52 protein-coding genes (2 of these 52 running past the window's edge) are annotated in these 56,908 nt (G+C 60.5%); 37 read left to right on the top strand and 15 right to left on the bottom strand.

What is annotated here, in order from left to right:
- Positions 1-1,577 carry the 3' portion of a TonB-dependent receptor gene (locus BS627_RS15650; RefSeq protein ID WP_077984097.1) on the top strand. Its footprint begins 523 nt before the window's first position, so the window shows 1,577 of its 2,100 coding nt (coding positions 524-2,100); its start codon lies off the left edge, out of view; the stop codon is at positions 1,575-1,577.
- An 81-nt stretch (positions 1,578-1,658) separates the two neighbouring features.
- Here the strand turns inward: BS627_RS15650 and BS627_RS15645 are convergent, their stop codons facing one another.
- Positions 1,659-2,774, bottom strand: a complete 1,116-nt coding sequence (locus BS627_RS15645) for an acyl-CoA dehydrogenase (RefSeq protein WP_236760909.1) — start codon at positions 2,772-2,774, stop codon at positions 1,659-1,661.
- A 168-nt stretch (positions 2,775-2,942) separates the two neighbouring features.
- Here BS627_RS15645 and BS627_RS15640 point away from each other — a divergent pair, with 168 nt between their 5' ends.
- The 8 genes from BS627_RS15640 to BS627_RS15605 all read left to right on the top strand — a co-directional run bounded on the left by BS627_RS15640 (position 2,943) and on the right by BS627_RS15605 (position 11,576).
- Complete coding sequence (locus BS627_RS15640) at positions 2,943-3,869, top strand: LysR family transcriptional regulator (RefSeq protein ID WP_077984095.1); 927 nt, start codon at positions 2,943-2,945, stop codon at positions 3,867-3,869.
- Positions 3,870-3,996: 127 nt separating this feature from the next.
- Positions 3,997-5,058 (top strand): LacI family DNA-binding transcriptional regulator, encoded by a 1,062-nt coding sequence (locus tag BS627_RS15635; protein WP_077984094.1) that lies wholly within the window; start codon positions 3,997-3,999, stop codon positions 5,056-5,058.
- On the top strand, positions 5,055-6,077 hold the full coding sequence (locus BS627_RS15630) for an ABC transporter substrate-binding protein (protein ID WP_077984093.1): 1,023 nt from the start codon (positions 5,055-5,057) through the stop codon (positions 6,075-6,077). Before BS627_RS15635 ends, BS627_RS15630 begins: the two co-directional genes overlap by 4 nt.
- A 161-nt stretch (positions 6,078-6,238) precedes the next feature.
- A complete protein-coding gene (locus BS627_RS15625) occupies positions 6,239-7,066 on the top strand; it encodes an ABC transporter permease (RefSeq protein ID WP_077984092.1) in 828 nt (275 codons plus the stop codon).
- A complete protein-coding gene (locus BS627_RS15620) occupies positions 7,063-7,842 on the top strand; it encodes an ABC transporter permease (RefSeq protein WP_065655279.1) in 780 nt (259 codons plus the stop codon). Before BS627_RS15625 ends, BS627_RS15620 begins: the two co-directional genes overlap by 4 nt.
- Positions 7,835-8,860 carry an ABC transporter ATP-binding protein gene (locus BS627_RS15615; RefSeq protein WP_077984091.1) on the top strand — a complete coding sequence of 342 codons (1,026 nt, stop codon included), beginning with the start codon at positions 7,835-7,837 and terminating at the stop codon, positions 8,858-8,860. Before BS627_RS15620 ends, BS627_RS15615 begins: the two co-directional genes overlap by 8 nt.
- A 2-nt stretch (positions 8,861-8,862) precedes the next feature.
- Positions 8,863-9,783: a nucleoside hydrolase gene (locus BS627_RS15610; RefSeq protein WP_077984090.1), complete on the top strand. Its 921-nt coding sequence runs from the start codon at positions 8,863-8,865 to the stop codon at positions 9,781-9,783.
- Positions 9,780-11,576, top strand: a complete 1,797-nt coding sequence (locus BS627_RS15605; RefSeq protein ID WP_077984089.1) for an adenine deaminase — start codon at positions 9,780-9,782, stop codon at positions 11,574-11,576. The genes BS627_RS15610 and BS627_RS15605 overlap by 4 nt, the downstream gene beginning before the upstream one ends.
- A gap of 48 nt (positions 11,577-11,624) precedes the next feature.
- Here BS627_RS15605 and BS627_RS15600 read toward each other — a convergent pair whose 3' ends face one another.
- Complete coding sequence (locus BS627_RS15600) at positions 11,625-12,326, bottom strand: DNA helicase (protein ID WP_077984088.1); 702 nt, start codon at positions 12,324-12,326, stop codon at positions 11,625-11,627.
- Between the two features lie 205 nt (positions 12,327-12,531).
- On the bottom strand, positions 12,532-13,704 hold the full coding sequence (locus tag BS627_RS15595) for a M20 aminoacylase family protein (RefSeq protein WP_165691268.1): 1,173 nt from the start codon (positions 13,702-13,704) through the stop codon (positions 12,532-12,534).
- A 210-nt stretch (positions 13,705-13,914) separates the two neighbouring features.
- Here BS627_RS15595 and BS627_RS15590 point away from each other — a divergent pair, with 210 nt between their 5' ends.
- From BS627_RS15590 to BS627_RS15525, 14 genes are all read left to right on the top strand, one after another.
- Positions 13,915-14,622 (top strand): phosphoribosyltransferase, encoded by a 708-nt coding sequence (locus BS627_RS15590; protein ID WP_077984086.1) that lies wholly within the window; start codon positions 13,915-13,917, stop codon positions 14,620-14,622.
- A 205-nt stretch (positions 14,623-14,827) separates the two neighbouring features.
- Positions 14,828-15,883: a dipeptidase gene (locus BS627_RS15585; RefSeq protein ID WP_077984085.1), complete on the top strand. Its 1,056-nt coding sequence runs from the start codon at positions 14,828-14,830 to the stop codon at positions 15,881-15,883.
- 50 nt (positions 15,884-15,933) lie between these two features.
- A complete protein-coding gene (locus BS627_RS15580) occupies positions 15,934-17,574 on the top strand; it encodes an ABC transporter substrate-binding protein (RefSeq protein WP_077984084.1) in 1,641 nt (546 codons plus the stop codon).
- An 18-nt stretch (positions 17,575-17,592) separates the two neighbouring features.
- Positions 17,593-18,660, top strand: a complete 1,068-nt coding sequence (locus BS627_RS15575) for an ABC transporter permease (protein WP_077984083.1) — start codon at positions 17,593-17,595, stop codon at positions 18,658-18,660.
- Positions 18,657-19,589 carry an ABC transporter permease gene (locus tag BS627_RS15570; RefSeq protein ID WP_077984082.1) on the top strand — a complete coding sequence of 311 codons (933 nt, stop codon included), beginning with the start codon at positions 18,657-18,659 and terminating at the stop codon, positions 19,587-19,589. Before BS627_RS15575 ends, BS627_RS15570 begins: the two co-directional genes overlap by 4 nt.
- Positions 19,586-20,422, top strand: a complete 837-nt coding sequence (locus BS627_RS15565) for an ABC transporter ATP-binding protein (protein ID WP_077984081.1) — start codon at positions 19,586-19,588, stop codon at positions 20,420-20,422. Before BS627_RS15570 ends, BS627_RS15565 begins: the two co-directional genes overlap by 4 nt.
- Entirely contained in the window at positions 20,419-21,168 is a 750-nt protein-coding gene (locus BS627_RS15560) for an ABC transporter ATP-binding protein (protein ID WP_077984147.1), read from the top strand. Before BS627_RS15565 ends, BS627_RS15560 begins: the two co-directional genes overlap by 4 nt.
- 267 nt (positions 21,169-21,435) lie before the next feature.
- Complete coding sequence (locus BS627_RS15555; RefSeq protein WP_077984146.1) at positions 21,436-22,338, top strand: LysR family transcriptional regulator; 903 nt, start codon at positions 21,436-21,438, stop codon at positions 22,336-22,338.
- 208 nt (positions 22,339-22,546) lie between these two features.
- On the top strand, positions 22,547-24,082 hold the full coding sequence (locus BS627_RS15550; RefSeq protein WP_077984145.1) for an ABC transporter substrate-binding protein: 1,536 nt from the start codon (positions 22,547-22,549) through the stop codon (positions 24,080-24,082).
- A 143-nt stretch (positions 24,083-24,225) separates the two neighbouring features.
- Positions 24,226-25,176 (top strand): ABC transporter permease, encoded by a 951-nt coding sequence (locus BS627_RS15545; RefSeq protein WP_077984080.1) that lies wholly within the window; start codon positions 24,226-24,228, stop codon positions 25,174-25,176.
- Entirely contained in the window at positions 25,173-25,994 is an 822-nt protein-coding gene (locus BS627_RS15540) for an ABC transporter permease (RefSeq protein ID WP_165691267.1), read from the top strand. The genes BS627_RS15545 and BS627_RS15540 overlap by 4 nt, the downstream gene beginning before the upstream one ends.
- 52 nt (positions 25,995-26,046) lie before the next feature.
- A complete protein-coding gene (locus tag BS627_RS15535; protein ID WP_077984079.1) occupies positions 26,047-27,444 on the top strand; it encodes an amidase in 1,398 nt (465 codons plus the stop codon).
- Between the two features lie 97 nt (positions 27,445-27,541).
- The gene (locus tag BS627_RS15530; RefSeq protein ID WP_003523156.1) at positions 27,542-28,108 is read left to right on the top strand and encodes a DJ-1/PfpI family protein; all 567 of its coding nucleotides are present in this window, start codon (positions 27,542-27,544) and stop codon (positions 28,106-28,108) included.
- Positions 28,109-28,178: 70 nt separating this feature from the next.
- Complete coding sequence (locus BS627_RS15525; protein WP_077984142.1) at positions 28,179-28,529, top strand: ribbon-helix-helix domain-containing protein; 351 nt, start codon at positions 28,179-28,181, stop codon at positions 28,527-28,529.
- A gap of 129 nt (positions 28,530-28,658) precedes the next feature.
- Here the strand turns inward: BS627_RS15525 and BS627_RS15520 are convergent, their stop codons facing one another.
- The 3 genes from BS627_RS15520 to BS627_RS15510 form a co-directional block, all read right to left on the bottom strand.
- Positions 28,659-29,579: an ABC transporter permease gene (locus tag BS627_RS15520; protein ID WP_077984078.1), complete on the bottom strand. Its 921-nt coding sequence runs from the start codon at positions 29,577-29,579 to the stop codon at positions 28,659-28,661.
- Positions 29,572-30,582: an ABC transporter permease gene (locus BS627_RS15515; protein ID WP_077984077.1), complete on the bottom strand. Its 1,011-nt coding sequence runs from the start codon at positions 30,580-30,582 to the stop codon at positions 29,572-29,574. Before BS627_RS15515 ends, BS627_RS15520 begins: the two co-directional genes overlap by 8 nt.
- 144 nt (positions 30,583-30,726) lie before the next feature.
- Entirely contained in the window at positions 30,727-32,436 is a 1,710-nt protein-coding gene (locus BS627_RS15510) for a peptide ABC transporter substrate-binding protein (protein ID WP_077984076.1), read from the bottom strand.
- 305 nt (positions 32,437-32,741) lie between these two features.
- Here BS627_RS15510 and BS627_RS15505 point away from each other — a divergent pair, with 305 nt between their 5' ends.
- From BS627_RS15505 to BS627_RS15460, 8 genes are all read left to right on the top strand, one after another.
- Positions 32,742-33,905: a M20 aminoacylase family protein gene (locus tag BS627_RS15505; protein WP_077984141.1), complete on the top strand. Its 1,164-nt coding sequence runs from the start codon at positions 32,742-32,744 to the stop codon at positions 33,903-33,905.
- Positions 33,906-33,953: 48 nt separating this feature from the next.
- Positions 33,954-35,804, top strand: a complete 1,851-nt coding sequence (locus BS627_RS15500) for an ABC transporter ATP-binding protein (protein WP_077984075.1) — start codon at positions 33,954-33,956, stop codon at positions 35,802-35,804.
- A 655-nt stretch (positions 35,805-36,459) separates the two neighbouring features.
- Entirely contained in the window at positions 36,460-37,842 is a 1,383-nt protein-coding gene (locus BS627_RS15490; RefSeq protein WP_077984074.1) for a GH1 family beta-glucosidase, read from the top strand.
- A 364-nt stretch (positions 37,843-38,206) separates the two neighbouring features.
- On the top strand, positions 38,207-38,836 hold the full coding sequence (locus BS627_RS15480; protein ID WP_077984072.1) for an NAD(P)H-dependent oxidoreductase: 630 nt from the start codon (positions 38,207-38,209) through the stop codon (positions 38,834-38,836).
- Between the two features lie 368 nt (positions 38,837-39,204).
- Positions 39,205-40,245 carry a methionine ABC transporter ATP-binding protein gene (locus tag BS627_RS15475; RefSeq protein WP_077984071.1) on the top strand — a complete coding sequence of 347 codons (1,041 nt, stop codon included), beginning with the start codon at positions 39,205-39,207 and terminating at the stop codon, positions 40,243-40,245.
- Positions 40,235-40,903, top strand: a complete 669-nt coding sequence (locus tag BS627_RS15470; RefSeq protein WP_077984070.1) for a methionine ABC transporter permease — start codon at positions 40,235-40,237, stop codon at positions 40,901-40,903. The genes BS627_RS15475 and BS627_RS15470 overlap by 11 nt, the downstream gene beginning before the upstream one ends.
- A 33-nt stretch (positions 40,904-40,936) precedes the next feature.
- Positions 40,937-41,716 (top strand): MetQ/NlpA family ABC transporter substrate-binding protein, encoded by a 780-nt coding sequence (locus tag BS627_RS15465; RefSeq protein WP_077984069.1) that lies wholly within the window; start codon positions 40,937-40,939, stop codon positions 41,714-41,716.
- Between the two features lie 195 nt (positions 41,717-41,911).
- Entirely contained in the window at positions 41,912-44,155 is a 2,244-nt protein-coding gene (locus BS627_RS15460; RefSeq protein WP_165691266.1) for a bifunctional diguanylate cyclase/phosphodiesterase, read from the top strand.
- 226 nt (positions 44,156-44,381) lie between these two features.
- On the opposite strand, the gene trhO is transcribed toward BS627_RS15460, so the two are convergent.
- From trhO to BS627_RS15445, 3 genes are all read right to left on the bottom strand, one after another.
- The gene (gene trhO, locus BS627_RS15455; protein WP_077984068.1) at positions 44,382-45,326 is read right to left on the bottom strand and encodes an oxygen-dependent tRNA uridine(34) hydroxylase TrhO; all 945 of its coding nucleotides are present in this window, start codon (positions 45,324-45,326) and stop codon (positions 44,382-44,384) included.
- A 275-nt stretch (positions 45,327-45,601) separates the two neighbouring features.
- The gene (locus BS627_RS15450) at positions 45,602-46,510 is read right to left on the bottom strand and encodes a CHAD domain-containing protein (RefSeq protein WP_077984067.1); all 909 of its coding nucleotides are present in this window, start codon (positions 46,508-46,510) and stop codon (positions 45,602-45,604) included.
- Positions 46,494-46,982 (bottom strand): CYTH domain-containing protein, encoded by a 489-nt coding sequence (locus BS627_RS15445; RefSeq protein WP_077984066.1) that lies wholly within the window; start codon positions 46,980-46,982, stop codon positions 46,494-46,496. Before BS627_RS15445 ends, BS627_RS15450 begins: the two co-directional genes overlap by 17 nt.
- Positions 46,983-47,153: 171 nt before the next feature.
- On the opposite strand from BS627_RS15445, the gene BS627_RS15440 reads away from it, so the two are divergent.
- The 4 genes from BS627_RS15440 to BS627_RS15425 all read left to right on the top strand — a co-directional run bounded on the left by BS627_RS15440 (position 47,154) and on the right by BS627_RS15425 (position 49,799).
- Positions 47,154-47,792, top strand: a complete 639-nt coding sequence (locus tag BS627_RS15440; RefSeq protein ID WP_077984065.1) for a 2-dehydro-3-deoxy-phosphogluconate aldolase — start codon at positions 47,154-47,156, stop codon at positions 47,790-47,792.
- A 108-nt stretch (positions 47,793-47,900) separates the two neighbouring features.
- The gene (locus BS627_RS15435) at positions 47,901-48,596 is read left to right on the top strand and encodes a tellurite resistance TerB family protein (RefSeq protein ID WP_077984064.1); all 696 of its coding nucleotides are present in this window, start codon (positions 47,901-47,903) and stop codon (positions 48,594-48,596) included.
- A 278-nt stretch (positions 48,597-48,874) separates the two neighbouring features.
- Positions 48,875-49,567 (top strand): GNAT family N-acetyltransferase, encoded by a 693-nt coding sequence (locus tag BS627_RS15430; RefSeq protein ID WP_077984063.1) that lies wholly within the window; start codon positions 48,875-48,877, stop codon positions 49,565-49,567.
- Complete coding sequence (locus BS627_RS15425; protein WP_077984062.1) at positions 49,554-49,799, top strand: hypothetical protein; 246 nt, start codon at positions 49,554-49,556, stop codon at positions 49,797-49,799. The genes BS627_RS15430 and BS627_RS15425 overlap by 14 nt, the downstream gene beginning before the upstream one ends.
- On the opposite strand, the gene BS627_RS15420 is transcribed toward BS627_RS15425, so the two are convergent.
- The 3 genes from BS627_RS15420 to BS627_RS15410 all read right to left on the bottom strand — a co-directional run bounded on the left by BS627_RS15420 (position 49,796) and on the right by BS627_RS15410 (position 52,766).
- Complete coding sequence (locus tag BS627_RS15420) at positions 49,796-50,845, bottom strand: nickel/cobalt transporter (protein WP_077984061.1); 1,050 nt, start codon at positions 50,843-50,845, stop codon at positions 49,796-49,798. The genes BS627_RS15425 and BS627_RS15420 overlap by 4 nt on opposite strands.
- Complete coding sequence (locus BS627_RS15415; RefSeq protein ID WP_165691265.1) at positions 50,839-51,480, bottom strand: DUF1007 family protein; 642 nt, start codon at positions 51,478-51,480, stop codon at positions 50,839-50,841. The genes BS627_RS15420 and BS627_RS15415 overlap by 7 nt, the downstream gene beginning before the upstream one ends.
- A 107-nt stretch (positions 51,481-51,587) precedes the next feature.
- Positions 51,588-52,766, bottom strand: coding sequence for a hypothetical protein (locus BS627_RS15410; protein WP_077984059.1), 1,179 nt, complete (start codon positions 52,764-52,766; stop codon positions 51,588-51,590).
- 270 nt (positions 52,767-53,036) lie between these two features.
- On the opposite strand from BS627_RS15410, the gene BS627_RS15405 reads away from it, so the two are divergent.
- On the top strand, positions 53,037-53,324 hold the full coding sequence (locus tag BS627_RS15405; protein ID WP_077984058.1) for a hypothetical protein: 288 nt from the start codon (positions 53,037-53,039) through the stop codon (positions 53,322-53,324).
- On the opposite strand, the gene BS627_RS24355 is transcribed toward BS627_RS15405, so the two are convergent.
- Positions 53,281-53,685, bottom strand: a complete 405-nt coding sequence (locus tag BS627_RS24355) for a hypothetical protein (protein ID WP_131829425.1) — start codon at positions 53,683-53,685, stop codon at positions 53,281-53,283. The genes BS627_RS15405 and BS627_RS24355 overlap by 44 nt on opposite strands.
- A gap of 33 nt (positions 53,686-53,718) precedes the next feature.
- Here BS627_RS24355 and BS627_RS15400 point away from each other — a divergent pair, with 33 nt between their 5' ends.
- Positions 53,719-54,900 (top strand): MFS transporter, encoded by a 1,182-nt coding sequence (locus BS627_RS15400; protein ID WP_077984057.1) that lies wholly within the window; start codon positions 53,719-53,721, stop codon positions 54,898-54,900.
- 42 nt (positions 54,901-54,942) lie between these two features.
- Here the strand turns inward: BS627_RS15400 and BS627_RS15395 are convergent, their stop codons facing one another.
- Both BS627_RS15395 and BS627_RS15390 read right to left on the bottom strand, forming a co-directional pair.
- Entirely contained in the window at positions 54,943-55,935 is a 993-nt protein-coding gene (locus BS627_RS15395) for a WD40 repeat domain-containing protein (RefSeq protein WP_077984056.1), read from the bottom strand.
- Positions 55,936-56,158: 223 nt separating this feature from the next.
- Positions 56,159-56,908 carry the 3' portion of a CobW family GTP-binding protein gene (locus BS627_RS15390; RefSeq protein ID WP_077984055.1) on the bottom strand. Its footprint extends 378 nt past the window's final position, so only the last 750 of its 1,128 coding nucleotides appear in the window; its start codon lies off the right edge, out of view; the stop codon is at positions 56,159-56,161.

Genomic DNA, 56,908 nt, shown 5'->3' with positions numbered 1-56,908 from the left:
CGAAGGATCCGACATTCACGCCGGAAGCCTCCTATCAGGCGGAAATCGGGAATTACCACCAGAAGCGGGCCTCATTTGCGCTTTCGGGTCCGCTCGTCGAGGATCAGCTGGCGGCGCGTCTGGCGGTTGATTATTCCGGCCGCGACACTTTCATCGACTATATCAATTCGGGATTCGCGCATGCGGGCACGGATCAGGACTTCAAGGAGTTCAACGCGCGTTTCAAGCTTCTGTGGGAACCGCCGGAGATTCCCGGGCTGACGACCAAGCTTACCTATTCCTATAATGCCGCCAACCGACCGAGCCAGGAAGCGGCGTCGCGTCCTTTCGAGGATCTCAATCACGTCACCACCACCATGCCAAGCTGGAGCCAGAACACCCACACCGGTATTCTCGACATCAATTATGATTTCGAGAACGGCGTGAAACTCTTCAACCAGACGCAGTTCTCCGCTTCGGACGCCAGACGCCGGGTTGGTGTCGTGAACAACGGCGATGCGGATATCGACCAGACGAACGCTTCTCACGAAACACGCGTGACCTTCGGTGACCAGGAAGACGTGCTGAGCGGTGTCGCGGGTATTTATTACGCGCATAGTCAGGCTGACGAGCTTCTTCGACTTACAGGGCGATTTAACAATAGTCTTTCGACGTTCGACGACACCAAGGACAATCTCGGCATCTTCAGCGAGCTGAGCTATCGTCTTACGGACCAGTGGACACTGACCGGCGGCCTGCGTTACCAGACCGACCGCATCCAGCGTTCGGGTCGCTCGGTTTATTCAGCCCGTGCGGTGGATTTTGACGAGACCTTTTCCGAACTGCTGCCCAAGGCATCTCTCGCTTATGCGATCAATGACGACTGGACCGTCGGCGGCATGATCAGCCGTGGTTATAATCCCGGCGGTATTTCGCTGAACATCTCGTCGGGACAATGGTTGCCGTTCGAGAAGGAAACCATATGGAATTACGAGCTTTATACACGTGCGAAAATGCTGGATGACCGGCTGACGCTCAACGGCAACCTGTTCTACATGGACTACAAGAACGCCCAGTACAATATTCCGGTCGTCATCTCATCCGGCATCACCCAGTCCTACACCATCAATGCGCAGAAGGCGCATGCTTATGGTCTGGAACTCGGCGCCGACTATCAGGTTCTCGACAATCTGACGCTGAAGGCGAGCGCGGGCGTGCTGAAGACCGAGATTGATGAGATTTCCAGCAATAACAGCTATGCCGGAAATGAATTCGCGAAATCGCCCGGCTTCATGTTCAGCGTCGGCGCGAGTTGGGATGTGACAGACAAGTTCACCGTCTCGGGACAGGTGCGCCATATTGACGGCTATTATTCCGACACGGCCAATACGGCTGCCTATGCCATCGATCCCTATACGATCGCCGATGTGCGCGCGAGCTACAGGTTCCAGGAAGAGATGGAGGTTTATGCCTATGTCAAGAACATCTTCGACGAGCGTGCGCCCACCTATATGCAGCAGAACCGCGGCATTGGCGGCATCGAGGCCAGCATGACCGAACCGCGCATGTTCGGCGTCGGTATTCGCGGCACGTTCTGAGCGATTGCCGGATTTGAAAGCAAAAGGCCTTCGAAGTGATCTTCGAAGGCCTTTTTTTGATGAAACGACGCGGAGAAAGCCTTAGAAAAACGCCTGAATGCCCGTCTGCGCCCTGCCGAGGATCAGCGCGTGGACGTCATGGGTCCCCTCATAGGTGTTGACCGTCTCTAGGTTCTGGGCGTGGCGCATGACGTGATATTCGATCTGGATGCCGTTGCCGCCATGCATGTCGCGCGCCTGGCGGGCGATATCCAGCGCCTTGCCGCAATTGTTGCGCTTGACGATGGAGATCATTTCCGGCGCCATCTTGTGTTCGTCCATCAGTTGGCCGACGCGCAGCGACGCCTGAAGGCCGAGCGCGATTTCGGTCTGCATGTCGGCGAGCTTCTTCTGGTAAAGCTGCATGCCGGCGAGCGGCTTGCCGAACTGCTTGCGGTCGAGACCATATTGCCGGGCGCGGAACCAGCAATCTTCCGCCGCACCCATGACACCCCAGGAAATGCCGTAACGCGCACGGTTGAGGCAGCCGAACGGGCCTTTCAGGCCAGAAACATTGGGCAGCAGCGCGTCTTCGCCCACTTCCACACCGTCCAGAACGATCTCGCCGGTGATGGAGGCGCGCAGCGACAGCTTGCCGCCGATCTTGGGCGCCGAGAGGCCCTTCATGCCCTTTTCGAGCACGAAGCCCCTGATCTGATTGTCATGGGCTTCCGATTTCGCCCAGACGACGAAGACATCGGCGATTGGCGCGTTGGAAATCCACATTTTCGAACCGCGCAGGCGATAGCCACCGGCAATCTTTTCAGCCCGGGTCTTCATGCCACCGGGATCGGAGCCGGCATCCGGCTCGGTGAGGCCGAAACAGCCGATCAGCTCGCCGGAGACGAGGCCGGGCAGATATTTCTTCTTCTGCTCGTCCGAGCCATAGGCGAAGATCGGATGGATGACGAGCGAGGACTGCACGCTCATCATAGAGCGGTATCCGCTGTCGATCCGCTCAACTTCACGGGCGACGAGACCATAGGCCACGTAACTTGCATTGGCCGCGCCGTATTCTTCCGGCAGGGTGACGCCGAGAAGGCCGGTGCGGCCCATCAGGCGGAACAGTTCCGGTTCGGTGGTCTCGGAAAGATAGGCTTCGGAGACACGCGGCAAGAGTTCTGATTTGCCGAAGGCGGCCGCGGCGTCGCGGATCATCCGCTCGTCGTCGTTCAGTTGGTCTTCGAGCAGAAAAGGGTCCTGCCAATTGAATGCTGCGTGTTCGCTCACGTGATGCCTCCGGATTTGCTGGCCGGATTATTGGTATTCGAGCCAGTCGGCACAAGCCATGTTTACTCATTTTTGCATTACATATAGTAATGGCTCATGACGTCTCTCAGCCGTAAACTCCTGCCCTCCACCAGCGCGCTCGCCGCCTTCGATTCCGTGGCCCGGCTCGGCAGCTTTTCCGCCGCCGCCGATGAGCTTGCCCTGACGCAAGGGGCGATCAGCCGGCAGGTTATGTCACTGGAAGAACAGCTTGGCGTGCGCCTGTTCGAACGCGGCGCACGCGGGGTTGCACTGACGACCGAGGGCCGCGCCTACGCAAAATCGATTGCCGCAGCCCTTGGCGAGATACGCTCCGCATCGTTGCACATCATGACCAAAACGCATGGCAATACGCTGAATCTTGCCATGCTGCCCACCTTCGGCACCCGCTGGCTTTTGCCGCGTATCCCGGATTTCGTGACGAGCCACCCCGAAATCACCATCAATTTCGCCACACGCATCGGCCAGTTCGACTTCGAGCGCGAGCAGCTGGATATGGCGATCCATATCGGTCAGGCCGACTGGCCGGGGGCGGAAAGCACCTTTCTGATGCATGAAATGGTCGCGCCGGTGTGCAGCCCGCAATTCCTCAGCGCCCATCCCGTGGAAAAGGGAGAGGATATCGCCGCCCTGCCGCTTTTGCACATGGCCTCGCGGCCGGGCGCATGGGGCCACTGGTTCGAAAGCCTCGGCCTGTCACTCGCCTTGCCGCAGGGCATGCGGTTCGAACAGTTTTCCAGCGTGGCGCAGGCCTGTATCGCCGGACTGGGCGTGGCGCTGATGCCGCTTTTCCTGATCGATAACGAGCTGAAATCGAAACAACTGGTGAAAGCCTTCGATCATCAGGCCAGAAGCCCCAGCTCCTATTATGCGGTGGCGCCGCTTTCGCGCGCCAATCACGTTCCGGTCGTGCTGTTTCGTGACTGGCTGGTGCGGCAGGTGGAAGCTTACCGCATGGCGAATAGCGACGACCCACAAAAATAATCGCACTTTTTTCGGGCAGTTAGACTTTATGCCCGGGTTTTCGCCGATTTCGTCCTCCACCGGACTCGACAGGGCGGCCTTGCTCAATTATCTTGATTAAACGTTTAATCAGCCTTTCCGGAACATTATGGCGTCGTCACGGCCTGCCACCAATCTGAGCGCGATAGCAGCGGCACTCGGCGTGTCGGCGGCAACCGTGTCCAATGCGCTGTCGGGCAAGGGCCGCGTTTCGCCGGAGTTGGTGGAGCGCATTCGCAAGAAGGCAAGCGAGCTGGGCTACGTGCCGAGTTCAGCGGGCAGGGCGCTTCGCACCGGCAAAAGCGGTGTTCTGGGGCTGGTGCTGCCGGATATTGCCAATCCTCTCTTTCCGCAGATCGCGCAGGCCATCGAAAAGGCGGCCGTCACTGCCGGTTACGGTGTGCTGATCGCCGACTCGCGCGGTGAAATCGCCATGCAGACGGATGCGATCAACCGGCTGGTCGAACGCGGTGTGGATGGCATGGTTATCGTTCCCCGCCGCGGCACCCGCATTGCCGATGTCGATTGCCCCGTCGCGGTGATCGACAGCCCCTCGACGCCCGGCAACACGGTCGCCGCCGACCATTGGGATGGCGGCCGGCAGGTCGGCGACTATCTGGCCGGGCTTGGCCATCGCAAGGTGGTGCTGGTGGGCAAGAACCGCGATTCCAACGTGCAGAACGACCGTCTCGGCGGCATTCGCGATGGTCTTGGCAAGGCTTGCGTGACGCAGACGCTCTGGGTGGACGCTATTGAAAAGGCTGACGGTGCGGGTTGCCGGCTTGGTCTTGCAAAGAAGGTTGCCGAAGGGTTCACCGCCTTTGCCGCCGTCTCCGATCTGCATGCGCTGCGCGTGCTCACCGAATTGCAGCGCGAGGGCATCGAGGTGCCGGAAGAGGCCAGTGTCACCGGCTTCGACGATCTCATTTTTTCCGCCGTTGTCACCCCGCCGCTCACGACCATGCGCATGGATATGGGCCGCATCGCCGATCTCGCTGTCGGCGCGCTGCTGCGCGCGATCGACGGCGCGGGCGAAAACGGCGTCGCCGTCGATGTGGCGGCGGACATCTCGAAAGTACCGATGGCGCTGATCATGCGCGGCTCCACCGGCAAGGCAAAGCATGATGCGATTGAAGCCAAAAAAACGACAGCAGGAGAACTCACACCATGAAAAAGATCATTTTTGCATCGGGCGCCGCCCTGATGTTTACGATGGGCGCCGCGCAGGCGCAGGACAAGACGCTGACGATTTCCGTCTACGCCTTCGCGCAGGACGAATTCAAGGAACTGGTCTATACGCCGTTCGAAAAGCAATGCGGCTGCAAGCTGGTCGTCGAGACCGGCAACAGCGTTGAGCGTCTGGCCAAGATGGAGGCCAACAAGGCCAATCCGGTGGTCGATCTCGCCATCGTTTCCATGGCGGATGCGCTGTCGGCCGCCCGCAAGGACCTGATCCAGAAGATCGACGCGTCCAAGGTTCCGAATATCGAAAAGCTCTATGACATCGCCAAGGATCCGAATGGCGACGGCATGAGCGTCGGCGTCAATTTCTACGCCACGTCAATCGTTTACCGCACCGACAAGATGAAGATCGACAGCTGGGCCGATCTTTTGAAGGACGGTATCGTCGACCACGTCGCTTTCCCGAATGTCACCACCAACCAGGGCCCACCGGCGCTCTATATGCTCGGCAAGGCCATCGGCAAGGATACGGCCGATCTCTCCGGCGCCATCGAGGCCGTGGGTGAAAAGAAGGACGATATCGTCACCTTCTACGTCAAGTCGTCGCAGCTCGTGCAGCTGATGCAGCAGGAAGAAATCTGGGCAGCCCCCATCGGCCGCTTCTCCTGGGCGCCTTTTACCAAGCTTGACCTGCCGCTTGCCTGGGCAACACCCAAGGAAGGCCAGACCGGCGGCATGAACGTGCTCGTGGTGCCGAAGGGTACGAAGAACGAAGATTTAGCGTTGCAGTTCATTGATTTCTGGCTCTCGACCGATATTCAGAAGGCGCTGGCCGAAAAGCTGGTGGACAGCCCGACCAACAGGGAAGTCAAGGTTTCCGAAGAGGTGGCGAACAACATCACCTATGGCGACGAAACCGCAAAAAGCCTGCAGCTCATTCCTTCCGACGTAACGCTCGATAACCGCGACAAGTGGCTGTCGGAGTGGAACGCGAAGGTCGGTCAGTAAGGCCTTCACCGTTTGGAATGGGGCATCGTCCGGAAGGGCGGCTCCATTCCCGGAAAAGCGGTTCGGTCGTCCCCTGACCGCTTTTCCACCTTCCAATTTCTCAGGCCGGTGCGTCCGGCTGCCGTAACAACCGGCTTTGAGGCCGTTCAGGGAATAAACCAATGTTTCAGAACCGGGCCGAAGCGCTGGCGCTTGCCTTGCCCGCCGCAATTTTCGCGGCGGCGGTCTTTCTCGTGCCGGTCTTCATCCTGCTGTCTGAGGGGTTTCGCACCACTGACGGCTGGACATTGTCGGCCTATGCCGCCTTCTTTTCCGATCCGCTGAACCAGACGGTTTTCCTGCGCACGCTGAAGCTCGGCGCGCTTGTCACCGTCGTGTCGGCGGTGGTGGGTTATGCGGCGGCTTTTGCCATCGTCAACCTGTCGTCGGGCAAGAAGGGCCATGTGGTCAATCTCGTCGTGCTGCCGCTGATGATCTCGCCGGTCGCCCGCACCTATGCCTGGATCGTCATTCTCGGCAGAACCGGCATCGTCAATCAGGCGCTGCAGGCGGTGGGGCTGAGCGATGCGCCGATCCGCATCCTGTTTTCCGAAACGGCTGTCTTCATCGGCCTTCTGCAACTCTTCCTGCCGTTGATGATCATCTCGCTCATCAGCGCGCTGGAAAATATGCCGAAGGATACGATCTCGGCCGCCCGCGTTCTCGGCGCGAACTGGTTTCAGGTGTTCTGGAAGGTTATCCTGCCCCTCACCAAGGAAGGGCTGGTCGTTGGCGGTACGCTGGTCTTTACCGGTTCGCTGACGGCCTATATCACGCCCGCCATTCTCGGCGGCTCCAAGGTGCTGATGCTGGAGACCCTGCTTTACCAGCAGGTGACGGTTTCAAACAATTTCGTTGCCGCCAGCGTCATCGCCTTCATCCTGATCGTCATGAGCTTTGCCGCCAATATCCTCTTGAAGCGCATCGCCACCGCGAGGAACAAGAAATGACCCGGCAGCTCTTCATTCCGCTCACGCTCCTTCTTGTCGTCGGTTTCCTGATCGGGCCGTTTCTCATCATCGTTGCGGCCTCGTTTTCGGCCGGCGATACGCTCGCCTTTCCGCCGCAGGGCTTTTCGCTGAAATGGATCGCTAAGGTCTTCACCGTCGAAAGCTTCCGCGAAAGTTTCGCCATGTCGATGTTCCTTGCCATCGGCGGCACCTTTGCGGCGCTCATCCTCGGCATTCCGGCGTCCTACGCCATGTCGCGCTACAAGCTGCCTTTTGCCGAGACAGTGCGCACCATCGTTTCCGCGCCGATCATCGTGCCCGGCATCATCGTGGGTCTGGCCCTGCTGCGTTATTTCGTCGTGCCCTTCGGCATCGGCATCACGCTTGCCCTGTTTCTCGCCCACACAGCGCTCATCCTGCCTTATGCGGTGCGGGTGGTATCGGCCAGTCTCAACAATCTGCGCTCCGATATCGAGGAGGCGGCGGTGCTGCTCGGCTCGTCGCGGGTGGGGGCGTTTTTCCGCGTCGTGCTGCCGAATATTCGCGGCGGCATTCTCTCAGCCTTCATTCTCGGTTTCGTAACGAGTTTCAATCAGGTGCCGGTGTCGCTGTTCCTGTCGGGTCCCGGTGTGCGCACGCTGCCCATCGACATGCTGGGTTACATGGAAATCGTCTTCGATCCTTCCGTGGCCGCACTCTCCTCGCTGCTCGCCTTCCTTTCCATCGGCATCGTCTTCATGGCCGAACGTTTTCTGGGGTTCTCCCGTTATGTCTGACGCAAATTATCTTTCGCTCCAAAAAGTCTCGCTCGCCTATGGCGGCAATGTCGCCGTCAAGGACCTCGATCTCGATATCCGCAAGGGCGAGCTGCTCGCGCTTCTGGGACCTTCCGGCTGCGGCAAGACCACGACGATGCGCGCCATTGCCGGGCTGATGCCGGTGGCAAGCGGACGCATCGATCTCGATGGCGCCGATATCACTCGCGTTGCCGCAAACAAGCGCGCCGTCGGGCTGGTGTTTCAGTCCTATGCGCTCTTCCCGCATCTGACGGTTTACGAAAACGTCGCCTTCGGCCTGAAACTCAAGGGCATGAGCGGCAAGGCGCTGGAAGACAAGGTCGCCTCCGGCCTGAAATCGGTGGGCTTGTCCAGCTTCGCGTCGCGCAAGCCGGCGGAGCTTTCCGGTGGCCAGCAGCAGCGCGTTGCGCTGGCGCGCTCCATGGTCATGGAACCAAAGGTGCTTCTGCTCGATGAGCCGCTCTCCAACCTCGATGCCCGCCTGCGCCTTGAAATGCGCACCGAATTGCAGCGCGTGCAGAAGGAAACCGGCGTGACGATGATCTTCGTCACCCATGACCAGATCGAGGCGCTCGCGCTTGCCGACCGTATTGTCGTCATGAAGGGCGGCAAGATTGAGCAGATCGGCACGCCGGAAGAGATTTATAACGCGCCGGTTTCGTCCTTCGTGGCGGATTTCGTCGGCTTTGAAAACATCTTCGCGCTTGATGGCGGCGCGTTGAAAACCGCAAACGGCACAACACCGCTTACCGGACCAGTCCCTTCAGCATCTGGACTGGCCTGGCGGCCGCGCATGGTCACCCTCGGTTCAGGTCCTTTCCAGGGAACCGTGCGCGGCACCTCCTTTGCCGGCAACAGCCGCGAATATCTGCTCGATACGCCGCTCGGCCCCATCAAGGCGGAAACGGACGCCGCCTTGGCCGCCCACGCCATCGGCGATACGCTCGCCTTCGACCTGCCGGTTGACAAGGCGGCGAGCCTCAAGGTGTTCAGCTGACCATGGGTGTGTGGATCGATACCGATATGGGCTTTGACGACATCGCTGCCATCATGGTGGTGCAGTCGGCAGGTCTTGCCATCGACGGCATCTCGCTGGTCTTCGGCAATGCCACGCTGGAAGCGGTCTCCGGCAATGCCGCGGCTGCGGTTGCGGCCTTCGGCTGGTCGATGCCGATCCATCAGGGCCGCGCCATGCCGGTTCTGGGTGCGCTGGAAACAGCGCAATCGATCCTGGGCGAAAGCGGCATTCCGACCGTCGGGCAAAGCCTGCCGGAGGCGCCGGCTCTGCCGAAAAGCGATGCCTTTGCAGCGCTCTGCGGCTGGCTGGAGGGGACAGGCGAGAAGCGTATTCTCGCGCTTGGCCCGCTCACCAATATCGCCGCCCTGTGCCTTGCCCGGCCGGATCTTGCCGCCAGAATTTCCGAACTCACCTGGATGGGCGGCGGCGTGACGAGCGGCAACCACACGGCCTCGGCCGAATTCAACGCCTTTGCCGATCCGGAAGCGCTGGCCATCGTTCTTTCGCACGGCCTGCCGTTGCGCATGGTTGATCTGGACGCCTGTCGCAAAGTCACCGCGGGAGCGGCCGATGTAGCGCCGATCCGTAACGCCGGCGGCAAGAATGCCGGGCTGATCGCCGATTTGCTGGAAGGTTTCATCGGCATCGCCGCCAGCCGTGGCAGAGCCGCCATGGCGCTTTACGATCCCGTGGTCGCCGTCGGCTTTACCTCCGGTCTCATCGGTTGGCGTCATGCGCGGATTGATGTCGAGCTTCAGGCGACGCTGACGCGCGGGCGAACCGTGGTCGAGACGCGCGCTCAGAAAGCTCAGGCCTTCAACGCGCATTTCGCCGAGACGGTGGATGCCGAAGGTACGAAGACCGCGGTTCTCGAGGCGCTGCGCCGGGAGGCCGCCCGATGAGTGCGAACTCTTTGACATCCGAGCCTGCCGATCTCAACGACGACACGCTGCGCGCCCGTGCGGTCGCCGCCGCACGCGGTGATGCGCCTTTCGACATTCTCGTCACCGGTGGAACTCTGGTGGATGTGGTGACGGGAGAGCTTCGCGCCGCCGATATCGGCATAGTCGGCCCGCTGATCGCCAGCGTGCACGAGCGGGCAAGCCGGAGCGATGCCGCACGGATCATCGATGCGGCAGGCGCCTATGTCTCGCCCGGCCTCATCGACACACATATGCACATCGAAAGCTCGATGATCACGCCGACCGCCTATGCGGCGGCGGTTGTCGCCCGCGGCGTTACCACCATCGTCTGGGACCCACATGAATTTGGCAATGTGCATGGTGTCGATGGCGTGCGCTGGGCGGTGAAATCAATCGAGAACCTGCCGCTGCGCGCCATTCTGCTTGCCCCGTCTTCAGTGCCGTCTGCGCCCGGTCTGGAATGTAGCGGGGCGGATTTCGATGCTGCCATTCTTGCCGATATCCTGACATGGCCGCAGGTCGGCGGTGTCGCGGAAATCATGAACATGCGCGGTGTCATCGAGCGCGATCCGCGCATGAGCGGCATCGTGCAGGCCGGGCTTGTCTCGCAAAAGCTGCTCTGCGGCCATGCGCGTGGCCTGAAAGATGCGGATCTCAACGCCTTCATGGCGGCGGGCGTCTCCTCCGATCACGAGCTTGTCTCCGCTGAAGACCTTCTGGCGAAGCTGCGGGCAGGGCTGACCATCGAGCTGCGTGGCTCGCACGATCACCTGCTTCCGGAATTCGTGGAAGCGTTGAATGCGCTCGGCCATCTTCCGCAGACGGTGACGCTCTGCACCGACGATGTTTTCCCTGACGATCTGCTGAAGGGCGGCGGGCTTGATGATGTGGTGCGCCGCCTTGTCGGTTACGGGCTGAGGCCTGAATGGGCGCTGCGTGCCGCCAGCCTCAATGCCGCCCAACGGCTCGGCCGCCCCGATCTCGGCCTCATCGCCGCCGGTCGCCGTGCCGATATCGCCGTCTTTGAGGATTTGAGCGGCTTTTCAGCCCGTCATGTTCTCGCCAATGGCCAAGCAGTTGCGGCAGGTGGCCACATGCTCGCCGATGTCCAGGCCTGCGATGCGACAGCCCTCAAAGGTTCGATGAAGCTGCTGCTGCGCAAGGCCGATGATTTCCGGGTCGCCTCGGAAGGGGCAAAGGTGCGCCTCGCCACCATCGACCGCCCGCGCTTTACGCAGTGGGGCGAGGCGGATGCCGAAGTGAAGGACGGTTTCATCGTTCCGCCCGAAGGCGCGACGATGATTTCCGTCACCCATCGCCACGGCATGGCCGAGCCGATCACCAGAACCGGCTTCCTCACCGGCTGGGGAAACTGGAACGGTGCCTTCGCCACCACCGTCTCGCATGACAGCCACAACCTCACCGTTTTCGGCGGCAATGCCGATGACATGGCGCTCGCCGCCAATGCGGTGATAACGGCAGGCGGCGGCATGGCTGTCGCTTCCGAAGGCAAGGTCACCGCAGTTCTCCCGTTGCCGCTTTCAGGCCTCGTTTCCGACGCCCCGCTTGAAGACGTGGCAAAGGCTTTCGAACTATTGCGCGAAGCCGTCGGCAGGGTCGTGGAATGGCAGCCACCCTATCTTGTCTTCAAGGCCTGCTTCGGCGCCACGCTCGCCTGCAATATCGGCCCGCACCAGACGGATATGGGTATTGCCGATGTGTTGACGGGCAGGGTGATGGAGAGTCCGGTGATGGGGGTTTTGGGATTATAATATCAAGACGGGCTGCCACGATGTTGTCGCCACGGCAGCCCGTCCGTTTTAGTTCACATTTTGAAGTTGCGCCTCTCCATTATGGAGAAAGCAGGCTTTAGTGAAGAGGCCCAAGTCCAGCAGGTTAGGCAGTCGGATATCGCGCATATCGGGAAGTCGCTTGTTTTCCTGATCAAATGAGCGGTCAATCTGGGAGATGAATGCGAAAATAACGCCAGTCTTTTGTGCGAATTCTCCAAGGACGCTCACTTGTTGAGAAAGGTCCGGCTTGTGCCGCTGCCGGTCGAGGATTTGCAGATAGTCTATTACGGAGAAAGTGCCGCGCGTGGCCGAAGACAAGTGGCGAGTAATGTAATCCGCGCATATCTCGTCCGACGTCACTATCTCGGTTTCTGTGTGACCGGCTGCATTTTTTTTGATGCGCTTTCGGGCCTGTTGTTCTGTCATTTCGAGCGTGAACAAAACAGACCGCCGTCCGTCCTCAGTTGCCGCGCGCAACAGTTCAAACCCAAGCGCTGTCTTGCCTTGGCCCGGGCGCCCGGCAAGCAGAAGCATGTCGCCATCCACGATACGTGAGAACAGGTCTTTAGATAAAGAACTCGCCGCAAGGTGAGCGGAAAGCAGGCTCCACCTTGCAAACCCTTCCTCTCGCGCGATCTGGTCCAATGCCTCGTGTAAAGGAATGGTGCTATTTCGGACCATAAGTTTGGCCCGTCGTTTCAATTGAAAAATCGGAGTAGAAAGCTTCATCAAAAGACCTCTATTGCGGGTCCGAAGCGCAATCCCTCCTTATGCGAATGCCCGAACAGACGGTTCGATGATGATGTTACCCCGCATGTCGAATGCTTCCCCGAAAGGAGGGGGGAGGCTTGGGTCGAGCCGATAAAGCAAAGTTAGCGCCGTCCTCGATTCGCTGCAAGCGTCGAGGGCAGCGACGCACTGAATGTACGAAAGGTCACTCCGCCGCCAGTTCCTGCTCCACCAGCGTCGCCCAGAACGCCACGCCCGGCACGATTGCCGCATCGTTGAAGTCGTAGGAAGTGTTGTGGTGCAGCGCGCCGTCCACGGCCGGGCCATTGCCGAGCCAGACGTAGCAGCCAGGGGCTTCGCCCGCGAGAAAGGCGAAGTCGTCGCCGGCGGTCGAAGGCGGGAAGGCGGTGCGGGTCTTGTTGCCGAAGACGGTTTTTGCGGCGCGCAGCGCCCGTTTCGTCGCGTCCGCCTCGTTGATGACGGGTGGAATACGGCGGATGAATTCGTAATGCGCCTCGATGCCGAACATTGCCGCCGTGCCCTTTGCCAGCCGGCCGATTTCCGCTTCGAGCTGGTCGCGCACATCAGCCGCATAAGCACGCGCGGTGCCGCCGATTTCGACGAGATCGGGAATGACGTTGAGCGCCTTCGGGTCACCCGCCTGCACCGAACAGGCGCTGACGACGGCCGGCTGCAGCGGATCGACGACGCGGCCGACGATGGTTTGCAGCGAGGCGAGGAAGGCGCCGGCCGCCGTTACCGGGTCGCGGCCGAGATGCGGCTTGGCGCCGTGGGTGCCGATGCCCTTGAAGGTGACGCGCCAGCTATCGGAAGAGGCGAGCTGCGGGCCTTCCACCACGGCCATTTCGTCAACGCCCAGCCCCGGCATGTTGTGCAGGCCATAGACCGCATCGCAGGGAAACAGGGTGAAAAGCCCGTCCTCCACCATCTTCTTCGCGCCGCCGCGGCCTTCTTCGGCGGGCTGGAAAATGAAATGCACGGCGCCGGAAAAATCACGGGTCTTTGCGAGGTAACGCGCCGCACCCAGCAGCATGGCGGTGTGGCCGTCATGCCCGCAGGCGTGCATCTTGCCGGGAAATTTCGATTTGTAGGGCCGGTCAGGAACTTCCGGCATGGCAAGGGCATCCATGTCGGCGCGCAGGCCGATGCTGCGGGTGCCGTTGCCCACCTGCAATGTGCCGACCACGCCGGTGCCGCCAAGACCGCGATGCACCTTCAACCCGGCCCTTTCGAGAAGATCGGCGACGATTGCGCTGGTTCTTTCCTCTTCGAAGCCCAGTTCCGGGTGCGCGTGCAGGTCGTGGCGAAGCTCCGTCAGGAATGGCAGGTCCTCGCCGATGCGGTCCAGCAGTCTCATGGGCGGCTTGTCCTTGAATATGGGAAAAACCCGCGTCATAGGTGGGTTCGTCCGAATGCCTGTTGCTTTGTTTCCTTCTAGCTGAAAAAGCCAATGAAATGAACCCGCAGCATGTTGCGCTTGTTAAAATGCCTGATGTGAAGAACCGGGTTGGCGTGGCTGAAAAATGTGAGCGCTTTTCGCCGCCCCGCTCCTGAAAGGAAAAGAACGATGCCGTCATCCGCATCGCCCGTCGTCCCATCCCCCGCCGCGCCTCATGAGTTCTGGCAGGATATACTTCCGCCCGCCACCTTCGATACGGCCGGTCCGCATTCCACCTTCTTTCCGGCGGAGCTGGATGACGGCCGGCAGATCTGTCTGCCGATAAGGCCGCTGGCGGATGGCGAACATGCGCTTGCCTCGCTCATCGTCAATCAGGCTTCTTTTGAGGTGCTGGAGGTGCTGGCGGCCGATCTGGCTGCAAAACTTCTTCCCTTCAAGCCCGATGTCGTCATCGGCCTGCCGACGCTGGGGCTGACGCTTGCCGCCGCTGTCGCCAGGCATCTCGGCCATTCCCGTTACGTGCCGCTCGGCACCTCGCGCAAATTCTGGTATCTGGAGGAACTGTCGGTGCCGATGTCCTCCATCACCACAAGGCAGGAAAAACGGCTCTATATCGATCCGCGCATGCTGCCGCTCATCGAGAACCGGCGCGTGGCGCTGGTGGATGACGTGATCTCCAGCGGCAGTTCCATCATATCGGGTCTTTCGCTTCTCGCCGCCTCCGGCATTCGGCCTGCCGTCATCGGCGCAGCCATGCTGCAATCGGATCGCTGGCGGGAAAAAATCGCCGCTTTCGGGCCGGAGTGGCCGGAGCGGGTGAGGGGTGTTTTTTCAACGCCGCTGCTCACCAAAGCGGAAGGCGGCTGGCGCGCCTGACGAAACGCAAATTCCGCCAAAAGGCAAGTGGTGATAATTTCACCGCTGCCTAATTTGTGTCTTGCGAAGCTTTGTGAGATCGGCCTAAGATCACCGCCGACAGACAATAGCGGTCGGCGAATGGTGCGTCGGTTTGCTTTCGCGCGGTGTCATCCCGGCGTCTGCCCGCTCCCTTTGTTCTTGCCGGTTACTGGAATTTCTTCCCATGCATGCAGTGTTCGACGGTCATAATGATGTGCTGCTTCGGTTGTGGCGCAACAGCAAGGCCGGCGCCGATCCGGTGGCCGAATTCAAGAACGGAACACGCGAAGGCCATATAGACGGTCCGCGTGCAAGGGCAGGCGGTCTTGGCGGCGGCATCTGCGCCATCTATATTCCCTCCGGCGATCTCATTCTTCAGGAGCCGGACGACAGCGGCCATTACAACACGCCGCTCGCTTCACCGCTGGAGCGCCAGCCCTCACTCGATATCGCCATGGAAAAGGCGGCGATTGCGCTGAGGCTGGACCGCGCCGGCGCCTGGCGGCTTTGTCGCTCCACGGCTGATATCCGCAAGGCCTTTGCCGACGATATTTTCGCTGCCGTGCTGCATATGGAGGGCTGCGAGGCTATCGGGGCCGATCTCGACGCGCTGGAGGTTTTTTACGCCGCCGGCCTGCGTTCGCTCGGCCCGGTCTGGAGCCGGCACAATATATTCGGCCACGGTGTTCCTTTCTCTTATCCCATGTCGCCCGATACCGCGCCCGGTCTCACCGATGCCGGTTTCGCGCTGGTGAAGGAATGTAACAGGCTCGGCATTCTCATCGATCTCGCGCATATCACCGAAAAAGGCTTCTGGGATGTGGCGAAGACCACCAACCAGCCTTTGATCGCCAGCCACTCCAACGCACATGCGCTCACTCCCGTCGCCCGCAATCTCACCGACAGGCAGATGGACGCTATCAGGGAAAGCGGCGGTCTGGTCGGCCTCAACTATGCCGTGACAATGCTCAGGCCCGATGGGCGTGACATTGCCGATACGCCGCTCTCCGACATGGTGCGCCATATCGATTACATGGTGGAACGTATGGGCATCGACTGCGTCGCGCTGGGATCGGACTTCGACGGCGCGACTGTACCCGTTGGTATTGCGGATGCCAGCGGCAACCACAATCTGGTTGCGGCGCTGAAATCGGCGGGCTACGGTGATGGAGAACTTGCTAAAATATGCCGGGAAAACTGGCTGCGTGTTTTGTCTGAGGCCTGGCGTGAGGCGGCCTGAGAACAGTTTTAAGCGAACCAAATCAATCTTATAACAAAAGGGGAGATCCTATGATCAAATCGCTCAACAAATCCATGCGTATTCTCAGCACCAGTGCCGCCTTGTCGCTGATGATGCTGTCTGCACCGCATGCCTTTGCCGCCACGCCGGCCGATACGCTGGTCGAAGGTTTTGCCATCGACGACATCATCACGCTCGATCCGGGTGAGGCTTTCGAACTCTCCGCCGCCGAAGTCACCGGCAATACCTACAGCAAGCTGGTTTCCATCGATATCAATGACACATCCAAGGTTGTCGGCGATCTGGCCGAAAGCTGGACGACATCCGACGATGGTCTGACCTATACGTTCAAGCTGAAATCCGGCCTGAAATTCGCCTCCGGCAATCCGGTCACTGCCGATGATGTGGCTTTCTCTTTCGAACGCGCCGTGAAGCTCGACAAGTCGCCGGCATTCCTGCTGACGCAGTTCGGCCTCAGCGGTGACAACGTCACCGAGAAGGCGAAGGCTGCAGATGCGAATACCTTCGTTCTGACGGTCGACAAGCCCTATGCGCCGAGCTTCGTGCTGAACGTGCTGACCGCGACCGTCGCTTCGGTGGTCGATAAGAAACTGGTCATGGAGAAGGCGAAATCCGTAACCCCGAGCGCCGATTACAAATATGATACGGATTTTGGCAACGACTACCTGAAGACCGGTTATGCCGGTTCCGGCCCTTACAAGATCCTCGGCTGGAAGGCCAATGAGGCTGTGATCATGGAAGCCAATCCGAATTATTACGGTGAAAAGCCGAAGCTGAAGCGTGTCGTCTATCGCCATATGAAGGAAAGCTCCGGCCAGCGTCTGGCGCTTGAAAACGGCGATATCGACGTGGCCCGCAACCTTGAGCCAGGCGACATGGAAGCCGTCTCCAAGAAGGAAGGGCTTGCCGTCACCTCCGCACCCAAAGGCACCGTCTATTATTTCAGCCTCAACCAGAAAAACGAAAACCTGAAGAAACCCGAGGTCATCGAAGCCTTCAAATATCTGGTCGATTACGACGCCATCGGCGCGACGATCATCAAGGGCATCGGCGAAATTCATCAGACCTTCCTGCCGAAGGGGCAGTTGGGTGCGCTTGACGAGAACCCCTACAAGCTCGACGTCGCCAAGGCAAAGGAGCTTCTCGCCAAGGCCGGCCTGAAGGATGGTTTCACCGTGACCATGGATGTGCGCAACACCCAGCCGGTGACCGGCATTGCCGAAAGCGTGCAGCAGACGCTGGCGCAGGCCGGCATCAAGCTCGAAATCATTCCCGGCGACGGCAAGCAGACGCTGACCAAATACCGCGCCCGCACGCATGATATCTATATCGGTCAGTGGGGTTCGGACTATTTCGACCCGAACTCGAATGCTGAAACCTTCACCATCAACTACGACAATTCGGATGAAGGCAAGAACAAGACGCTTGCCTGGCGTAATGCATGGGACGTTCCGGAGCTGACCAAGGAAACGCAATCGGCGCTTTTGGAGAAGGACAGTGCCAAACGCGCGGCGATCTACCAGAACCTGCAGAAAGAAGTCCTGGCGAAGGGTCCCTTCGTCATCATCTTCCAGCAGACGGAAGTTGCCGGTTATTCCGCAAAGCTCAAAGGCCTGAAGCTCGGTCCGAGCTTCGACACCAACTATGTCTACAACATCTCCAAGGAATGATCCGGAAGGATCGGTCTCTTGAGCATCGTTGAAGCAAACAGCCGGGCGAGGCAGGGCAAACGCCGTGCCAACGCCCGCGTGAAAGCCGTTCTCGGCTTCGCCGTCACCGTCATCACCACCTTCCTGGGGTTGATGGCGGTCACATTTTTCATTGGCCGTGTGGTGCCGATCGATCCCGCGCTGGCGATCGTCGGCGACCGCGCGCCTGCGCATGTGGTCGAGCGCGTGCGTGAGCAGCTCGGCCTCAACCTGCCGCTCTGGCAGCAGTTCTTCCTTTATCTGAAGCAGGCGTTGTCCGGTGATTTCGGCACCTCTGTCCTCACCACCAATCCTGTCATGGAGGACATCAAGCGGGTGTTCCCGGCGACGATAGAGCTTGCCACCATCGGCACGATCATCGGCGCCGTCTTCGGCATACCGCTTGGCGTGCTTGCCGCCGTGAAACGCGGCAGCTTTGCCGATCAGGTGGTGCGCGTCATCGGCCTTATCGGTTATTCCGTGCCGATCTTCTGGCTTGGCCTTCTGGCGCTGTTGGTGTTTTACGCCCGGCTGCAATGGGTGGCTTATCCCGGGCGAATGGACATTGTCTATGAATTCACCTTCACGCCGGTCACGGGCTTCTTCCTGATCGACGCCATCTGGCAGCGGCAATGGGACGTGTTGTGGGATCTCTTCCGCCACATCATCCTGCCGGCCTCTCTGCTCGGTTATTTCTCGCTGGCCTACATAAGCCGCATGACGCGTTCCTTCATGCTGAACGAGCTTGCCCAGGAATATATCGTCGCGGCCCGCGCCAAGGGGCTTTCGGAAACGCGCATCATCTGGTTCCACGCGCTGCGCAATGCCGCCGTTCCGCTGGTGACGGTGATTGCGCTCTCCTATGCCGGTCTGCTGGAAGGTTCGGTGCTGACCGAAACCATCTTCGCCTGGCCGGGGCTCGGCCTCTACATCACCAATTCTCTGCAGAATGCGGATATGAATGCTGTTCTCGGCGGCACGATCGTGATCGGCGCCATCTTCGTCGGCATCAATCTCTTCTCCGATCTGCTTTACCGGACGCTCGATCCAAGGACGCGCAGCCGATGACCCTTTCGACCGATACGATCAAACCCTATAGCCGCGAATGGCTGCTCTCTGACCGGCCGGCCTCGCGCAGGCAGGCGCGGCTTGGGCGCGCCTATGTCATCTGGCGGCGCTTTTCAGAAAACCGGCTGGCGCTGCTCGGGCTCGGCATCATCATCGCGCTGCTATTCGTGGCGCTGTTTGCCGATGTTCTGGCCCCGCATAACCCGGTGCAGGGGGACCTGCGTAATGCCCGGCTTCTGCCACCCGGCACGGCCGGTTATCTGCTTGGCACCGATGATCAGGGGCGTGATATTCTTTCGCGCCTCATCCACGGTTCGCGGCTGACCCTGTTCGTTGTGCTCTTGGTTGCCATCATCGCCGCTCCTATCGGACTGATCGTCGGCACCGTTTCGGGTTATGCCGGGGGGTGGGTGGATGCGGTTCTGATGCGCATCACCGATATTTTCCTCGCCTTCCCGAAGCTCGTTCTGGCGCTGGCGCTGGTCGCGGCCCTCGGGCCGGGCATTGAAAATGCGGTGCTCGCCATCGCGGTCACCTCATGGCCGCCCTATGCGCGCATCGCGCGCGCCGAAACCATGACCTTCCGCAATTCCGATTTCATCGCGGCGGTCAAACTCATGGGCGCGTCGCCGTTCCGTATCGTGCTAAAACATGTCATGCCGCTGTGCATGTCGTCGCTGATCGTGCGCGTGACACTGGATATGGCCGGCATCATCCTCACCGCAGCCGGTCTCGGCTTCCTTGGCCTCGGTGCCCAGCCGCCGTTGCCGGAATGGGGCGCGATGATCGCCGCCGGCCGCCGGTTCATTCTCGATCAATGGTGGGTTGCTGCCATGCCGGGTATCGCGATCCTCATCGTCAGCCTCGGTTTCAACCTTCTGGGCGATGGCCTGCGCGATGCGCTGGATCCCAAGGAGGCGAACCAATGAGCGCGCCGCTTCTGACCGTTGAGAACCTGCGCGTATCCTTCCCCACCCGCACCGGGCTGGTGGAGGCTGTGCGCGGGGTTTCCTTCACGCTCGGCCGCGAGCGTCTCGGCATCGTCGGCGAATCCGGCTCGGGCAAATCGCAGACCGGCCGCGCCATCATGGGGTTGACCCCGAAAAACGCGCGTATCGAGGCGGACGCCCTTCGCTTCGGCGATATCGATCTGCTCAAGGCCTCTGCAAAAGAGCGAAGGATCATGCGCGGCAAGCGCATGGCCATGATCCTGCAAGACCCGAAATATTCGCTGAACCCGGTCATGACCATCGGTCGCCAGATCATGGAAACGCTGCGTACCCACGAAAAGATCGGCGGCAGCCAGGCGCGCCAGCGCACGCTTGCCATGCTCGAAGCGGTGCAGATACGCGATCCCGAGCGCGTCTTCGATCTTTACCCGCACGAGGTTTCCGGCGGCATGGGCCAGCGTGTCATGATCGCCATGATGCTGGTCTGCGGCCCGGAGCTTCTGATCGCCGACGAACCCACGTCGGCGCTGGACGTCACGGTGCAGCTGGAAGTGCTCGATATCCTTGACAAACTGGTGCGGGATCGCGGCATGGGACTGATTTTCGTCAGCCACGATCTGCGCCTCGTCTCTTCGTTCTGCGACCGTGTTCTCGTCATGTATGCCGGCAAGGTTGTGGAAGAACTGTCCTCCGCCAATCTGAAGGAAGCGAAACATCCCTATACGCAGGGCCTGCTGAACTGCCTGCCGGAAATTGGCGGTCACCGGCATCCGCTGCCGGTTCTGGAACGTAAGCCGGAGTGGCGCGCATGAGCACGGTTCTTTCTATCAGAGACATGGTGGTCGATTTCGACGGTTACATCGCGCTCGACAGCGTCAGCATCGATGTGGCCGAGGGTGAATCCTTCGGTATCGTCGGCGAGTCCGGCTCCGGCAAGTCGACCCTGCTGCGCGCCATTGCCGGCCTAAACCATTTCGACGAAGGCTCGCTGATGGTGGCAGGGCGCTCCTATGCCGGCAAGCACCGCGACAAGAGCTTTTATAGCGATGTGCAGATGGTATTCCAGGACCCCTATGGTTCGCTGCACCCGCGCCAGACGGTGGATGCGCTGCTGCTCGAACCGCTGGTCATCCACGGTCTCGACAATCGCGAACAGCGCATTGCCCGCGCACTGGACGAGGTGGGGCTCGGTTCCGGCTTCCGCTTTCGGTATTCGCACCAGCTTTCCGGCGGCCAGCGCCAGCGCATCGCCATTGCGCGTGCGCTGATCGTCGAGCCGAAAATCCTGCTGCTGGACGAGCCGACTTCGGCGCTCGACGCCTCCATTCAGGCGGAAATTCTTAACCTGTTGGAACAGGCCCGCAAGGACCGCAATCTCACCTTCGTTATGGTCAGCCACGATCTCGGCGTCATCAGCCACATGTGCGATCGCCTTGCTGTGATGAAAAGTGGCAAGGTGGTGGAAATGCTGGAGGCTGAGGCGCTGGAAAGCCGGGAATTCAGCGCGGATTATACCCGCCAGCTGCTTGTGGCGAGCGAGGGTTTCAAGCGCGTTTGATTGGCGAGGCGTTGCCTCCCTTTCTTCTCCCCGCCCGGGGAGAAGATGCCCCGAAGGGGCAGATGAGGGGGCCAGCTCTCCGCATCTCTCTGCCGTCGCCCCCTCATCCGGCGCTACGCGCCACCTTCTCCCCGGCGGGGAGAAGAAACGACCTGCAACCTCTCGCTTCTTATGCGCCGTCAACGTCCCGGCCGATGTATTCTCTCTCCCCGCCGCGGTGGTATGCTGGCCGCCAACGCCGACCCACCCGAAAAAGGTACCCACCCCATGCAATTGCGCGCACTGATGTATTTCGACGAACTGGTCCGCACCAATTCCATGCGCGCCGCGGCGGAAAACCTGAATGTGGCGCCGACAGCGGTGAGCCGGCAGATAGAGAACCTCGAATATTATTTCGGCTCGCCTCTGGTGGAGCGTTCCAGCCGTGGCGTGAAGCTGACCGCTGCGGGGGAGCTGCTCGCCGCCCGCGCCGGCAAGACGCTGCGGGAACTCGACCATGTGCACCAACTGATAGACGATCTGAAAGGCCTGCAACGCGGCCGGGTCACGGTCTATGCCAATGGTGCGACGGTGGCGAACCTTCTGGCGCCGGTGCTGGCGCAGTTCAGCCTGAAATATCCGAAGCTGCGTTTCGAGGTGCATATTACCAGCGCCCGCCAGGCAATGGAGGCGCTGGGGGCGGCGGAAGCGGACCTGGTCGTCAGCCTGTTCGCGCCGAAAGTCTCCGGTGTGAAAGTGCGCTCGCGCACCCGTATCAGCTATGACGCGATCTTTCCCGCCGGTCATGCGCTTGCCGGGCAGGCGGAAGTTTCGCTCAAAGAGCTGGTCGGGCTGCCGCTCGCCCTGCCGGACAAGAGTTTCGCTGCGCGTCAGGCCTTCGACACGATGTTTGCCGATGCCGGCATCGAGCTTGATCCCGTCTTCATCACCAGCTCTTTGGAAATGCTGAAGGAACTGGTGCTGGGCCACGCCGCCGCCACGCTTTTGCCGGCGCTTTCGGTGGCGCGTGAAATCCGCAGCGGACAGATGGTCGCCGTTCCGCTCTCCGGCAAGAAAGGTATCCACACCCAGATCGATCTCTGCGTTGCGCCGGACCGGCAATTGTCCTTCGCCGCCTCCAAGCTTGCGGACTTCATTGAGCGCTTCATGCGCGAGGCGACGGCAGGGTAGTTTCTTCTCCCCGCCGGGGAGAGGAATTAGCCAGCATGGAGAATTGCCCACCAAGGTTGATTTCCATCCGCATTTCCGTGTAGCCATTTCAGCTACATGGAGCACACAAAAATCGAGATTGTGTGTGCGCCTGCAACATGACACTCTTTTTGCAACGGGCGGTCTTCGGAAGGGCAAAAATGCCCCGGCCGCCAGACAGGGGACAATGATGCCACGCACTTATCTTTCGCAGGCGGCAACGTTTTCGCGCCGCGCCGCGCTGACCCTCGCATTAGGCACGGCGCTCTGGCTGCCGCTTTCGGTAACGGTGGCCGAAGCCGCGCCAAAAACCACGCTGACGCTTGGCATGGCCGTCGAGCCGGCCGGCCTCGATCCGACCATCGCCGCGCCCGTGGCCATCGGCCAGGTCACCTGGCAGAATGTCTTTGAAGGTCTGGTGAAGATCGACCGCGAAGGCAAGGTGAGGCCTCAGCTTGCCGAAAGCTGGGAAATTTCCCCTGATGGCAAGACCTATACGTTCAAGCTGCGCAAGGGCGTTACCTTCCATGATGGCGAGGCTTTCGATTCCTCTGTCGCGAAATTTTCGCTGGATCGGGCGCGTGGCGAAAGCTCGGTCAATCCGCAGAAACGCTTCTTCGCTGCCATTGACAGTATCGAGACGCCGGATGCCGCAACGCTGGTGCTGAAGCTGAAGCAGCCGGCCGGTAGCCTTCTCTACTGGCTCGGCTGGCCGGCCTCCGTGATGGTGGCGCCGAAAAGCGCCGAGAATAACCGCACCACGCCGGTCGGCACCGGCCCGTTCAAATTCGTGAACTGGGCCAAGGGCGACAAGGTCGAGTTGCAGAAGAACGACGCCTATTGGGACGAGGCCGTGGCGGTGACGCTGGAGAAAGCGACCTTCCGTTTCGTTTCCGACCCGCAGGCGCAGGCCGCGGCACTGAAGTCCGGCGATATCGATGCCTTCCCGGAATTCGGCGCACCGGAACTGATGACCTCCTTCGATGGCGATGCGCGCCTTGGCACCTTCGTCGGCAATACCGAACTCAAGGTCGTGGCGGGCATGAACAATGCCCGCAAGCCGTTCGACGACAAGCGCGTGCGTCAGGCGCTGATGATGGCGGTGGATCGCGGCACGGTGATCGAAGGCGCCTGGTCCGGCTTCGGCACTGCCATCGGCAGCCATTACACGCCGAATGATCGCGGCTATATCGATACGACCGGGGTACATCCCTACGATATCGACAAGGCCAGGGCGTTGCTTGCCGAAGCCGGTTATCCGGATGGCTTCAACTTCACCATCAAGGCGCCGCAAATGGCCTATGCCCAGCGCACCTCGCAGATCCTGCAGGCTATGTTTGCCGAAATCGGCGTGACCATGACCATCGAGACCACCGAATTTCCGGCGAAATGGGTTGCGGATGTTCTCAAAGGCGCGGATTACGACATGACCATCGTTGCCCATGCGGAGCCGATGGATATCGATATCTACGCGCGCGACCCGTACTACTTCAATTACAAGAACCCGGGCTTCAATGAGGTCGTGGCGAATGTCGAAAAGACGGCGGATGCCGGCGAGCAGGAGAAGCTCTATGGCGAAGCCCAGAAAATCCTCGCGGAAGATGTGCCCGCTCTTTTTCTTTTCGTCATGCCGAAACTCGGTGTCTGGGACAAGAAGGTGAAGGGGCTTTGGGAAAACGAGCCGATTCCCTCGAATGTGCTGACGGATGTGCATTGGGAAGAATAGGGTTTGTTGTGAGGGGTAGGGCGCAGTTTCCCCATCCACCTCACTCCTGTTCCGGGGAACAGGGATGAGGGAGGAATGCGCGGGATGACAGCAAATCTCTCCACGATATCCGGCTACAAAACCACGCAAGGAGAAGATGCCAGATGTTAGCCGTCCTCATCCGGCGTCTTTTAAGCCTCGTCATCACGCTGTTTGCCGTTTCCCTCATCATCTATATCGTCATGGGCCTGCTGCCGGGCGATCCGGCGGCCATCATGCTCGGAACCTCGGCGAGCCCCGATACGCTCGCGGCGCTGCAGAAGCAGATGGGCCTCGATCAGCCGCTGCCGCTGCGTTATCTACACTGGTTGGCCGGCGTGTTTCATGGCGATCTCGGGCAATCCTATACCTATGACGTGCCGGTTGCGGGGCTGATCCTGGAGCGACTGGCCGTTACCCTGCCGCTTGCGCTGCTGGCCGTCTGCCTTTCGGTGGCCATCGCCATTCCGCTCGGCGTGGCGGCGGCGAGGAGCCGCAACGGGGCGCTGGATTTTGCGGCCGGGCTATTTTCGCATGTGGGCATTGCCGTGCCCGGTTTCTGGGTCGGGCTGCTGCTCATCATCGTCTTTTCCACCACGCTCGGCTGGATGCCGGCCGGCGGTTTTCCCGGCTGGACGCCGAACTTTTCAGCGGGTCTCACGGCGCTCATCCTTCCGGCGGTCGCGCTGGCGCTGTCGCAGGCCGGGGTTCTCACCCGTGTGTGCCGCTCCGCCGTGCTGGAAGTGATGAATGAGGATTTCGTGCGCACCGCACGCGCCAAGGGCCTGAGCGAGCGGGTGGCGCTGTGGCGGCATGCGGTGCCGAATGCAATGATCCCTGTCGTCACCATGATCGGCCTGCAATTCACCTTCCTCATTGCCGGCGCGGTGCTGGTGGAGAATGTCTTCAACCTGCCGGGCCTCGGGCGGCTTGCCTATCAGGCGCTGACCCAGCGCGACATCGTCGTCATGCAATCCGTCGTGCTGTTCTTCTCGGCGTTGGTGATCGTCATGAATTTCGTGGTCGATATCGCCTATCTCTTCATCGATCCGAGACTGCGGGCAGGTGCGCGATGATGCGATTGATCCGCCGCCGCCCCGCCTTTGCCGTCGGCATCGCCGTCACGGTCTTTCTGGTCGCAGTCGCCCTGCTGTCGCTGGTCTGGACGCCGGTGTCCCCCACAAAGATGCAGATCGTTCAGAAGCTGAAATCGCCCTTCGTTTATGGGGGGCTTGGCACGGATCATTTCGGCCGCGACGTGTTGTCGATGCTGATGGCCGGTGCGTGGAACTCGCTGTCCACCTCCATCGCCGCCGTCGCCATCGGCGCATTTATCGGCACGACCATCGGCGTTGCGGTTGCGGCGCTGCGCGGTTTCACCGAAACCGTGGTCATGCGCATCTGCGACATCATCTTCGCCGTGCCGCCCATCCTGTCGGCGATGATGCTCGGCGCTTTCATCGGCACGGGCCGTTTCACCGCCATCATCGCCATCGCCACCTTCATGGTGCCTGTGTTTGCCCGGCTGACGCTGGGGGCGGCGTTGCAGATATGGTCGCGGGAATATGTCACCGCCGCCACCAGCATCGGCCAGAACCGCGCCAAGATCACGCTTTTCCATATCGTGCCGAATATTTCCAACCAGATCATCGTGCAGGTGACGATCCAGCTCGGTCTTGCGATATTGACGGAAGCCGGCCTTTCTTTCCTCGGTCTCGGCATGCCGCCGCCCGCCGCCACCTGGGGGCGGATGCTGGCCGATGCCCAGACCTATCTCGGAACAGCACCCTGGCTTGCCATCATGCCCGGCCTTGCGATTGCGCTCGCCGTCTTCGGCCTCAATCTTCTCGGCGATGGCCTGCGCGACATGCTTGACCCGCGCGATACAAGCTGACCGTTTCAAGCCGATATCGCCCCTATTTCCTGTTTTCTGACGAGACGATGCCATGACCGATCTCATAGACCTCAATACGCTCGAAATCCTGGCGCTTTACTCGGATAAGAAGCTTTCGCCATCCGAATATTGGCAGGCGGTGGAAGCGCGTATCGATGCTTTCGAACCGGTGGTGAACGCGCTTTACGCCTATGATCCAGAGGATGCACGAAGGCAGGCGCTGGCCTCGACGGAGCGCTGGCAAAAGGGCGAAACGCTCGGGGCCCTCGATGGCATTCCGGTCTCGCTCAAGGAATTGATCGCCACGAAAGGCCATCCCGTGCCGCTTGGCACCAAAGCGGTGGAACTGGTGCCGGCGGTTGAGGACGCGCCGGTGGCCGCCCGCTGCCGTGAGGATGGCGCGATTATTTACGCCAAGACGACCTGCCCGGATTACGGCATGCTTTCCTCCGGCCTTTCCAGTTTCCACAAGCTCAGCCGCAATCCGTGGGACCCCACCCAGAACCCCGGCGGTTCCAGCGCCGGTGCGGCCTCGGCCGGGGCTGCGGGTTACGGCACGCTGCATATCGGCACGGATATTGGCGGCTCGGTGCGGCTGCCGGCGGGGTGGACCGGCCTCTTCGGTTTCAAGCCGAGCCAAGGCCGTATCCCGGTCGATCCCTTTTATACCGGCCGCTGCGCCGGGCCGATGACCCGCAGCGTTGCCGACGCCGCCTATGCCATGGCGACGCTTTCGCGGCCCGACTGGCGCGACGGCACGGCGCTGCCGCCCAACGATATCGACTGGATGAACCTCGATATTAATGTGAAGGGCCGGAAAATCGGCCTGATGCTGGATGCCGGCTGCGGCCTGCCGCTGGAAAATGAGGTGCGCGACGCCGTGCTTTCCGCCGCGAAACTGTTCGAGGCGGCGGGCGCCATCGTCATCCCGGTTGAGCCGGTGCTGACACGCGAGATGCTGGACGGGCTGGACGATTTCTGGCGGGCGAAGTTCTGGGGCGACATGGCGGCGCTGAGCGCAGACCGTCGCGCCGCTATCCTTCCCTATATTCATGAATGGGCGCAGAAGGGCGCGGATGTCTCCGGCGCGCGCGCCGTTTTCGGTTTCAACCAGACCATGGAAATGCGTAAGGCGTGCGGGCGGTTGATGCAGCAGGTGGATGCGGTGATTTCACCGGTCAATCCTATTGTGTCCTATCCGGTCGACTGGGCCTCGCCCACCAACGATCCCCAACGGCCCTTCGAACATATCGCCTTCACGGTCCCGTGGAACATGTCGGAACAGCCGGCATCCTCGATCAATTGCGGCTTCTCCAGATCGGGCATGCCCATCGGCTTGCAGATCGTCGGGCCGCGTTACGAGGATTTGTTCGTGCTGAAGCTTTCAAAAGCCTTCGAGAATTGGGGCGGCGGCGTGCGGCGCTGGCCACAGCCGCCGCAGGTCCGTTGATCCAAGCTTTATCGGTCCTGTAGTATTGCCATAATACCCGCATCTCGATCCCGCCTGTTAGGGTGCCCAAAGGCATTCGAAAACGGGAGGAAAAGACATGCCGAAGAAGATTTTGATGATCGCCGGCGATTTCGCCGAGGATTATGAGACGATGGTTCCGTTCCAGACGCTGCTGGCGGTCGGCCACACGGTGCACGCCGTCTGCCCCGGCAAGAAGGCGGGCCAGACCATCGCCACGGCCATCCATGATTTCGAGGGCGACCAGACCTATTCGGAAAAACGCGGCCATAATTTTGCACTCAACGCCACCTTCGCCGATATCAAGGTTGCGGATTACGATGCGCTGGTCATTCCGGGCGGCCGTGCGCCGGAATATCTGCGGCTCAATGCGGATGTGCTTTCGGCGGTGAAACATTTCTTCGAGGCCGACAAGCCGGTGGCCGCCGTCTGCCATGGCGCGCAATTGCTCGCGGCCGCCGGCGTCCTGAAGGGCCGCACCTGTTCGGCCTATCCCGCCTGCCGCCCCGAAGTGGAACTGGCGGGCGGCACCTATGCCGATATCGCCATCGATGCGGCCGTTACCGACGGCAAACTGGTGACGGCGCCCGCATGGCCGGCGCATCCGGCCTGGCTTTCGCAATTCATGGCCGTGCTTGGCAAATGAGAACGGGGAGACGGGGCTTTTTCCGGTCCCGTTTTCCGCCTATCTTTCAAGCGTTGTGAGGGAGGAAACCATGTGTAAGCTTTTCATCAAGGCAGACCCGGCGCTTTGGGAGAGCCATACGCGGTCGCTCAGGATCGATGGCATGGTCACCAGCGTGCGGCTCGAGAATTTCTTCTGGGCGACGCTGGACGAGATCGCGCGGCGTGACGACATGAACAGCGTGCAGCTCATCGCCAAGCTTTATAATGAATCGATCGATGCCGGGCACGATCTCGGCAACTTCACCTCGTTCCTGCGGGTCTGCTGCGGGCGTTATCTGGCGCTTCAGCTTTCCGGCGATATTCCGGCACGGACAGATGTTCCGATTGCGGCACTGGATGCCGACAGCATCCTTGAGGCGGAGCAGGTGAATTATCACTAGTTGGTCACAGTACACTCGACGTCATCCTCGGGCTTGTCCCGAGGATCTGCCGACGTATCGTTTTTTTCGACGTGATTAGATCCTCGGGACAAGCCCGAGGATGACGTGGTAATGGTTAGACGATTCCCCTCAGCTCTTCAGCGAGCGCGGGTCGAGCGCATCGCGCACCGCATCACCGATATAGTTGACACTCAGAACAGTCAGCGAAATCGCCAGGCCCGGCCACAGCACGCGCGAGGGCGTCAATTGCAGGAAGTTCGCGCCATCGAATAGCAGCCGTCCCCAGGTCGGGAAATCGGAGGGGAAGCCGAGGCCGAGGAAGGACAGCGCCGATTCCGTGATGATGGCGGCGGCAATGCCGAGCGTGGCCGAGACCATGATCGAACTCAGCACATTCGGCAATATATGCCTGAGAATGATGCGGTATTCGCGCATGCCGCTCGATTTCGCCGCGATGATGAATTCCTGGCTTTTGATCGTCAGCACATCGCCGCGCACGATACGGGCCGTATGCATCCAGCTGGTTATCCCGATCACGAACACGATCAGGATGAAGATGCCTGTTTCCGGCCCGAAGGCCGCGCGCAGCGTATCGCGAAACAGCATCAGGATGACAAGCAGCAGCGGCAAAAGCGGCAGGGCCAGGAACAGGTCGGTCAGCCGCATCAAGGGGCCGTCCAACCTGCGGAAGTAACCCGATAGAACACCCACTAGCGTGCCGAGGAATAGCGCCAGCAGCATGGCGGTGATGCCGACGGCAAGCGAGATACGCCCGCCGGCCAGAACCTGCGCCAGCATGTCCTTGCCGAGATTATCGGTGCCGAAAGGATGTGCGAGCGACGGCCACTGGTTGCGCGCCTTCACATTGATGGCGTTGGGTGCCACGGTGTGGATATAGGGGCCGACATAGACCGCCAGCAGGATGAAGATGAAGACGAAGAGGCCCGCCACCCCGCCCTTGTGAACGCGGAACTGTTTCCACATGTCGGCAAGGGCGGATTGTGTGGGGGTGGCCGCAACCGTCGGCCCTTCTATAGTGGCGTCAGTCATAGCGGATCCTCGGGTCGAGAATGCCGTACAGCACGTCGGCAATCAGGTTGAAGAGCACGATCAGCACCGCGAAAATGAAGGTCAGCGTTTGCACCAGCGGAATATCTGCGCCCTGAACCGCGGTGATCAGCAACTGGCCAAGCCCGTTCACGCGAAATATCTGCTCGGTGATGATGGCGCCCGAAAAGATGGTCGGCACACCGAGCGCAATCACCGTCACAACCGGAATCAGGCTGTTGCGCAGCACGTGGATGAGCAGCACGGATTTTTCCTTCACGCCCTTGGCGCGCGCGGTGCGCACATAATCCTGATGCAGATTGTCGAGCATGGAGGCGCGCACGAAGCGGCTGATCTGCGAGACATTATAGAGCGTCAGCACCAACACCGGCAGGAACATCTGCTTCACCTGTGCCACGAAGCTCGCCCAGTCCCTGACTTGCAGATTGGTGTCGTAGACCGACGGGAACCATTGCAGGTAGGAGCTGAAGATGACGACCAGCAGCACGCCGGTAAAGAAGGTCGGCACCGAATAACCGACCATGGAAACGAAGGTGCCGATCTGGTCGAAGATCGAATATTGCTTGTAGGCGGAGACGACGCCGATCGGGATCGCCAGCAGCGCACCGAAAAGATAGGCGAGGCCCACCACCCACAGCGTCTGCGGCATGCGCTGAATGACGAGATCGACCACCGGGCTGCGTGTCGCCCAGGAGAGCACCCGCATGCGGCTGCCATCGCCGATCTGCCAGCCGGTCAGCTTTTCCAGGAGGTTCAGCGGTTCGTTGATGAAGAATTGCTGCAGCCACATCAGATAGCGGATGAAGAAAGGCTGATCGAGGCCGAGCGAGGCGCGGATCTGTTCGCGCACTTCCGGCGGGATGGTGAGCGGCAGGTCGCCGGTCGGATCGTTCGGCGCAAGATCGAGTAGCGCGAAGATGACGAAGCTGATGACAAGCAGCGTCGGTACGGCAAAGGCCAGCCGCCGGAGCGTAAAGGTAAACATCTGAAACTCTCCAGACCCAGAGCGCGGCGCGACGAAAACCGGGATCGTTTTCGCCATGAACGCGGCAAATGTGTCTTCAGATCATGGTCCTGGGGCATGCAGAAGGCCGGCCTCTCCCGGGGGAGAAGCCGGCGCATCCGCGTGTTACTTCTTGCGGGACCAGTCCGCGACGTTCCAGAGTTCCGAGTCCCAGGCATTCATGCGAACGCCTTCCAGCGTCAGCGAATGCGAGGAAACGCTGCCGCGGTGAATGAGCGGAATATGCGCGCCTTCTTCCGTCAGCATGTCGTTCAGCTGCTTGGAAAGCTCGGCGCGCTTGTCAAGCTCGGCGGTCTTGGAGAGTTCGCCCACCAGCTTGTCGAATTCCGGGTTGCAATAACGCGGAATATTCTGGCCCTGCCAGCCGTTTTCCGGGGCCGGGATCTTGTCGCACAGCCATTCCGCCAGATATTTTTCCGGGTCCGTGCCGTCGAAATTGTTGGTGTACATTTCGACATCGGCATAAAATTTTTGGAAGGTGTCCGGGCTTGCCGGGTCACCGCCGAAGAAGACCGAGGCGCTGACATTGCGCAGTTCCGCAGCGACGCCGATCTGCGACCACATATCCTTCACCAGTTCCTGCGTGGCCTGGCGAACCGAGTTGGTGGAGGTCTGGTAGAGGAAAGAAAGCTTCACGCCATCCTTGGCGCGGATGCCGTCTGCGCCCTTTACCCAGCCGGCGTCGTCGAGCAGCTTGTTTGCGCCTTCCACATCCTGCTTCAGGCACCAGCTGTCATTCTTGGTGGAAGCGACGGCTTCCGGAGCCGGTACGATGTTGCAGGTCGGCTTGCCCGCTTCGCCATAACCCGCTTCGTCGATGATATCGCGGTCGATGGCGAGCGAAAGCGCACGGCGCACGGCGGGATCGGAAAGGGCTGGGTGCGGGCCGGCCTGCTTAGTGGAGCGCTTGTCGCCCAGCGAAGGATCGGCATTGTACCAGTTGAGATTGATACGCTCGACCTGGGTGCCGAAGGCGGTCTCCAGTTTACCCTTGCCGGCGGCAACCATGGTGGCGAGGATTTCCGGCTCCACCTGCATGTTCCAGGCATAATCGAATTCGCCGGTTTCAAGCACGGCGCGTGCGGCGGAAGCGGCGTCACCGCCGCCCTTCAGGGTCGCTGTGGCGAAGGCGGGCTTGGCGGGGTCGCGGTAATTGGTGTTGGCGACGAAGCTGATCACGTCATTCGGCTTGAAATCCTTGACCACGAAGGGTCCGGTGCCGATGGGGCCGAAATTGGCGGATGTGCAGCCGGGGGCTGCGGCGCCGACGCAGTTTTCGAACTGCTTTTTCTGGATGACCGGCGACTGTGCGCCCACGAATGCGGAGTAGGGATAAGGTTTCGGTTCGGTGAAGCTGACCTTGACGGTGTGGTCGTCGATGGCCTCGACATTCTTCACGCCCTCATATTGCGCCGCCTGCGCGCAGCCGCCATCCGGTGCGGTGCAATATTTCCAGGTGAAAATGACGTCCTCGGCGGTGAACGGCGTGCCATCCGACCATTTCACATCGCTCTTCAGCTTCCAGGTCATGCTGAGCAGATCCTTCGCGACGCCGCCATTTTCGATCGTCGGAATTTCGGTGACCAGCATCGGTACCAGCTCGCCCTTTTCGTCGTAGCGCGCCAGCGGCTCAATCACCATGGACGAGCTGTAGACTTCCTTCGTGCCACCGGAAAGATAAGGGTTAAGTGTCGATACGGCCTGCCAGAACAGGATTTTCAGTTCGCCGTCACTGCCGCGCTCGGCATGGGCGACAGAGCCTGCAAAGGCCATGGCCGCCACCGTGCTGGCAAAGAGAACGCTGCGCTTCTTCATTGTGGTTTTCCCCTTTTTGGATTTTATCTGTTTGAATGTTTGACGCTTTTCCCGTCGTCGCACGCAAGGTCTGTTTTTCTAACTATTTGACTTTGCTAAGGAATATTCCTCCATTCCCGACGATGCTATTGTCAGTTTTTTTGAAATGCAAGTCCCAATGTCTCTTTGGTGAACAAATTTTGAGCCATTCAGTTTTGGGCCTATTTTTCGCTCATGCAGCAAATTTCATGCTTGCAAAACGAGAAATTCCAAACGCAATATGGCGTCCGACAACCCGGCGGGGAACAAAAAAAGGGAAAAAGAGAATGCCGATATTGAACCGTGTGGCTGAAATGCAGGAAGAAGTTGCCGGCTGGAGGCGCCATCTGCATGAACACCCGGAACTCCTCTACGATGTCTTCGAAACATCGAAATTCGTGGCGGAAAAGCTGAAATCCTTCGGCTGCGACGTGGTCGAGACCGGCATCGGCCAGACCGGCGTGGTCGGCATCATCAAGGGCCGGCACGGGGATGGCCCGACCATCGGTTTCCGCTCCGACATGGACGCACTGCCGATCCTCGAGACGAGCGGCAAGCCCTGGGCTTCGAAGACGCCCGGCAAGGCCCATTCCTGCGGTCATGACGGGCATACCGCCATGCTTTTGGGTGCGGCGCAATATCTGGCAGAGACCCGCAATTTCAAGGGCTCCGTGGCGGTGATCTTCCAACCGGCGGAAGAGGGCGGCGCGGGCGCGCTCGCCATGCTGAACGACGGAATGATGGAGAAATTCGGCATTTCGCAGGTCTATGGCATGCATAACGAGCCGGGCATTCCGGTCGGGCAATTCGCCATCCGCAAGGGGTCGACCATGGCGGCGGCGGATAGTTTCGAAATCGTCATCACCGGCAAGGGCAGCCATGCGGCCGCGCCGCATCTTTCCATCGATCCGGTTTTGACCTCGGCGCATGTCATCATCGCCCTGCAATCCATCGTTTCGCGGGAGACGGACCCTTTGAAATCGCTGGTCGTCACCGTCGCCACCACCCATGGCGGCACGGCCGTCAATGTCATTCCAGGCGCCGTTACGTTGACGGGTACGGTGCGCACGCTGTTGCCGGAAACCCGCGATTTCGCCGAAAAGCGCCTGAAGGAAGTGGCGACCGCCACCGCCATGGCACATGGCGCGACCGTCGAAGTGAAATATCATCGCGGTTATCCCGTCACCTTCAATCACAGTGACGAAACCGAATTCGCGACCGGCGTGGCGATGGGCGTGGCCGGTGCGAACGCCGTCAACACCAACCCCAACCCGCATATGGGGGCGGAGGATTTTTCCTACATGCTGGAAGCGCGTCCTGGCGCCTTCATCTTCATCGGCAACGGCGATACCGCCGGGCTGCACAATGCGGCCTATGATTTCAACGACGATGCGCTGCCTTACGGCATCAGCTACTGGGTTTCGATGGCCGAAACCGCGCTTGCTGCGTAAGACACCCGGCGGCCTTCATGGCCGCCTTCTGCTTTTCAGGAGATTGGCATGCTTTTGGCGGCGACGTCCATGGAACAGACCGGCGGTTCGGTAAGCCCGGTTTTATTGGTTCAAAATCTCACCACATCCTTCCGAGTCGATGGCGGCTGGAAATCGGTGGTCCGCAACATGAGTTTCGAGATCGCGCCGCGCGAAACGGTGGCGATCGTCGGCGAGAGCGGGTCGGGCAAAAGCGTCACTTCGCTCTCCATCATGCGGCTCCTCGATAAAAAGACGAGCCGTATCGAAGGCAAGGTCATGCTCGGCGGGCGCGACCTGCTGGCGCTGCCGGAAGAGGAGATGCGCAAGGTTCGCGGCAAGGACATCTCAATGATCTTCCAGGAGCCGATGACCTCGCTCAATCCGATCTTCCCCATCGGCAAGCAGATCGCCGAGGCGCTGACCGTGCATCAGGATATTTCCTCATCCGCTGCGAAGGCAGAGGTCATCCGCCTGCTGGAGAAGGTCCGTATTCCCAATGCGAAGAACCGTTTCGACGATTATCCGCACCAGTTTTCCGGCGGCATGCGGCAACGCGTGATGATCGCCATGGCGCTCGCCTCCAAACCGAAGCTGCTGATCGCCGACGAGCCGACAACGGCGCTCGATGTGACAATTCAGGGCCAGATTCTCGACCTGATCAAGCAATTGCAGGAAGAGGAGGGCATGTCCGTCCTCTTCATCACCCATGATATGGGTGTTGTGGCGGAAGTTTCGGACCGCACCATCGTCATGTTCCGCGGCGATGTGGTGGAAACCGGCGCCACCGACGACATCTTCCATCGCGGCCGCCACCCTTATACGCGGGCGCTGCTTTCGGCGGTGCCGAAGCTCGGCTCGATGAAGGAGCGCGTGCTGCCGGCCCGGTTCCCGATCATCGATATCAAGACCGGCGAAAGCCAGCCTGTCGCCGAGGTGAAGGACACGGTCTCCGGAGGCCGCACGCCCATTCTTTCGGTCAAGGACCTCACCACCCGTTTCGATATTCGATCCGGCCTTTTCGGCCGCAAATCCGGCGCCGTGCATGCGGTGGAAAAGGTATCCTTCGATCTCGCCGAGGGCGAAACTCTTTCTCTCGTGGGCGAATCGGGGTGCGGCAAGTCCACCACGGGCCGCTCCATCACCCGGCTGATCGAGCCGACATCCGGCAATGTCATGCTTGACGGCTACGAGGTGCTGAAGCTAGACAAGACAACGTTGCGCACCATGCGCCGCAGCGTGCAGATGATCTTCCAGGACCCTTTCGCCTCGCTCGATCCGCGCATGAGCATCGGCACAGCGATCATGGAGCCCTTTATCGAGCATCGCCTTGGAAGCAAGCAGCAGGCCCGTGAAAAGGCGGCCGATCTTCTGGAAAAGGTGGGCTTGAGCCCGGATATGATGCGGCGCTTCCCGCATGAATTTTCCGGCGGCCAGCGCCAGCGCATCGCTATTGCCCGCTCGCTGATGCTCGACCCCAAGGTCATCGTCGCCGACGAGGCGGTCTCGGCGCTCGATGTTTCGATCAAGGCGCAGGTCTGCAATCTGCTGCTCGACCTGCAACAGAGCCTCAACCTCGCGTTCCTGTTCATCAGCCATGACATGGCGGTGGTGGAGCGCGTCAGCCATCGTGTGGCGGTAATGTATCTCGGGGAGATCGTCGAAATCGGGCCGCGTGCGGCCGTTTTCGACAATCCGCAGCATCCCTACACGAAAAAGCTCATGTCCGCCGTTCCGGTGCCTGATCCGGCGCGCCGGCAGATCCGGCGCAACATGTCGACGGACGAGATCAAAAGCCCGATCCGGCCGGTGGACTATGTCCCGCCTGAGCGGCGTTACCGCGAGGTTTCGGCGGGGCATCTGGTGCAGGAAGCGGCTTGATCGAGCAATGTCGGCTTCAGGCTGATGCGGAGCGAGCGGTTGCCCCTTGTGGTCTTCTACCCTTCGGGGAAAAGGCGGCCCGAAGGGTCGGGTGAGGGGGGCTGCTCGCGATCTGCCTGAATGGCGAGGACAATTCGGCGCCGCCCCGGTTTCTTTTTCAGTCACTTCCGAAAAAATCCTTCCTCTCTCATCCCCATCACCGCATTTTGGTCGCATCATTCCTCCCGCAACCGGAACGGAAGGGCGATACGCGCGGCGCCTTTCGCGAACCGGAGGCCGGCATCGACAAGCATGGTTCTGGCAGACCGTGTTTTTGAAAGGCGTTCCGCCGGGCCAGAGGCGGGAAGGACCGATCAGATAGGTGCCGTGAAAAGGCTGTAACCTATGGGCTGTTCTGGCTGCCCTGACGATACGGCCCGGTGAATGCAACAACCTCCGCCATCTCCAATCTCCCACCCGCATTCGCCGGGTCGATGCCTTGCGCCGCCGGCAAACCGCTGCGGCGGCAATCCCCCATGCAAAGCGCTTTGAACTTGTAAGTTGCGTATCCTGAAACGTTGTAGATTCCTGCCGCCCACGACTATACCTGCCGGCCGACATGGTCTAAACCGCTGCTGATCTTTTCAAGCTCGACGGACAGAGAAGGGCCTCGCATATGACCGATCCCAAAACGCTAGCCGCCCGTTTCCCCGGCGATTTCCTGTTCGGCGTCGCGACCGCCTCGTTCCAGATCGAAGGCGCCACCCGGGCGGACGGCCGCAAGCCATCCATATGGGATGCCTTCTGCAACATGCCGGGTCACGTCTTCGGGCGGCACAATGGCGATATTGCCTGCGACCACTATAATCGCTGGGAAGAGGACCTCGATCTCATCAAGGAAATGGGTGTCGAAGCCTATCGTTTCTCCATCGCCTGGCCGCGCATCATCCCCGATGGTTTCGGGCCGATCAACGAGAAGGGGCTGGATTTCTACGACCGCCTCGTGGATGGCTGCAAGGCGCGCGGCATCAAGACCTATGCGACGCTTTACCACTGGGATTTGCCGCTGACTCTGATGGGCGATGGCGGCTGGGCCTCGCGCTCCACCGCGCACGCCTTCCAGCGATATGCCAAGACCGTCATGGCCCGCCTCGGTGACCGGCTGGATGCGGTGGCGACCTTCAACGAACCCTGGTGCGCGGTGTGGCTCAGCCATCTCTATGGCATTCATGCGCCGGGTGAGCGCAACATGGAGGCGGCCCTTGCCGCCATGCATCACATCAATCTCGCCCATGGTTTCGGCGTGGAAGCCTCCCGCCATGTCGCGCCGAAGGTGCCAGTGGGGCTGGTGCTGAATGCCCATTCCGTCATCCCGGCTACCGACAGCGAGGCCGATCTCAAGGCCGCCGAACGGGCCTTCCAGTTCCACAATGGCGCGTTTTTCGATCCGGTCTTCAAGGGTGAATATCCGGTCGAGATGATGGAAGCTCTGGGTGATCGTATGCCCGTCGTGGAGGCGGAAGACCTTTCCATCATCAGCCAGAAGCTGGACTGGTGGGGCCTGAATTATTACACGCCGATGCGCGTCGCCGACGATGCGTCACCACCGGGCGCAGAATTCCCCGCCACTGCACCCGCCCCGGCCGTCAGCGACGTGAAGACCGATATCGGCTGGGAGGTCTATGCCCCGGCGCTCCAGTCGCTGGTGGAAACGCTCTATAAACGTTACGACCTGCCGGAATGCTACATCACCGAAAACGGTGCCTGCTATAATATGGGCGTCGAAAACGGCGAGGTGGATGACCAGCCGCGTCTCGATTATTACGCCGAACATCTCGGCATCGTCGCCGATCTCATCCGCGACGGTTATCCGATGCGCGGTTATTTCGCCTGGAGCCTGATGGATAATTTCGAATGGGCCGAGGGCTATCGCATGCGCTTCGGTCTTGTGCATGTGGATTATGATACGCAGGTGCGCACGCTGAAGAACAGCGGCAAATGGTACAGCGCGCTGGCTTCGGGCTTTCCCAAGGGCAATCACGGTTTGGTGAAGCCGTAACGGTCACCTCCCTCATCCCTGCGCTTGTCACACGGATCCAGCCAGCCCAAGTCCTTGGGCTGAGGGAGTCTTTCCGCCACGCGGACGCGCGTCGGCTGGATTCCTGTGACGAGCACAAGAACGAGGGTGGGGAGGCCGCCGCGAGTGAAATTCGGGTCCCGTGTCCTGCTAGGAGCACGGACGTCAGGGTGCGCGGAGAAAGTTTTCTGCACTTATTATCAGTTTTCCAAACTTTTTTGTCGGTTACCCCGTGGTGCCTGCTTGCGCCCGCTGTGCCGCCCCCTATGTCAGACGGGCTACGAAGCGTAGCGCCCATTCTGCCGTCAAGGGGCAGGGCGGGTTGGTCCTCCCAGGGAAAACGAACATGCTTATCGAAAAACTCAACTGGCGTTACGCCACCAAGAAAATGGACCCTTCCAAGACGGTGTCCGAAGACAAGGTCGAGCGCATTGTCGAGGCGGCGCGGCTTGCCCCCACCTCCAGCGGTCTTCAGCCCTTTGAAGTCATCGTCGTCACCGATCCTGAAGTCCGTGCAAAAATTCAGGAGATCGCCTGGAACCAGGCGCAGGTGACCGAAGGCTCGCATCTTTTGGTCTTTGCGGCGTGGGACAATTACACCGAAGAGCGGATCAACCACATGTTCGATCTTGTCAACGAGGAACGCGGCATCAAGAATGAAGGCTGGGAAGCCTATCGCCAGATGTTGCTTTCCACCTATCCGCAGCGCGATCAGCAGGTGAATTTTGAGCACGCCGCCCGTCAGGCCTATATCGGCTTCGGCATGGCCGTGGCGCAGGCCGCTTTCGAGGGCGTGGATTCCACCCCGATGGAAGGTTTCGATCCGGCAAAGCTCGATGAAATCCTCGGCCTGCGCGAGAAGGGCCTGCGCTCGGTCACCATCCTGCCGCTTGGCTATCGCCAGCCGGAAGGCGACTGGCTGGTGAACCTGAAGAAGGTGCGCCGTCCGGCGGAAGAATTCGTCAGCCGCGTCTGATTTTCATATCGTCGCGAAATCTTGACTGCCGCAGGGCCGCCGTGGCGGCTTTGCGGTAGATTTTTTCTCTCTTTTCAGATAATTGAAAAAACATCCCTGTTAAAAGGTGGCGTGTGCGGGCAAGTATGCGCCATCGAATTGCCGATACCCGGCATTTCTGAGTGAAAGCCTGACGAAATGACCCGGAAAATCAGCTGTCATCGAATGTGCCCGAAGGCTGCATGAAGAGAGCGGTTCAGCACCGCAACAGGATTTTTTGAGACCCGATCCGTCACGCATTCCCAGAGTTTACAATGAGTTTTCCATCCAGTGCGGCATCCCCCGCACGCCAAGAACAGGCGGTCCCTGAAGGGTTGGCAAAGGAGCCTATGGTCACGTTTGAAGGCGTGACCAAGACCTTTGGCGGCACGGGCGGCAAGCCCGGCTTCGCAGCCCTTGCCGGTATCGACTACGCCGTGCCGAAAGGCTCCATCACCGGCATCATCGGCCGCTCCGGCGCCGGCAAATCCACGCTCATCCGCCTCGCCAACGGCCTTGAAAAGCCCTCGACCGGCCGCGTGGTCGTCGACGGCGTCGATGTCGCGGCGCTCGATGAAAAGAGCCTGCGCACGCTACGCCGTTCCGTCGGCATGATCTTCCAGCACTTCAATCTTTTGTCGTCGCGCACCGCTTTCGACAATGTGGCTCTGCCGCTCGAAATATCAGGCATGGGCAAAAAGGAGATCGAAAGCCGCGTTGCGCCGCTGCTCGATCTCGTCGGCCTTTCCGACAAGGCGAAGCGTTATCCGGCGGAACTCTCCGGCGGCCAGAAGCAGCGTGTCGGCATTGCCCGTGCGCTCGCCACCCAGCCGAAGCTGCTCCTTTCCGACGAGGCGACATCGGCGCTCGATCCGGAAACGACGCAATCCATTCTCGAATTGTTGAAGCGCATCAATGCCGAACTGGGCCTGACCGTGCTGCTCATCACCCATGAGATGGAAGTGGTGAAGACCATCGCCTCGCAGGTGGCCGTCATCGACAGGGGGCTGATCGTTGAGGAAGGCACGACGTTCGATATCTTCACTGCGCCGAAACACGAGACGACCCGCAGCCTGCTGTCATCCTCTGTTGGTGTGAAGCTGCCGCATTGGGTCACTTCGGGCCTGAAACCGCAGGCGGCGGAAGGCGACCGTGTCCTGGTGCGTCTCGTGTTTTTCGGCGAGACGGCCTTCCAGCCGCTGACGGCTCGTCTCGTCGCTGAAATCGGCCCGGACGTGAACATCCTTGCCGGCACAATCGAGGAAATCTCCGGCCAGCCCTTCGGCTCGCTGGTCGTCTCCTATCCGGCGTCTGCGGATGTCACCGCCCGCGCCAATCGCTTTTATGCTGAGACCGGTCTTCACACGGAGGTGCTCGGTTATGTCGCCTGATATGATCTTCAACCTTCTGCTGAAGGGCCTGCTGCAAACCCTTCACATGGTCGCCGTTGCCGGTATCGTCGGCTCGCTGATCGGCGTGCCCATGGGCGTTTTCCTTGCCACTAGCGGCAAGGGCGAGTTGTTTTCCGCGCCGATGACCAACCGCATTCTCGGCCTCGTTGTGAACGCCGCGCGCTCCACGCCCTTCATCATTCTGGTGGTGGCGATCATTCCCTTCACCCGCCTCGTCGCCGGCACCTCCATCGGCACCAGCGCGGCGATCGTGCCGCTGACGGTCGCCACCGTTCCCTTCATCGCAAGGCTGGTGGAAGCGGCGATCCGCGAAGTGGACAAGGGGCTGATCGAGGCTGCCCGCGCCATGGGCGCCACGCCGTTGCAGATCGTCACGAAAGTTCTGCTGGCGGAGGCGAAGCCCGGCATCACGCTGGCGCTCACGCTCACGCTGGTCAGCCTCATCGGTTATTCGGCCATGGTTGGCGCGGTCGGCGGCGGCGGGTTGGGCGATCTCGGCATCCGTTACGGTTACCAGCGCTTCATGCCGGATGTGATGCTGGCCGTGGTTCTGGTGCTCATCGTGCTGGTGCAGCTGGTGCAGAGCGCGGGCGACAGGCTGGCCCGCAGCTTCGACAAGCGGACCCGCAAGAATTAACTGCCTTTAAAATAACAACCCAAGGAGACACCCATGAAGAAACTCATTCTCGCGGCTTCGCTCGCCGCTCTCTTCACCGCCGGTCAGGCGCTGGCCGAGACCATCAAGATCGGCGTCACCCCTGCCGAGCATGCGCAGATCATGGAGCAGGTGAAGAAGATCGCGGCCGCCAAGGGTCTTGATATCGATATCGTCGAGTTCTCCGACTATGTCGTGCCGAACCAGGCGCTGGCCGATGGCGAGCTGCAGGCCAACTCCTTCCAGCACCAGCCTTATCTCGACAACCAGATCGCTGACCGCAAGTTCGATCTCGTCAGCGTCGGCACCACCATCACCACCCCGATGGGTGTTTATTCGAAGAAGGTGAAGAACCTTGACGAGCTGAAGGACGGCGCAACCGTCGGCATTCCGAACGACCCGACCAATGGTGGCCGCGCGCTGCTGGTTCTCGCTTCCAAGGGCGTGATCAAGGTCAAGGAAGAGGCCGGCCTCAAAGTGACTCCTGCCGACATCACCGAAAACCCGAAGAACATCCAGATCGTCGAACTCGACGCCGCCCAGCTGCCGCGCTCGCTTGACGACACCGACGCGTCTGTCATCAACACCAACTATGCGACGGCTGCCGGCCTCAACCCGAAGAAGGACGCCATCGCCATCGAAAGCGAAAAATCCCCTTACGCGAACGTCATTGCCGTTCGTACGCAGGACAAGGACAAGCCGTGGGTAAAGACGCTGGTTGAATCCTACCAGAGCCCGGAAGTGAAGGCCTTCATTCTGGAAAAGTACAACGGCACGGTCATCCCGTCCTGGTAAGAGACCGCCATATGGCGAAAATAACGACCTCTCCCGCTCGCGGGGGAGGTTTTTTGTTTTGAAGGCGGGCGCATCCGCCTTTCCTGAAAAACCCCAGGCGTTTTCGGGAAGAATTTTTCAGGACCTTTGTCAGACTGTCGTTTTATACCCGTGGTTTTTTGGGGTAAGGCCACAAGGCGGCTTAACGGCTTCTGAATGTTTCCTACGGAAGATGATGCTTTCGAAGGGGATTTTATGCGGATTGCGCCGCGCAACATTGGGGACTATTTGCCGGTCGGGCGCAGAACCGCCGTGGGCGTGGTCTTGTCCACCTTCGCGCTGGTGCTTGTCATCGTCACCGCGCTGGTTTTGTCCGCCTTGAGCCAGGTCCGCGAAAAGGCGAACCTGCTCGACAACGCCCGTTCGCGCGAGACGACGGCGGGCGCCCTTGTCACTTTTCGAGAACAGCTTGGCGCGACCCTGAACGACTACGCCGCCTGGGACGACGCTGCCGAATATGTCTATGCCCCTGATCGTTTTGACTGGGTGGCAAGCAATTATGGTGAGATGACGGTCAATAACGATCTCTTCGATACGGCCGTGGTCATCGATGAGGATGGCAACGTCCGCATGGCCTATCAAGACGGCAAGCCTGTAAAGTGGAAGCCGGAGGCCTATTTTGCCGGCGGCCTCAGGGAAATGATCGAGCGCGTGCGGTCCATGCGCCCGGGCATCACTTCGCAGGTGACCGGTTTTGCCAAAACCGCCGATGGTATCGCCGCCGCGGGTGTCGCGCTCGTGCGGATGAAATCCGGCGCACTGCCGCCGGTCGGTGAGGAGCGGCGTTACCTGGTTTTTGCCCGCCATCTCAAGCAGGCGACGGTTGACAAGCTTGCCCGCAATTACGTCATCGATGGTCTCGAGCTGCAATATGGCGACACGCCTGCGGCCAACCATGTGGATATCGTCAATCCGATGGGGGAGGTGCTGGCCCGGCTTGTCTGGCGCTCGCACCTGCCGGGAGACGTCAGCTTTCATGAGGCGCGGCCGGTGGTCTTCACCGCGCTCGGTATCGCCGGCACGTTTTTTCTGGTGCTGCTCATCATCGGTTCGGCCACGCTCGACCGCCTGAAGGCGGATGAGGCGGCCGCGCGGGAGGAGGCGCTGCGCGACCGTCTGAGCGGGCTCAGCAACCGCGCCGGGCTCTTCGCCAGACTGAACCGCATGGTCGAAAGAGGCCGCCATGACAAGACGGATATCAAGCTGCTCTATCTCGATCTCGACGGTTTCAAGGAAATCAACGATTCCTACGGCCACGCCGCCGGCGACCGGCTGATCAAGGGCGTCGCAGCAGCGCTCCGGGTGCTGGCGCCGGAAGGCGCTGTTCTGGCGCGGCTCGGCGGTGACGAATTTGCTATCGCCATTCAGGGCAATGACGTATGGGCCGAAGGCCGCAAGCTCTGTCTGGCGCTGCTGGAACTCTTTACCGAGCCTTTCAGCATCGGTGAAAGGGTGGCGAGCATCGGTTGCAGCATCGGCACTTCTGTTTCCCGCGCAGGCGACATCAGTGGCGAGGAGCTCCTGCGGCGCGCCGATATGGCCATGTATCAGGCCAAGGAAAACGGACGCGGGCGTTACGTGTCCTATGAACTGAAGATGGATGAATTGCGCGAGGAAAAGCTGCAACTCGAAGCCGATCTTCGCTCCGCCATCGTGAACGATGAGATACAGGTGGTTTATCAGCCGGTCGTCAGCGCCGCCACACGATGTATTACCGGGGTGGAGGCGCTGGCCCGCTGGCAGCGGCCGGGATATGGCTTTGTGCCGCCGGATATCTTCATTGCGGCTGCCGAAACCAGCGGCCTAATCGACCGGCTAGGCCTTCTCGTCCTGCACAAGGCCTGCGAGACGGCCCAGCAATGGCCGTCCATCAAGCTCTCGGTGAATATCTCACCCGTGCAATTCCGCAACCCGGCCTTCTCCGGCTATGTGGCGGATATTCTCGAGATGACGCAGACGCCGCCTGAAAGGCTGCGGCTGGAAATGACGGAAGGTTATTTCATCCAGCATCCGGAACGGGCGAGTGCGGCCATCGACAAGCTGAAACAGCTTGGCCTGCACATAGCGCTCGACGATTTCGGCGCCGGTTTCGCCAGCGTCGGGTATCTGCGCCGTTTTGGTTTCGACCGCATGAAGATCGACCGTTCGCTGATCATCGCGCTCGATAAGGGCGGCCGGTCGCTGGAAATGCTGCAGGCCACCGTGGCGCTGGCAAAATCGCTCGATATTCCGGTGACGGCCGAAGGCGTGGAAACGGAAGAGCAGGCGGCCATCCTGCATCTGTGCGGCTGCGATGAATTGCAGGGTTACCTGTTCTCGAAACCGGTCGCGGCGGAAGAGATCACCGCCCTGCTGGACGGGCAGGACGCGCCGCTTTTTGCGTTGCGGGCAGGGGCGTGAGGCTGATTACTTCCACCCATTCTTGATCACCTGAAGGTGCGGCCCATTTCTTCTCCCCGCCGGGGAGAAGGTGGCCCGAAGGGGCGGATGAGGGGGCACCGTTGCCGTATCTCACCGCCCTTGCCCCCTCATCCCGCTGCCGCGGACTTCTCCCCGGCGGGGAGAAGAAACACGCGGCACCCGCTCAAAAAAACCAACCGTTACGCAGTCCGATAGCCGGCCGGTATTACCGCCCCAGATGCCGCTCGCCGCGCTTCTTTGCCAGTTCGATCTGCTGCTGCCGGTCGCGAAACCGTTGGCGGTCCTCTTCGCTGCGCTCGTCGTAACAGCTCGGGCAGGACACGCCTTCCTCGAATTTGGGAGACAGGCGCACTTCCGGTGTAATCGGGTTGCGGCAGGCGTGGCAGAGTTGGTGGTCGCCTTCGGCAAGGCCGTGCACCACGGAGACGCGCTCATCGAACACGAAACAGGCGCCTTCCCACAGGCTCTCTTCTTCCGGGACCTCTTCCAGATATTTCAGGATGCCGCCCTTGAGGTGATAGACCTCGTCGAAACCCTGTTCCTTCATGAAGGCGGTGGCCTTTTCGCAGCGAATGCCGCCGGTGCAATACATGGCGATCTTCGGCTTGTTGTGCAGGCCGGGATTGTTCTTCACCCAGTCGGGAAATTCGCGGAAGGTTTTCGTCTGCGGATCGACTGCACCCTTGAAGACGCCGATGGCCGTCTCGTAATCGTTGCGGGTGTCGATGACGATTGTATCCGGATCGGAGATCAGCTCGTTCCAGTCGCGCGCCTCGACATAGGTGCCGACGATGCGGTTCGGGTCGATATCCGGCACGCCCATGGTGACGATCTCTTTCTTGAGCTTCACCTTCAGGCGTACGAAAGGCATGTGCGAGGCACGGCTTTCCTTGTGCTCCAGCGCGGTAAATTCCGGCTGGGCGCGCAGGAAGGAGAGCACGGCGTGAATGCCTGCATCCGGCCCGGCAATGGTGCCGTTGATGCCTTCGGCGGCCAGAAGCAGCGTGCCCTTGACCCCGTTTTCCTGGCAGAGCGCGAACAACGGCTCGCGCAGGCTCTCGAACCGCGGCAGGCGGGCGAAATGATAAAGCGCGGCCACAAGGAAATCACCAGAGACTTCCGGGCGGGGGAGAATGGTCGTGTCGGTCATGGGCGCTGAAATACAGGGACGGCGGTCGCAAAGCAATATTTATCGGCGGTTCCGTGTATTTTGCAAATCGTCAAATATCTGACGGAGTGAGGCAAATGGGAGGTGCTTCGTGCCTCAAATCCGACATTGGCGAAAGCGCAAGACCTTTCTTCCGTCATCCTTGGGCCTGTCCCAAGGATCTAATCACGTCGCGCAAAATCGAAACGTTGCAGATACTCGGGACAGGCCCGAGGATGACGTCGAGCCCGGCGGGACGTTTTCACGCCGTCTCCAGCCTATTTCGCCGCCTGCCGCCACAACAGGCCGACGATGCGGCTTTCGGTTCGAGCGGATTCGGAAAACACCTCGTTTGCCAGCGCAAGAGCTTCGGCACGCAGCGCCTGCTGCCTTTCGATAATGGCGTCGAGCAGCAGGGCCAGCCGCTCGCCATTGCCGAAACGGTCCGGCTCGCGGTCGGCGACGGCGGCGAGAACCGATAGATCGTGCTCGTGGCCGAGAATATCCACCAGCCGCTTGGTATCGGCGCGCTTGGCGCGCATGGCGGAAGGCCAGAGCTGGCGCATCAGGCCAAGATGCATCCAATAGGCCTGCCCGGACTTGCGCAATTCATGGAAATGCTCGACGTCGGCCTGCGCGTGGCAATCGGCGAGCGCCTTGCGCGCCCTTTTTCTCTGTTTCGCCCAGGCGCTTTTTAGCAGCCGCGCCGTGTCCTTCAACGCATCCGGCAGCGACAGGGTCTCAAGCGCCCTGCGCGCTTCCCCGCAGCCGGTAATGGCGGCGGCAATGGCCTCATCGAGACCGGCCTCGTGTTCTATGGCGTCGTCGCGGCGCGCGCGCAGCATCGCGGTGATCGACCGCAGCGCTTCTCCCTGCGCATCGGAACGGGCGAAGGCCTCGAGATATTCCGCCGTCTCCACAAGTGCCGTTGCATCCCGCGCAAAGGCGAGGGAGCGGGCGATATCGCGAATACGGGCGTTTTCCCCGCGGCCGAAATCCGGCACCGCCTGGCGGATGAGGCGATAGAGGGCGCGCAACCGCTTGAACCGCTTGCGGGCGTCGTGCACGGCCTCGTGCGATCCGGACGGCTGGTCGCGAAGGATTGTGACTGCATCGTCGATCAGCTCCAGCCCGGCCCGGCGGATTTCATCGTCGAAGGACTTTTTCGGGTCAATTCTGAAGGGCATCCGACAGGTCTCCGCTCGGACAGTCCATGGCGAGTGACTGGTTGGAGAAGCGCTTGTCTCCGGTGACTTCCCGACCCAGCCAGGACGGCAGATCGGGGTCGGCATTTTCGTCGTTCATTTCCACTTCCGCCACCACCAGCCCGTGATATTTCCCTTCGAAAACATCCACTTCCCAGGTGAAGCCGCCATGATCGACGGTGTGGCGGGTTTTTTCGATCACCACGCCCGGCGCGCTTGCCATCAGCTCTTCGGCGTCCTTGAGGGGTATGGAATATTCATATTCGTCGCGGACAAGCGCGCTTGCGCCGATCTTGATGGTCAGGGTCGCATCGCGCTCATCGACGATCCTGACCCGGACCGAGCGGTTTTCCATCGAGGCGACATATGCCTGCCGGAAAGCCATGCTATGCGTGACCTCATTGCGCCATTCACCGCCTGCAACAAGAAACTTCCGTTCGATTTCCTTGGCCATGCTGTCTCCGCGAACTGGGGCGCCAGAGTATCGCAATATGATAGTATGATGAAGCGAATTGATTGAAGTATCTGGATAAAAATGCGGCTGGCGCGCCTCGACATAAATGCCGAGGCAGGCTAATCGGTAGACGGAATTTCAATCGTTTCAATTGCGCAAGGGAGGCTCATCTTGGCCCAGGACTCCGAAAAACTGCTCTCCATCCTCAAGCTCCAGCCGGTCGTACCGGTGCTGATCGTGGATGATGCCGCTTCCGCCGTGCCGCTTGCGCGCGCTTTGGTCGCAGGCGGCCTGAAGGCGATTGAGATCACCATGCGCACGCCGGCAGCTCTCGATGCCATCCGCGCCGTTGCTGCGGAAGTCGAAGGCGCCAATGTCGGCGCCGGCACCATTCTCAATGCCAAGGATTTCGAAGCGGCGGCGGAAGCCGGCTCCACCTTCATCGTCAGCCCCGGCATCAACAAAAGCGTGCTGGAAGCCGCGCGCGGTTCAAAGGTGCCGCTGCTTCCGGGTGCTGCCACCGCCAGTGAAGTCATGGCGCTGCGTGACGAGGGTTACAAGGTGCTGAAGTTCTTCCCCGCCGAACAGGCCGGCGGCGCACCCTATCTCAAGGCGCTGTCCTCGCCGCTCGCCGGCACCGTCTTCTGCCCGACGGGCAGCGTGTCGCTCAAGAACGCCAATGATTACCTTTCCCTGCCGAACGTGGTTTGCGTCGGCGGCTCTTGGGTCGCCCCGCGCGAGCTGGTGGCGACCGGCGACTGGGCGGGTATCACCAGGCTTGCGGCCGAAGCCGCCGCATTGCGCGCCTGATTTGCAATCTGTCAAACCCGTTCACGAAGGCGTGAGCGGGTTTGACATTTGTATTCGGGCCCCGGCTCCCTATCTCCCCTGTAGATTTGACCTCTACAGGAGATTTTGATGTTCGACGCCAAGAAGCTTCTTGAACAATTCCTCGGCTCGCAGGTGCCAGGCCTTTCGGGAAGCGTCCGTGACAGAGCCGGGCAGGCCGCCGATATCGCCAGGAACAATCCCCTGAAAGCCGGTGCGCTCGCCGCCGCCATTCTGGGCACCAAGACCGGCCGCAAGCTTGCCGGCAATGTCGCCACCATCGGCGGCGTGGCCGCCATCGCCGGTCTCGGGTACCTTGCCTACAAGAATTACAAGTCCGGCCAGGCGCCTGAAGTCGCGCCGAAACCCGAGCCGGAGCTGCTCGCACCGCCCGCCGATTCCGCCTTCCATCCGCAATCTCCCGCCCTTTCCAATGATTTTGCGCTGAAGCTCATCCAGGCGATGATCGCCGCCGCCAAGGCTGACGGTCATATCGATGAGAAGGAGCGCGCCAATATCATGGACAAGGTGCAGGTCTCCGGCCTCGATAGCGAAGCCGAGCGGTTCCTCGAAAAGGAACTGGCCGATCCTCTCGACATCGACGCGCTGGTGGCAGCCGCCCGCACGGAAGAGCAGAAAGTGGAGCTTTACACCGCCTCGCGGCTTGCCATCGAGGCCGACACGCGGGCGGAGCGGGGCTATCTCGATCTTCTTGCCGGGCGGCTTGGGTTGCCGGATGCGCTGGTGGATCATATCGAGGCGACGGTGGTGGCGGCGAAGGTTTGAGGTAGGCCTCGGCGGGCGTGGTTTACCCCCCCCCTCTGCCCTGCCGGGTATCCCCCCACAATGAGGGAGATCGGCAGGAGGCGCTACCACCACTTCATTCGCAAATGTTGAGATGGGCGAGACTTGACCGCTTGTCTATCTCCCCCCTTGTGGGGGAGATGCCCGGCAGGGCAGAGGGGGGTGAGCCACAGGCTCTGGCGCCATCTTCATGCCCCACATCCACTGTTGTCATCCTGCCCCGCTTGCCCTAATCCTTCTCCCAGCAAATGGGGAAGAGAATGCGCGATCTGAGTGATTTCAAGGGATGTCCGCCGCCGCAGCCGGTGGTGTTGAAGGGTCGTTATGTGACCGCCGAGCCGTTCGACCGCGAAAAGCATCTGGAAAAACTCTGGACCGCCCTTGGCGGCGAGGGCGTGAATGCGCTGCTCAAATATTTCCCGCAAAGCGCCTTTCCCGATGCCAGCGCTTTCGGCGACTGGCTTGTCGGCGCAGGGCAGAAGCTTAACTGGGTCACGCTGGTCTTCGTTGAAAACGCCACCGGCGATATCGTCGGCATGGCGAGCTATATGCGGCCCGATCCCGCCAATGGCGTGGTCGAGGTCGGCTCCGTCGCCCATGGCGCGAAGATGAAACGCTCGCCTCTTTCCACCGAGGCGCATTACCTGATGGCGAAACATGTTTTCGAGGATCTGGGGTATCGCCGTTACGAGTGGAAATGCCACAATGAAAACGAGCCCTCCAAGATAACGGCGAAGCGTTATGGCTTCACCTTCGAGGGCGTTTTCCGCCAGCATATGGTCTCGAAGGGCCAGAACCGCGATACGGCGTGGTTTTCCATGATCGACGGCGAATGGCCGCTGATCGGCAAGGCCTTCGAAGCCTGGCTTTCGCCGGAGAATTTTGCGGCCGATGGTGCGCAGCAACGCAAGCTTGAGGATATCCGTGCGGAGTTTGCCGATGCCATTGCCTGAAAACCCGGCGCCTGAAAAGCCGAGCCACGGTAAGAAGGATTGGTCTCCGGCCCTCGCCGCCGCCCTCATCATCGTCGGTTTCGGGCTGGTCTTCTTCGTCATGCCGAAGATCATGCTGTGGCTGGGCGATTATTCGCCCTGGCTCGCCGCTGCCTTCGGTTCGGTGGCTGTGCTGTGTTTCTTCCTGCTATTTTGGCTGCGCGCCCGTTACCAGCGCCGCCGTGACGGTTAGAGCTGAAGCGACGCACCGAGCAGCAGCAGTCCCATGATCAGCACGAACAGCGCACCGGCGATCTCTATCGCATGGCTGATGCCGGCCGCCCTGCGGCTGCCGGGGCCGGCGAAACGCACGGCGAGGCCCTTTGCCGAAACGGCCATGATGGCGAGAGCCGATACCGTAATGGCCGTGCCGAGCGACATGGCGAGCACGGAGAGCACGCCGCCGAGATAAAGCCCATTCAGAAGTGCAAAGCTCATGACGATGATCGCGCCCGAGCAGGGTCTGAGCCCGACTGCGATAATGGCGGACCACGCCTCGTGCAGGCTGAAGTTCTTGCCCTTCAGCAACATCGGGTCGGGCGCGTGGGATTTGCCGCAGGCGGTGCACAGGTCGCCCGCGCCATTATGCTCATGATCTGCGAAAACCGGCTTACCCTGGAAGCGCAGGCCCGTGCCCATGCCGGTCGTTCGCGGCATGGCGGTTTCACCTGCCGTGGCGAAAACGGGAACGGGTTCGCGCCGGATGCGCAGCGACCAGAGCTTTCGCACCAGCAGCCAGGCGCCGAACAGCGCCACCATGGCGAAGCTGGCGATTTCCATCGCCTGCGTGGCCTTCGTCATGGTGATGGAGGTGCCACGCAGCACCAGCCACGCGGCACCGACAAGGCCGATGGCCATCAAACCCTGAATGAGCGCCGAAACGAAAGAAATGAGAATGCCGCGTTTCAACTGCGTTTCATTGGCGATCATGTAGGACGAAATGACCGCCTTGCCGTGGCCGGGGCCGGCGGCATGAAAAACGCCATAAGCAAAGGAGAGGCCGATCAGCGAGCTGAGCGCCCAGCCATCCTCGCGCATGGCCTTCAACGCGCCGGTCAGCGCACGGTAGAACATCTGCTGGTGCACGTTGATCCATTGCATCAGCGGTGCGAAGGGCCCGCCAACGGAAAATGAAGGCTCGGCCGAACCGATGCCGAGCGGCGACTGCGCATGGGCCGCACCGGCCACGGCAACGAGGCCGATGGCGACAGCGACGAGGCTTGCCCTGCGGCTCAGCATGATATCTCCAGCCGGGTGGCGAAGAGTTTGGTCATGTCGGTTCCGGTCGGATCGTTGAAGAAGGCATCGGTCAGCGAACTCTGGTTTTGCGAGATCACCTCGTCCGGATCGGGTCGGACGACATGATGCTTGCAGGCATTCAGGTCCTTGCCCTCGGTCGCGATATCGCCGTCCTTTGCGAAATCGATCGCCGTGTACATGGTCGGATCCCAGGCGCCGAAGGAGAGCTTGCCCTTGACTGCGAGCGGTTTGGTCGGCTTCACGGAGAAGAACATCAGGATCTGGTTGTCCTTGTAGTCCACGTGAATGGCGTCGGGCTTCCCAAACTCCACCGGTTTTCCATTGGCGGTGATGAAGGTGTAGTAGGAATATTCGGCAAGCGATTCCTTGACCGTATTGCCGATTTCCGCCAGCTCGTCCTTGTCGAGCTTCAGATCGCTGTTCTTGTCGTAATCCATCACCACGCTTGCGGAAAACATCTCGTCGAAACGCCAGATGTTGCGCACTTCCTGAACGGTGCCGTTCGGCCCCTCAACGATTTCCATGCGGGCTTCGGCAAAGATATGCGGATGCGCAACCGCCGCGACTGGAACGCAGGCGAGGCCGACCGCGAGGAGCAAAATGCGTCTGTTCATTATCCGGTCTGTCCTGCCTTCGAATCTTGAAGGCCCGACTCTAGCAGAAATTGGGACCGAATTTCGACCTGATGGGTTTGATCCTTCGCGCGGGCCGCCAAGGAATTTCAGAAGGTGCCGCTGAAGCGCGAGGTGATGCTGGAGCCGCTATAGGCAAGATCGGTATCGCGCTCGCCATGCAGCAGGCGGTTGAACTCCAGCTCCAGCTTGCTGTTCTTGCCGGTATCGAAGGACAGCGTTGCGACCAGCCTGCGCTCGCTGGTATCGTAATTATAATAGATCCAGTCCTTGTGGACGCGATGCAGCGCAAGATCGAGCCCCACCTTTTCGGTGAGCCTGCTTTTCATGACGAATTGAAAGCGGCGATGGAATTCCGCAATCGGATCATCCGGATCGAAAAGCGCATAGTCCTGCGAAAAGCCGACGCCGAAGGCGATGCGATCGGTGGCCTTCACCTCGGCCTCGGCCCGCAGATAGGGGCGGGTGCGCTTTACCTTGTCGCTGATCTCATCGCCGGAAATGGATGTGAAACCCGCTTCGGCCAGAACCGCGAAACGGTCGGAGAACCTGTAACCATAGGCCAGAGAGCCGCGCAGCGTTTGGGCCGGGAAACGTTCATATTTTTCCTGCTGCCCCTCAGGCACGGCGATACGGTCGTAAACAAGCGTCAGCCCCGCCTCGCCACCGCCGAGCGATCGTGCATGTTCGGCCTTCAGCGATAAAAGCGCCTCGTTGGCTTCCAGTCGGGTGGGCAGGAAATAGGCCGGGCGGAACCGCGCCTTGCCTTTCATCAGGCTGGTGATGCTTGCCGTCAGCGTGTTCTTGCCGCCAAGGGCGAGGATGCCGAGCTGGGAAGACGCCTCCAGCTTGTGATCCAGCTGTCGGTAACCAATGTCTTCTTCCGGCAGATGCAGGAAAATATCGCCGGCATCGCTGCGGGTACCGCGCAGCTCAACAGCCCATTCCAGCTTGTCGGAAAAGCGCTTCGTCAGACCCAGCGTAGCGATGGTGTTATGTTCATTGGCGAAACGATAGCGGGGTAGGCGAACCTCTTCCTGCTCGAGCGAATAACGCAGCTCCGCCCCCTCCAGCGTTATCTTGCCATTGAGCCCGAAGCCGGTGCGCAGCGATATCGCGCTCAGCCGGTTGGTGTCGGCGAAATAATTGCTGTCATAAGCAATGCCGGATTTATAGGTGACATTGTGCTCATCGGCCTTTTGCTGCGCCTGCGCGCCGCAGGCGCAGGCAAGCCCGAGAACAAGCGCGATATATCCCCCCAGCCGCATTCGCATCTCCGGTCGCTAATTAAGCAATATCTTATATTTGGATGGTTAATAAAGTCTCCCGCACCATTTTACGTTCGGAGCCGAAATTCATGGCGTCTATGCCGAAATAGAGATGGTGGGCTCGAAAAGATGATGTGTAAAATTCTATTAAAATCACCAGTATTAAAGTTAATTTTTCATTGTAATATTAGCATTTGCTTGAATTAGAATCCTCTAAATATACAGTTCAGTTACGCCAGATGGCGTGATCAAACAAAAGAGGAGAGAGAAATGATTGCAAAGTTCGCTTGTGTAGCCGCTATTCTTACTGTCGCTTCCGTTGGTCAGGCCAATGCGGGCGGTCTTCTGGGAGGCATCCTGTCCGGCAACAGCAACAAGGGCGGCGCCCTTGTCGTCGTCTCGCCCAGCATCGATCTCGGTGTCAACGGCATCCTGTCCAATAACGGGATTCTGAATGGCAACAAGACCGGCATTCTGAACGGTGTGCTGAACGGCAACAAGACGTCCGTCGATGTCATCGACAACAAGAACGGCGGCGGCAAAAAGCGCCGGCACTAACTGAAACGTGGAACGGGATGGCGAAACCATCGGGCTTTTCCCCATCCCGCTCCAACGGAACAGCTCGAAAATCATCAGGGATTTTCGACGCAGACGATGCGCGCAGCACATAAGCCGGCAACGATCCTCGAGTTGCGTGTGTTTGACGCATGGCGTTTCCGGCAAGAACAAACGGCGCATCGCATGACTGGAAGAGGGCCTCGCGGCCCTCTTTTTTGTCCGGTTTCTTCACAACATTGAAACCGAGCCGGTGTACCGGATGGGGAAGACGACTTGTTTTCTTCGAGAAGCGAAACCGCATTCGTTCCTTCGGACGGGCTTGAACCACAGAGCATTTTGGTGTGATGGTGGTCGCCGTCATCCCGTGCCGCCTCCCAGCCTTCACTCGATTCCCATGCCACAGAAAAGCACTTTGCCGGGCGCTTTCGATCGTCAGGCCTATATGATCGCGCTGCTGGTTTTCATCGCCGGCAGCACCAATGCTGCCATTGTGCCGTTTATCGGTTTCTACATCATCCAGGTGCTTGGCCATCCGCCGGCAACGCTCGGCCTTTACAGCGTGACGGCAGCGCTTGCCTCCATCATCGCCAGCCGTATCTATGGCGAGCGGGTGGATGCCGGTGTGCGGGTGAGGCCGTTGCTGCTGCTTTCCGTCGCCGGGGCTTTCGTGGCGGCGGCGGCGGCGAGTTTCGGGCATCTGGCGCTGCTGGTGGCGGTCACGGCGACAGGCATGGGGCTTTCCAACGCGGCCACCACACTTGTCTTCAGTTACGGCCGTTATCATGGCCGGATCGAGGCGCTCGATACCATCTCTTATAATGCTTTCCTCAGGATGATGGTATCGCTGGCATGGATGTTGTTGCCGGCTGCCGCCTTTCTGATTGTCGATCTCGCCGGTGCAAAGGCCGTCTTCGTGAACGCGATGCTGATGGCGGCCACCTGGGGGGCGCTTGCGTTTACAATCGTGCCGCGTGGCCAGACCTGCCCGATGGAGCGGCGAGATGAAGGCGGGGTCGATACGGGGCGCAACTTGCCGCTATTGATGGCGGCGGCAGCGAGTTTCTGCATGTCTTTCGCCCACGCTCTTTGCGCCTCGGCCCTGCCGGTGTTTCTGGTGCGTGAGGTGGGCTTGCCGGACTATGCGCCGGGCCTTTCGCTCAGCGTCAAATGCGCCATGGAAGTCCTGCTCATTCTTCTTGCGCCGCGCATCATGCGCCTGATCAGCGCACGGCTGCTGCTGAGCGGCGCGGCGGTGACGGCGATCATCGCCTTCAACATCATCGCTTCGGTAAAAACCCTGCCAGCGATGCTGGTCGGCGCTGCGATGGAGGGGGCCTATTACGGCCTATTTGCCGGCACCTGCCTTACCTTCGTGCAGGGTTTTGCCCGCGGGCGCACCGCCCGGGCGACGGCGCTCTATATGAATTCGATTTTTCTCGCCGCGCTGTTTGCGGTGCCGCTAATGGGGTTCGTATCGCAATATGCCAGCTTCGGCACCTCTATTCGCTTTGCTTCAGTCGGGGCGGGTGCGGCGCTGCTGCTGCTGTTTCTGACGCGGCGGCAGGTGGCGGAATAGGGCGTTCCGGCGAAAGTGCGGAGCAACCCATTACGCCATCCCTCAAGCCGAAATATCGATGATCCCGCAATCGCCCGCTTCGGACGCAAAGGCGAGCAGTTTGCCGGTAGCGCTCCAGTCCATGGACGTAATAGCGCCCTTGCCGGGGCGGCGCAGCAGGGCTTCCTTGCCGTCGGCGAGGCGCACGCCGAGGATCATGCCGTCGATGAAGCCGATGGCGAGTACATCTTCCACCGGATGGAAGGCGACATTGGTGGCCATGATATTGGCGCGGCTACCGAGTTCTTCCGGGGACTTGCCCATCGGGCCATCCTTGCCGGAGAAGGGCCAGACGATCGCGGCGGGGGCGCCCGATGAGGCGAGCCACTTGCCCTTTGCCGACCATGACACGGATTTGACCTTGGCGGGATAACCCGTCATGCGCATGTGGCGGGCTTCCATGCCGCCCTTGGTGGCTTCCATCTTCCAGCCGTGCAGAGCGTTTTCCTGCATGGTGGTCACAAGGAACTTGCCATCGGGCGAGAAGGTGACGCCGGTATGCGCACCCTTCCATTCCAGATCGACGGGATCGCCTGCCGTCGCCACCCAGTGCAGCGTCACGCCGTTGTAACGGGCAACGGCAATGCGCAGGCCTTTCGGTGCAAAGGCGATCGCCTCCACCGTGCGTTCTTCCTTGAATTCCTTGACCGTGCCGTCGGACAGTCGCACGAAGCTGGATTTGCCGACGCCATAAGCGACCGCCTTCTGCGGGCCGCCGGCAACGACGCCCACCCATTTGCGCGGTACATTGGCGATCTCGCTGATGCTGCCATCATGGCCGATGCGCAGCACGCGCCCGTCTTCGCCGCCGGAAAGCAGCGTGGCGCTATAGGGGTCACGAATGCAGGTCAAAAGCCCGTCATGCGCCTCGGTCACCTTCTCGCCGCCATCCAGCCGGTGAATGGTGCCGGCGGCGGTGGCAAACAGGGGAATGTCGCCGAGAAAATGGGTCGAGACCACGTGGCCTTCGATATCAAGCGGGGCAACAGTCGGCATGGGGCATCGGTCTTTCGTATCAGTGTTTTTTGTTTGGTGGATTTCGGTCGCTGACAAAGGTCGGGAAGACCCGTTGGTGCGGTTTCAACCCGTTGCGTCATGGTCGGGCTTGACCCGGCCATCCACATGCTGGCGGCAATGGGTCCTCGGGTCAAGCCCGAGGATGACGTCGAGCGTGGGGGGGCACCGAGCATGAGCGTCTCGGTGCCTTCCCTTGAAAACCTCAGGCCGTCGCGAGGCAGGCGTTAAAACTCTTTTCCAGCTTCTCGCGGTCCAGTTCGCGGCCGATGAAGACGAGGCGGCTTTCGCGCTTTTCGTCTTCCTTCCACGGGCGCTGGTGATCGCCCTCGATGATCATGTGCACGCCCTGCACCACGTAACGTTCCGCATCGCCCTTGAAGGCGATGATGCCCTTGAGGCGCAGGATGTTCGGGCCGTCTGTCTGGGTGACTTTCTGGATCCACGGGAAGAACCGCTCGGGGTTCATCTCGCCGCCGCGCAGCGAAACCGACTGTACCGTCACGTCATGGATCGGGGAGACCGCGCCATGGTGGTGATCGTGGCCATGGTCGTGCGCATGGTCATGATCGTGGTGATGATGCCCGTGATCGTGGTCATGATGATGGTGATCATGGCCGTGGTCGTGATGATGATGATCGCAATCGGGGCCGCAAACGTGGTCGTCATGGCCGTGCTCGAGGAAATGCGGGTCGTTTTCCAGCGCGCGTTCCAGGTTGAAGGCGCCCTGATCGAGAACCCGGGCGAGATCGACGCCGGAACGGGTGGTCTTGTAGATACGGGCGGAAGGATTGATGGCGCGCACGATATCTTCGATGCGGGCGACTTCCTCCGGCGAAACGAGATCGGTCTTGTTGACGACAACGACGTCGGCAAAGGCGATCTGGTCTTCGGCCTCGCGGCTGTCCTTCAGGCGCAGCGGCAGATGCTTGGCGTCAACGAGGGCAACGACAGC

The sequence above is a fragment of the Agrobacterium salinitolerans genome (assembly GCF_002008225.1).
GTDB classification, from domain to species: domain Bacteria; phylum Pseudomonadota; class Alphaproteobacteria; order Rhizobiales; family Rhizobiaceae; genus Agrobacterium; species Agrobacterium salinitolerans.
This window is presented reverse-complemented; position numbering and strand designations above follow the sequence as displayed.

What these genes read in the sequence shown, in the direction of transcription:
- BS627_RS15645 (WP_236760909.1), bottom strand. Translation starts at nt 2,774, where the DNA reads ATGATCCGCGACGCCGCGGCCGCCTTCGGCAAATCAGAACTCTTGCCG.
- BS627_RS15640 (WP_077984095.1), top strand. Translation starts at nt 2,943, where the DNA reads ATGACGTCTCTCAGCCGTAAACTCCTGCCCTCCACCAGCGCGCTCGCC.
- BS627_RS15635 (WP_077984094.1), top strand. Translation starts at nt 3,997, where the DNA reads ATGGCGTCGTCACGGCCTGCCACCAATCTGAGCGCGATAGCAGCGGCA.
- BS627_RS15630 (WP_077984093.1), top strand. Translation starts at nt 5,055, where the DNA reads ATGAAAAAGATCATTTTTGCATCGGGCGCCGCCCTGATGTTTACGATG.
- BS627_RS15625 (WP_077984092.1), top strand. Translation starts at nt 6,239, where the DNA reads ATGTTTCAGAACCGGGCCGAAGCGCTGGCGCTTGCCTTGCCCGCCGCA.
- BS627_RS15620 (WP_065655279.1), top strand. Translation starts at nt 7,063, where the DNA reads ATGACCCGGCAGCTCTTCATTCCGCTCACGCTCCTTCTTGTCGTCGGT.
- BS627_RS15615 (WP_077984091.1), top strand. Translation starts at nt 7,835, where the DNA reads ATGTCTGACGCAAATTATCTTTCGCTCCAAAAAGTCTCGCTCGCCTAT.
- BS627_RS15610 (WP_077984090.1), top strand. Translation starts at nt 8,863, where the DNA reads ATGGGTGTGTGGATCGATACCGATATGGGCTTTGACGACATCGCTGCC.
- BS627_RS15605 (WP_077984089.1), top strand. Translation starts at nt 9,780, where the DNA reads ATGAGTGCGAACTCTTTGACATCCGAGCCTGCCGATCTCAACGACGAC.
- BS627_RS15600 (WP_077984088.1), bottom strand. Translation starts at nt 12,326, where the DNA reads ATGAAGCTTTCTACTCCGATTTTTCAATTGAAACGACGGGCCAAACTT.
- BS627_RS15595 (WP_165691268.1), bottom strand. Translation starts at nt 13,704, where the DNA reads ATGAGACTGCTGGACCGCATCGGCGAGGACCTGCCATTCCTGACGGAG.
- BS627_RS15590 (WP_077984086.1), top strand. Translation starts at nt 13,915, where the DNA reads ATGCCGTCATCCGCATCGCCCGTCGTCCCATCCCCCGCCGCGCCTCAT.
- BS627_RS15585 (WP_077984085.1), top strand. Translation starts at nt 14,828, where the DNA reads ATGCATGCAGTGTTCGACGGTCATAATGATGTGCTGCTTCGGTTGTGG.
- BS627_RS15580 (WP_077984084.1), top strand. Translation starts at nt 15,934, where the DNA reads ATGATCAAATCGCTCAACAAATCCATGCGTATTCTCAGCACCAGTGCC.
- BS627_RS15570 (WP_077984082.1), top strand. Translation starts at nt 18,657, where the DNA reads ATGACCCTTTCGACCGATACGATCAAACCCTATAGCCGCGAATGGCTG.
- BS627_RS15565 (WP_077984081.1), top strand. Translation starts at nt 19,586, where the DNA reads ATGAGCGCGCCGCTTCTGACCGTTGAGAACCTGCGCGTATCCTTCCCC.
- BS627_RS15560 (WP_077984147.1), top strand. Translation starts at nt 20,419, where the DNA reads ATGAGCACGGTTCTTTCTATCAGAGACATGGTGGTCGATTTCGACGGT.
- BS627_RS15555 (WP_077984146.1), top strand. Translation starts at nt 21,436, where the DNA reads ATGCAATTGCGCGCACTGATGTATTTCGACGAACTGGTCCGCACCAAT.
- BS627_RS15550 (WP_077984145.1), top strand. Translation starts at nt 22,547, where the DNA reads ATGCCACGCACTTATCTTTCGCAGGCGGCAACGTTTTCGCGCCGCGCC.
- BS627_RS15545 (WP_077984080.1), top strand. Translation starts at nt 24,226, where the DNA reads ATGTTAGCCGTCCTCATCCGGCGTCTTTTAAGCCTCGTCATCACGCTG.
- BS627_RS15540 (WP_165691267.1), top strand. Translation starts at nt 25,173, where the DNA reads ATGATGCGATTGATCCGCCGCCGCCCCGCCTTTGCCGTCGGCATCGCC.
- BS627_RS15535 (WP_077984079.1), top strand. Translation starts at nt 26,047, where the DNA reads ATGACCGATCTCATAGACCTCAATACGCTCGAAATCCTGGCGCTTTAC.
- BS627_RS15530 (WP_003523156.1), top strand. Translation starts at nt 27,542, where the DNA reads ATGCCGAAGAAGATTTTGATGATCGCCGGCGATTTCGCCGAGGATTAT.
- BS627_RS15525 (WP_077984142.1), top strand. Translation starts at nt 28,179, where the DNA reads ATGTGTAAGCTTTTCATCAAGGCAGACCCGGCGCTTTGGGAGAGCCAT.
- BS627_RS15520 (WP_077984078.1), bottom strand. Translation starts at nt 29,579, where the DNA reads ATGACTGACGCCACTATAGAAGGGCCGACGGTTGCGGCCACCCCCACA.
- BS627_RS15515 (WP_077984077.1), bottom strand. Translation starts at nt 30,582, where the DNA reads ATGTTTACCTTTACGCTCCGGCGGCTGGCCTTTGCCGTACCGACGCTG.
- BS627_RS15510 (WP_077984076.1), bottom strand. Translation starts at nt 32,436, where the DNA reads ATGAAGAAGCGCAGCGTTCTCTTTGCCAGCACGGTGGCGGCCATGGCC.
- BS627_RS15505 (WP_077984141.1), top strand. Translation starts at nt 32,742, where the DNA reads ATGCCGATATTGAACCGTGTGGCTGAAATGCAGGAAGAAGTTGCCGGC.
- BS627_RS15500 (WP_077984075.1), top strand. Translation starts at nt 33,954, where the DNA reads ATGCTTTTGGCGGCGACGTCCATGGAACAGACCGGCGGTTCGGTAAGC.
- BS627_RS15490 (WP_077984074.1), top strand. Translation starts at nt 36,460, where the DNA reads ATGACCGATCCCAAAACGCTAGCCGCCCGTTTCCCCGGCGATTTCCTG.
- BS627_RS15480 (WP_077984072.1), top strand. Translation starts at nt 38,207, where the DNA reads ATGCTTATCGAAAAACTCAACTGGCGTTACGCCACCAAGAAAATGGAC.
- BS627_RS15475 (WP_077984071.1), top strand. Translation starts at nt 39,205, where the DNA reads ATGGTCACGTTTGAAGGCGTGACCAAGACCTTTGGCGGCACGGGCGGC.
- BS627_RS15470 (WP_077984070.1), top strand. Translation starts at nt 40,235, where the DNA reads ATGTCGCCTGATATGATCTTCAACCTTCTGCTGAAGGGCCTGCTGCAA.
- BS627_RS15465 (WP_077984069.1), top strand. Translation starts at nt 40,937, where the DNA reads ATGAAGAAACTCATTCTCGCGGCTTCGCTCGCCGCTCTCTTCACCGCC.
- BS627_RS15460 (WP_165691266.1), top strand. Translation starts at nt 41,912, where the DNA reads ATGTTTCCTACGGAAGATGATGCTTTCGAAGGGGATTTTATGCGGATT.
- trhO (WP_077984068.1), bottom strand. Translation starts at nt 45,326, where the DNA reads ATGACCGACACGACCATTCTCCCCCGCCCGGAAGTCTCTGGTGATTTC.
- BS627_RS15450 (WP_077984067.1), bottom strand. Translation starts at nt 46,510, where the DNA reads ATGCCCTTCAGAATTGACCCGAAAAAGTCCTTCGACGATGAAATCCGC.
- BS627_RS15445 (WP_077984066.1), bottom strand. Translation starts at nt 46,982, where the DNA reads ATGGCCAAGGAAATCGAACGGAAGTTTCTTGTTGCAGGCGGTGAATGG.
- BS627_RS15435 (WP_077984064.1), top strand. Translation starts at nt 47,901, where the DNA reads ATGTTCGACGCCAAGAAGCTTCTTGAACAATTCCTCGGCTCGCAGGTG.
- BS627_RS15430 (WP_077984063.1), top strand. Translation starts at nt 48,875, where the DNA reads ATGCGCGATCTGAGTGATTTCAAGGGATGTCCGCCGCCGCAGCCGGTG.
- BS627_RS15425 (WP_077984062.1), top strand. Translation starts at nt 49,554, where the DNA reads ATGCCATTGCCTGAAAACCCGGCGCCTGAAAAGCCGAGCCACGGTAAG.
- BS627_RS15420 (WP_077984061.1), bottom strand. Translation starts at nt 50,845, where the DNA reads ATGCTGAGCCGCAGGGCAAGCCTCGTCGCTGTCGCCATCGGCCTCGTT.
- BS627_RS15415 (WP_165691265.1), bottom strand. Translation starts at nt 51,480, where the DNA reads ATGAACAGACGCATTTTGCTCCTCGCGGTCGGCCTCGCCTGCGTTCCA.
- BS627_RS15410 (WP_077984059.1), bottom strand. Translation starts at nt 52,766, where the DNA reads ATGCGGCTGGGGGGATATATCGCGCTTGTTCTCGGGCTTGCCTGCGCC.
- BS627_RS15405 (WP_077984058.1), top strand. Translation starts at nt 53,037, where the DNA reads ATGATTGCAAAGTTCGCTTGTGTAGCCGCTATTCTTACTGTCGCTTCC.
- BS627_RS24355 (WP_131829425.1), bottom strand. Translation starts at nt 53,685, where the DNA reads ATGACGGCGACCACCATCACACCAAAATGCTCTGTGGTTCAAGCCCGT.
- BS627_RS15400 (WP_077984057.1), top strand. Translation starts at nt 53,719, where the DNA reads ATGCCACAGAAAAGCACTTTGCCGGGCGCTTTCGATCGTCAGGCCTAT.
- BS627_RS15395 (WP_077984056.1), bottom strand. Translation starts at nt 55,935, where the DNA reads ATGCCGACTGTTGCCCCGCTTGATATCGAAGGCCACGTGGTCTCGACC.